Genomic DNA, 57,671 nt, shown 5'->3' with positions numbered 1-57,671 from the left:
TGGCATCTGAGGTATTTGGAGAAAATTCCCGCACACTGGCATCCGGAAACTTCGCGGCCAAGACCAGTCAAAAAATCGACGAAAAGGCCATTCCGCAATTTGAAAAGTGGCCTGAAGTCTTTTTCCGCTTTATCCCCATTAACCACAGGGCAGAAAAAACCCTTCCGGCTTTTGAGAAAAAGGTAAAATTCAAGGCTTCTTCCTTTTTCAAAAGCCAGCATACCGCTCCTGTCACGGGCAAAAAAGGCTACCTTTTTCCGCTGGACCACCAAACCAAAACACTGGATATCAACCAGCTAAACCAAGACCTCAACAAAGAAAACGAGCAGCAGCCCGTAGAAAAACAGTTCAAACGTCCGGCCAAGGAAATTGACCTGCACATCGAAAAGCTGGCGGATGACCATGAATTCATGAGTAATAGTGAAATGCTGCGCCTTCAGATGGAGACCTTTGAAAAGAACCTAAACTATGCCATCGCCGCTGGAATGGACGACATCACCTTCATCCACGGCATTGGCAATGGGGTATTACGAAAAGAAATCCACAAATACCTGAGTCAATTGGGAAATATTAAGTATTTTCAGGATACCCAAAAGAACCGCTTTGGATATGGTGCAACCCTTGTACGTATAAACTAAATGCCTATGCAGGTTCAAAACGTCTCTCCCGTTTTCCAGTCTTTTGACCAACAGTACACGTTGGCAAAGCGATTGTTCACCGATTTGACCAAGCTCTTCAGGGCAAAAAAAGCAGTCGAGCTTGAAGAAAAGCTCATCTTTCTGGAAATCTATATTGAGCTGATCAGTCGGATACACTTCAACCAGGAAAAGCTAAAATTCATCCTTTTTGGGCCATACAAATCGCTTTTCAGAAGCTTAAAGAAAGTGCTTCACATCAAGCTCGTGATACAAGCATTGGAAGAGGAGACGGCCACCTCAGGGACATCTTTCAACAGTTACAAAAAGAAATTGTTAAAGGACAGGGACCTTGTCTATGGCAATGCTTACGATGAGATTTTTGCTACCCCTACCCACATCTGGGAAGAACTTTACAAAGGCGCTTTTGAGCATAGCGTACAGCTAAAACCCCTCCAGATCAGCACCGCCACCACGCAGCTGATCAACGAGGAGCTGGCATTCTTCAAATTTGATAGTGAAAAGCAGTTGGAAGCCAAAGAAATCAAAGATATCTATGAAGGCTTACAACTGATCATCACCTTGGAAAACATCCGGATGGCATCAGGCCTGAACCCTACTTTCACAGAAATCATCCATCAGTACATGAATGACCTGAGCCGATTGCTGTACCAATGGTACCAAAACCACCTCTTTCTGCAGCACCTTACATTCAGCCTTTCAGATGCCCAGGACCTCCCTTCAAAAAAATACCAAACACTCCTCAAAAAACTTAAAAGCAATAAAAAAAAGCTGACCGCCAAAGCAGTCAGCCAATGTCAACATCTCTTCTCAGATATCCTTGGATAGGGCTATTAAATCAACTCCAATGCAGCAGCCAAGTCATTTTTCAGGTCTTCAGCATCTTCCACCCCAACACTCAACCGAATCAAGGAATCCGTCAAGCCAACTTTTTCCCTTTCTACTTTAGGAATGCTGGCATGGGTCATGGAAGCGGGGTGACCACAAAGGGACTCTACCCCTCCCAAAGATTCGGCAAGGGAAAAATAGTGAAGATTTTCCAGCACCTTCTTGGCATCTTCCTGCTTATCTCCGACAATGGAAAAGCTGATCATTCCTCCAAAATCCCGCATTTGCTTGGCTGCAATGTCGTGATTGGGATGATCCTCAAATCCTGGCCAATACACCTTGTCCACTTTGGGATGATGCCGCAAGTACCCTGCGATGGTTTTTCCATTTTGGCAATGACGCTCCATCCTTAAATGCAGGGTTTTGATCCCTCTCAGCACCAAAAAGCAGTCTTGGGGACCAGGAGTGGCACCGCAGGAATTCTGGATAAAGGCCAGGTCTTCTGCCAATCGGTCATCATTGACCACCAAGGCCCCCATCACCACATCCGAGTGTCCTGCCAGGTACTTGGTCACCGAATGCATCACCAAGTCGGCTCCCAAATCCAGTGGGTTTTGCAAATAGGGTGTCGCAAAGGTATTGTCCACTCCCAATAGCAGGTCATGCTTCCCGGCAATGGCTGCCAGTGCCTTGATGTCGATGATATTCATCATCGGATTGGTAGGCGTCTCTGCCCAAATCAAGCGGGTTTTATCATTGATGTACTTTTCAATGGAAGCGGGGTCATCCATCGACACGAAATGAAACTTGATGCCGTATTTGGCAAAAACCTTGGTAAATATCCGGTAAGTGCCGCCATACAGGTCATTGGTACTGATCACCTCATCCCCGGGGCTGAGCAATTTGATCAAAGCATCGATGGCTCCCATTCCTGAGGAAAAACAAAGCCCGTGTTTTCCATTCTCCAGTGCGGCAATGCTCTTCTGAAGCGCATCACGGGTCGGATTGTGCGTTCTCGAATACTCAAATCCCTTATGCTGTCCGGGAGACTTTTGCACATAGGTGGAGGTTTGAAAAATAGGGGTCATGATGGCTCCAGTGGTAGGGTCTGGCGCTACCCCAGCATGGATGACTTTTGTTCCGAATTTCATATAACTATCGTTTATTTCTTTTTTTGGTCATGAACGTAAACCAAAGAAAATAAATTTCCTGCTATCAAGACCCATAAAACCGGAAAAATACTTTGGCAAAGCCCGTTTATGGTATCATGGCCGCTTTTATATCAGGCAATAAAAACCACCCTTCCAGGAGCCACTTCACCACTGCTGCAGGTAAACAAAATATTTTTACCTAATTTCGAGGTAGATTTCATCTATCCATGGTTCGAAACATCAGCTTCATCACCAAAGTAAAATCCCTCTATCGTCAAAATCCTCTCATAGCCCTTTCCATGCTTTGGGTAATGGTGGTGCCTGTCCTTGGCAGTTCGCTTTTGGTCCGATATGCCTACCAACACCAAGAAGTCTCCGGTGTGGTTCACGCTAGCGAGTACCTTCTATTCATCTTGGCAGGTGCTTTTCTGATGGGATTGGCCATTTCTCCCACCACGATTCTCGCGATTCTGGCTGGCTACTGGTGGGGCTGGCCGGTTTTTCCGGCAGTCATCATTTCCTATTCATTGGCAAGTCTAATTGGGTATGGGTTGGGGTTAGCCTTGGACAAAAATAGCCTTGAAATATTACTCAAAAACTATCCGAAGGCAAACGCCCTTTTTAAAGATAAAAGAAGCAATCTGGGCAGCTTGGTCTTCTTTACCAGGATCAGCCCGGTCATTCCCTTTGCCCTCTCCAATATTCTCTTTGCGATGATCAAGGCCGGTTGGAAAAACATCCTACTCTACGGTTTTCTGGGCATGCTTCCCCGGACATTGATGGCTTTTGGGATAGGGCTAGCGGCCAGCTCCCTCTCTGCCGCCCTGGATAATCGGACCGATACCGTTCAGCTGCTGCTTTTTATCCTCCTTTTGGGAGCAAGCATTTGGGGAATTGGACGCTTTTTCAAGACCAAAGCCTCCTAAAACTACTTCTTCATTTCCTTTTTGATAAAGGCGTCCAGTCGCTGCTTGTAGGCATCGGCATTGTCTTCATAAATCGGCGACAGTCCTTCCTTTTCCGGGAATGTTTCCATGTGCAATGTCTGCGTGGGGAATGCAAAGTTCACCCCTAGCTCGTTGGCCAGCTTGACGATCTGGATAAGGATTTCATGCCTTCCTTTTAATTCATCTCCCCAAGTAGGCACTTCAAAAAACACATAAAACATGATATCCAGGCTATAAGCGGACATGTTATTAAAGTACACATTATAAAAGTCCTTCCTGGTAAGCGGGTGGTTTTTTACGATTTCACGCAAACCTTCCACAAACACATTTATAAGCTCAGGAGGAGTCCCGTAAGTAATGGTAATCGTTGTGGAAAATCGCCTGTATTGGCGGAGCCCATGGTTATCGATCGTGGCATCGGCGATCCGGCCATTGGGAATGTACATCAGTGAATTTCTGAAGGTACGTACCCGGGTGGAACGAAACCCTACTTCCTCTACCGTTCCGTCTACATCCCCACTGGTAATCCAATCACCTACCTGAAAAGGCTTGTCGATGAAAATCATCACCGAGCCAAAGAAATTCTTTATGGTATCCTGTGCGGCCAAGGCAAAGGCCAAGCCACCAATGGAAAGTCCCGTCAAAAATGGCCAAATATCTACCTGCAGTCCATTCTTAAGAATAAACAGCGAACCTACAATGATGATAAAAGCCTTTAAGGTTTTCCTCACCAAGGGTACCAATTGATCGTCCAAATTGGATTCTGTCTTGTCTGCCTGCCGCTCAAAGTAGGCTGACAACAAATCTGCTAATTTGTAAAATACGATGGTTATGATAAGTGGCTTTGCCGCGTTCAGCAAGATGACAATCCATGACACCACCTCTATCGGCAGCTGCAATACGCGTATAAAGATATCGACCAGGAGTACTACAAAATAAATGCTGATTACACGTGCCACCGGAAGCAGGTAGGTTTCCGCCACTTGCTTATAGCCGAGCTTAAGCGAAACATGAAACATCCCCCGATCCACAATAAATGTAAACAGCTTATGGGCTGTAAAGACAAAGAGCACCAGCAAAAATATCCCACACAATTGCCATAAGTGCAATCCCAAATATACCTGTTGGCCAATTTTGGGCAGCAAGTTCAGCAGCTTGGCGGTCCCATACGGATAAGTTTCCTTATGCAGTTCATTGATCTGGGAAACGGTATAACTGGAAAACTTCCATTTGTCTCCCGTCTTCTCCAGGAATATCTTCGGCAGCCTGTTGTTATCGTAAAAGTATTTGGCTTGGTAGCTTCTGGTAGAATCTGTATAGTTTGCCTCATTGGGCACATTATCCACATCCACAAAAACCCCTTGCCCATCAAAAATTTGCTTGAGCTTAACCACCTGTTTTCTCGCTTGCTCGGGAGTTAAATCTCCTCCCAAGGTTTTTGCTGCATTTTCAGGTTTAAAATTCCTTTCTTCCAGGTTAAGGAAAAAGGTCAGCGTAGTGGTATAGGGGGTAGACAGGTTGACGTAAGAAGCGGTGTCCTGTATTTGGGGAAAATCCTTATCGAATTCACCATCAACCCCATACAGAACGTTGCTCACTAAAAGCAACCATCCAAGTAAAAGAAATCTAAATCGCACCACCATGATTAGTTTTTTTTATTCCCCGCAAAACTACACATTTACGCGCATATCCCCCCATCATCACAAAGGAAGCTTATATGCTGAAAACTGATTTTGGTGTATCGCATAAATGGTATATTCATTTTTACTGCCGGAATATTTAATTTCCACTCTGTGGCTACCGTCAAGAGGCCTGGTGTTCAGCAATTCACCTTCCAGGTTATAGAGGAAGATAAATTCCTGCACGCGATCGATGACCACAAAAATATTTTTGTCTCCCCCAAAACTAAAGAACTGATAATCCAGGTTTTCAGAAACCATGTTTTTCTCAAAGACCACTTCTAGCTCACTGTCCAAGATGCTGATTTTATTATACTCCTGAACCACAAAATAATACCGATCCCCCATCTGGTCCTTCACCAGCGAAAACCGTGTATGCTTGTCCGGACGGAGCAGTTGGTTACGGAAAGTCAGCTCACCACGGAAATTGACCCGAATGACTTCTCCTTCTGCCGTTACCGTTACGATTTGGGTATCGCCCTTGTCGCCGCGTTGGATAAGGGCATAGTCACTGGAGACTCCTTCGCCCAGGTTGATCGGGGCTCCGGTCTGTAGCTCGCCCCTTCTGTTCATGATGTACAGTTCTCCATTCCGATTAAGTGCGACCATGTAGTCCCCCACCCCTGAAAGGCGGTGATGCTCAGGAGCAGCCGCTAGCGTCCCTGACGTCTTACGAGGCGTCCAGCCCTCCAAGTTGTTTCCACGCTTATCAAAAATATACAGATCGCCATTGGTGGTGGCCACAAAATACCGGTAATCCCGGGTATGGTTATAGTCAACCAAACTCATATGGGTCACCGCTTCTTGCTGTGGCAGCCTGATCGGATAACCCGGTAATGCGGTACCCAAGCGGTCAAAAGCATAAATCATACGCTCTGTGGCAAACACCAGCTGGAGTTTTCCGTTTTTGTAATAGTCAATTTGAAAAACATCCCCTTTGATTTTTCCTTCCAGCTGCTTAGAAAAAATGCGCTCTTCCTCATCATTAAAAAAGTGAATGGTATTGGAGGCATCCTGCACCACAAAATCAGTACTCTTATCATTAAAATTCTCCAAGGTCTTCGGGCCATAGATCAAGGGCTCACTAAACTGAAGCCCCATGCTTTCGGTCAGGACGATGTCCTTCACCTCCTTGATGGGTTTAAGGTTATAACCAAGTTCCAAATTGACATATTGCTCGTCGCCGATTTCACTTAGCTGCAAGGCCATGAGGTCAATGGATTTTAGCTGAGGGGCATACTTCTGAAATAGCCCTTTCCAATGTGGCGAACTTGTCTCCAGCAGGGTATTCCAAAAACGGGGAATATTAACGATAAAATTAAAGCCTGCATTTTTGGATACCCCTTCCAGAAAACGCCGTTGGTTCAGGGACCTGCCCCACGTGTTGTCATTGTAAATATCATCCACAAATATTTTTATGGCCTTCGTGGTATTGCCTAAGACAAGCATGTCTTGATATTGCGTAATGTAAGTATGGGAAAACCCTAAAAACTGCCCATTAAACAGGTGGGCAGGAAATTCAGGTTGGTTTATCAGAAATAGCTCCTGCTCCTTATAATGGTCACTCAGGAGTTTGGAAGAATCGCCTTGATTGAGGTTTAGGTTGAAGCGCTTCAGGAGGTTCAGCCCCTTTTCTGGGTCCGTAGCCTTCAGGATCAACACCTTGTCCGTATCGGAATTGGGCAATTTTTCCAGCACCATATACCCTACCTCTCCACTTAGATTTTCCAGAAAGCCCTGCTGCTTGAGATTTTTGTCCACTTCCCCCATGAGGGTGTTTTTCGGAGCAAACGCAGCATTTCCTATTCGCTCAAGCTGGTCAATATTGTTCACATTGTACTGAAAATATACGGCCGTCCTGTTCGAAATGAAATTACTAAAAAGGCTTCCGCCGCCTTTCTTGCCATTGGAAAAATCAACCTTATCACCATCCTTATAAAAGGTAAAGCCATCCAAGAAAATCTTATTTTCGGCAAACTTCAATTCTAAATTGGCTGATAACTGATGCTGTGCGAGATTATGGGAAAAATCCAGCTGGTCATTTTGGGCCACTCCGTTCATAAAACTTGAAACCCCAGCACTTCCGAGCCGAAAGATTCCCAATCCATCTTTTGGTTCACTTTGGGATGCATACAGTTCTTTATAGGTATCTCTAAAACTCTTTAAATGATCCGACTGAACGTACCGAATGGCCTCTTCGATCAAAAAGGAATTGTAACTGGCCACCACCACATTTTCCAACACTGCATAAGACAGTGTGGTATTGCGATCTGGGCTTTTGTATTCATAGATGGTCTCACCGCTATGGCTTCTTGACTGCACCTGATCAGGATCCACCTTATCCCTGATGGATTGGATAAATTGATCCTGACTCTTGTCCTCAAACGCAACAGAGAACAAAAAATCAAACTCTGACTTGGCGGTAGGATGTAAAGAAACGATAAATTTATTTCCACTAAGCGTACTCTCCAGCTTCCCTCCCCTCCCGGTGAGGCTGTCCAGGACGACCAGTTGGTTTTCGACATCTTTTAGCGAAGGAACGGCAGATAAGCGTTGCCAAATAGGTTGGCTCACCAATTGGTTCCAGACTTTTACTGGTTCTTTTGTCTCGAAAACAAAAATAGCATCATCGGACACCAAGTCGATGGCCTCCAACTCCCCCGTGAATGCCCTTGAAGTATAGAAAAGATAACCGGCCAGACCAATCACCAAAACCAACAGGACTACTAACAATCGCTTTAGCATACTCAACCCGTGAAAATATATTTACTTATAGTTGTAAAATAAAGACATGAAAATGTTCTTACAAATAAATAGCGCTTTAAAAAAGCAAAAATCCCGGCAGTTGCCGGGATTTTAATAACTAATTCACATGATCAATAAGTACTTATTTAGAACCGACACTATCAAGGACGGCCATCACTTCTTTTACGTGCTTTCTGGAAGTCTCCAAAAGGGCTTTCTCGTCTTCGTTCAAGTCCAGCTCGATTACTTTTTCGATTCCGTTTTTACCCAGGATCACAGGCACGCCCAAGTAGCAATCATCGATACCATATTCTCCGTCTAATTTCACACAAACAGGGAATACTCTTCGTTGGTTTTTAAGGATAGCCTCTACCATTTGAGCAGCAGCAGAACCTGGTGCATACCACGCGGAAGTTCCCATTAGCTTCACAAGCTCACCCCCACCGAATTTAGTTCTTTCGATGATCGCATCAAGCTTGTCTTTTTCGATTAGTTCGGTTACCGGGATACCGGCTACAGTCGTATATCTTGGAAGTGGCACCATCGTATCACCGTGTCCTCCCATCAAGATGGCTTGGATTTCTTTTGGCGACACATCTAAGGCCTCGGCCAAAAACGCACGATAACGTGCCGTATCCAAAATACCAGCCATGCCCATTACTTTGGTACGCGGCATTTTTGAAGTGATATGTGCCTGATAGGTCATCACATCCAATGGATTGGAAACGATGATGATGATGGCATCCGGAGAATGCTTCACCACATTTTCTGTTACCGACTTCACGATACCTGCGTTGGTCTCGATCAGGTCGTCACGTGTCATCCCTGGCTTACGCGGCAACCCTGAAGTGATTACAACAACATCAGATCCTGCTGTTTTTGTATAATCGTTGGTGCTGCCTACTGTTCTGCTATCATACGCATTGATAGGGGCTTTCTGCCAAATATCAAGTGCTTTACCTTCAGCCACACCTTCCTTGATATCTACCAAAACGATCTCTTCAGCGATTTCTCTGTAAGCCAATACGTCAGCACAAGTAGCGCCCACATTACCAGCTCCAACTACGGTTACTTTAGTCATGATTTATGATTTGTTTAATTAATTTGTATATTTTTTAAAAGCTCCGCTAAGATATTAAAGAATGGGTATTATTTAAAGCAATCAATTGAATAGTTAGCGTTTGATTTGGGATGGTAGAAATGTGGAAAGGGTTGACCGCGTGGAGATCCCGACAAGAGACATTTGGGACGGGCATACGTTTCTTTGTTCTTTATCGCGAAACCTGTTTATTCAAACATCTGGCTCAGGTTAAAAAAGCCAAACGACTTACGATATGAAGAAAACAGTTGATGGTTCCTGTTGTCATAGTAAGTGGCTAGGGAAGTCAGCATCTTGGCCTTTACTTTGGGCGAAGTATCAAAAATCTCCTTAATGGCATAATTGGGGATCACCATCAACTCCGCTTCTTCAGATTCCACCACCGCGGTATAAATCCGCTTGGCATTGTCAAGGAGGGAATTTTCGCCAAATGCCACCCCTTCCCGCACCTTAAATATCGTTTCGAAATTTTCTCTAATATCGACGTTTAACGACACGATGCCACTTTTCACGATGTATAGCGCTTGGCTAGGATCATTTCGGAAAAACACTACCTCATCCTTGTTATATTTTCGGTAATGTATCGCAGGGAGAAACCGATACATTTCTGCATACTTTAAATAATTAAAAAACTGGGTTCTGGCTAAAAACTCAAAAACCTTCAATTCATCTTCCGTGTAAGTCCTTTTAAAAGGATTAAGCATAAAATTCCTATTTTAACTTAAAATACATAATCTCATTGGTGGCGGAAGTGACCTTAAATCGGTCATCTACCCGATATCCAACCACCCAAACCACTTCCCCACTCTCATCGCATAGTACCTTTATGTCATTTTTGACAATTACTGGTACTTTCAAATCTATTAAAAAATCACTTATTTTCTTAAACTTTTTCATACCCAGCGGTCTAAACCGATCACCCTCTTTCCATTTTCTTAATTTTAAAGGAAAATTCAAGCTGTCCCTGTCCAGCATGGCATTTGCATTTCGGGTATCCAGTGCCGCATCTCCCCCCATCACCAAAATGTCGTATACCTTGTCCTCAAAAACCAACTCCACATCGGTTTTTCCCAGATTTTGCTCAGCAAAAGGAGCTCGTTTTCTCCCCAGCAACAGATGATCCCGGTCAATGTTGACCATGAAGTCCCCTGATTCGAAACGCTGTCCGACTTCATCAGACCACATCACCTCCAGCATATCCGCAGTTTGGGATGCATTGAAACCATAATCGCGCAGCCAGTAGTAAAGCATACTGGACTTCCCCGGCACCTTTTCCAACGCGGACTTTTTCAGAAAATACACATTACCTTCCTGCTTGACCGCTTGGCTTTTCCACTGCTCATACAGATAAAAAAAAGCCTTGCCCGTATCTTTCAACCTATCAAAACTCATGTGAAGCTTTTCCTCTACTCGATCATCATAGGTTTTCAACAGCGGCAATACTTCGTTCCGAAGGAAATTTCGCTTATAATCACTTTGGCTGTTCGAACTGTCTTCTCTCCAATCCAGTTGTTCGCGTTTCATAAATCCCTCCAACTCCCCACGGGTAAAAGGCAGCAAGGGCCTGATCACATGTTCTCTGATTTCGGACATGCCATATATCCCCTCTACTCCTGTGCCCCGCATCAGGTTCAGCAAAATGGTCTCCAGCTGATCGTCTGCGTGGTGTGCCACGATAATCCCATGAAGACCATGCTGTTTACGGAGTGATTCGAACCATTCATATCGCAAATCTCTCGCGGCCATTTGAGTGGATACTCCATGGGAAGCCGCATATCCCTTGGTGTCAAATCGCTCCACGGAAATGGCCACCCCAAGGTTTTCTGCCAAGGCCTTGACAAAAGCCTCATCGCCGTCACTCTCCTTTCCTCTAAGCCCGAAATTGCAATGGGCAATTCTAAAAACCACCCCTGCTTTCTTGAGTAGCCAAGCCAATGCCACACTATCGATACCTCCACTGATTGCTAACAAATAAGCCTTGGAGGTATCCAAAATGTTTTTTGTCCGTATATGGTTGATAAACTGATCGAGCATAACCCAAAAATACCATTTTTGATTAATTTTGTCGCTGATACGTATCCAAATGCTAAAAAAGACCTTTACATATTTCGTAACTTTATGGTGTTTTATCCTCAGTGCCCAGCTCTCCAAGGCACAACAATCCAGGGATTTCCTCGGCTTAAATAAAGCCGATAGCATTCATCGGGTCGAAGCTACACAGATCCAAAAAGTCTACGGCAACATCATCATGAAGCAAAAAGAGTTCACCATTTACTGTGACTCTGCTTATTATGATCAAAAAGGGAACAAATCAGAGCTTTTTGGCAATGTCAGAATAGAAAACCCCAAGGACACGATCACCATTACCTGCTATTATGCCGATTACAACGGCAACACCTACATGGCCAAATTACGGGACAATGTCGTCTTCGTGAAGGCCGGAACCACTTTGTACACGAATTTTTTAGATTACAACAGAAGGTCAGGAGTGGCCGAATATTTTAATTCCGGCAAAGTAGTGGACAGCACCAATGTGCTCACCAGCCAAAAAGGGCTTTACGAAACGCAAGAGGAAAAAATCACCTTCACCGACAATGTCATTTTGGTCAACCCAGAATACACCCTGAAATCAAACATTCTATATTATTTTACCGTCCCAAAAATCGCAGAAACAGAAGGGCTTACCAATATCCGGTCTGAAAAAGGAGATGAGCTTAACGCCAAAAAGGGAAGCTATTATGACACCCAGAACAAACTGTTCAGGTTTTATGAAGGGGATGTAGAGAATGAAACCAGTAAAGTCACGGGAGATGAACTTTTTTATGATGAAACCAAAAAATATTACGAAGGCAAGGACAATGTCAGCATTTTTAACAAAGAACGTAACATTGAAGTGTTTGGTGATGTAGGCAAGTATTGGGAAGAAAAAAAATACTCAGAAGTTTATGGCAACGCACTAGTGCAGAAGTATTTTGAAGCGGACACCATGTACATGGCAGCGGACACGTTGATCAGTCAGGACAGTGAAGCTGCGGCAAACCGTCATATGCTCGCCTACCCAAACACCCGTATGATCAAAGGGGAAATGTCAGGCAGGGCGGATTCCACGGTCTACATGTACGCGGACTCTACCATTTACCTTTACGGTGATCCATTATTATGGAACAATAAAAGCCAAATTTCTGCCGACAGCATCCACTTCCTAATCGCCAATGAGGACATCGACAGGGCTTTTTTGAAAGACAATGCCTTTGCCATCACAGCGGATACTATCGCGAATTTCAATCAAATCAAAGGGCGCCAGATGGTCGGCTTTTTTGAAGACGGTGACATGAGCCTCCTGGAAGTGGAAGGAAATGGAGAATCTCTTTACTTTGCCCTCGAAAATGACACCACTCTCCAAGGGGTAAACTCCCTTTTATGTGGGAAAATCTTCATGCATTTTGAGAATGGCAATGTGGTCAAAATCAATCATACCATTAATCCGGAGGCTTCCTTCACCCCTCCACATATGCTCAATGAAGAAAATACCAAGCTTGAAGGATTTGTCTGGAGAGCAGAAGAACGCCCCACATTAGAAATACTCCTGGAATGGCGAACCCCGATCAAACAACCGGAAAATCCTCAAAACCTTTTTAACGAACCCAATATCCGCATCCCTTATCCTGACGAAGATGACATCCAACTCATTATAGAAAAATGGCTCAAAGACCAAGCAAAAACGAAAAGTTAGGCGTTTTTAGTGTTAACAAATTTTAACAAACGTTACCGCTTAAAAAAAATTTTAAAGGGGTTAACATTTTTTAACCCACTTTCCTTTAAAACCACAAACCTAATCGGTATTTTTATACGTATAAGATTTAGAAAGTCATACACTTAAACGAATATCATATCGAGAGAGCATCTACATGAAAAATTTTTTATCGCTATTCATTTTTATTTTCATGTTATTTCAGCTTGTCACAGCTGAAGCCAGGCAGGTGCATGTCTTGAGCGAAAAAGTGCAGTTTACGGGTAAAATTGATGATACCCAACGCAAATCCATCATTCTACAAAACACCTCAAACGAAAAGAAAGAATACATCATGAAGTTCATGAGAGGAGAGATCGGTTCTTCTCAGGACATCAAAGTATGCATAGGCGATACCTGTTTTGATCCAAGAATGGACATCTCCAAAATCAAAGTCACCCTAGCGCCCAATGAAATCTTCACGGATTTGTACATTGAATTTAAATTGGGCATCACCGAAACCAAGGGAACTTTTGACCTACATTTCTCCAATACGGCAAACTTACGGGATGTTTTCATCATCGAAGGGACATACGAAGCATTTGCCCCGAAGGATGATGAAGCCATCAACCACAAAGACATTTCGTTTGGAAGTGTCTATCCCAATCCCAGTAATAGGATCGCACAAATTGATTACCAAATTAAAAACCCCAATGCAAACATTAAATTGCTCATCAATAGTTTTATCGGTAACCCTATCGAGGAGCTCGCCCTTTCTCCCCAACAAAAAACCGTCCTCATTAACGTGAGCGATTTCAATCCAGGGGTCTATTTTTACACACTAATGGTGGATGGAAAAAATATCGTCACCAAAAAGCTCGTTGTCAAAAAATAAGTCTCCATACATCGCTCCAAAGTAACTTTGATACCGAATCAAATTCCCTTATATTTGCAGATTGAAAATATGAAGAATACAATTAGACATATATTGCTCTTGGCAATGGTATTGACCCTTGGTGCTTGTGGAAAATTCTACAAATTGGAAAAAAGCACCAATTGGGACGAAGTTTATACCGCAGCCAATGAATACTACGAAGAAGGAGAGTACAACAAGGCCATTATTCTCTATGATAAGGTCCTTCCCGTAATTCGTGGTAGTGAAAAGTCGGAATTGGCGCAGTTTAACTACGCCTATGCGCATTTTAGGTTAAAGCGCTATATCGAGGCAGCGAGTTATTTCAACACCTTTTATGAAAGCTTCAGCCGTAGCCCCTTAGCCGAAGAAGCGCTTTTCATGCACGCTTACTCCCTTTACTTGGATGCACCTGATTACAACTTGGACCAAAAGAGTAGCCGAGAAGCAGTCGCCGCCATCCAACAGTTCATCAACCGTTTTCCGCAATCGGATTCTTACGAAAGAGCAATGGGCATGATCGATAACCTGCAATCTCGTTTTGAGAAAAAAGCCTATGAAGAGGCCAGCATGTATTATCGTTTGACAGAAGGACTTTTCCCCGGACAGTTTTATTTGGCCTGCATTGTAAACTTCCAGAATTTCGTTAAATCCTATCCCAACAGTGAACACAACGAAGAGCTTGCCTTTAAGTTGGTAGAGGTCAGTTCGGCTTATGCTGAGCGAAGTGTCTTTAACAAGAAAGAAGAGCGACTCAATCAAGCCCTTGAATTTGGAGATGAATTCCAACGGAAATATCCCAAAAGTGAGTATCAGAATGAGGTAGCTACCTTAATTGCAGAAACCAAAGAAGAGCTCACTTCTCATCAAAAGATGAAGAAACAATACGATGAGCTCAGGAAACTAGAGCAAGAAGCTAGGGAGGCACAAGAAAAAGAAGCGGAAGAGAACAAAGAACTTGAACAAGCCGTTACTCCTGAAACTGGAGCCAATTCCAATTAAATAAAGAAAATAAACAATTGATTCATATGGCAGTTAATCCTTCAATTATCACTAGAGACTTGGACAAAGTCGCAGCCGTATCCGGCAACTTGTACGAGTCCATTCATATCGTTTCCCAGCGGGCCAAGCAAATCTCCTTGGCTACTAAGGAAGAACTCAACACTAAATTGTCTGAATTTGCTTCCACTGTGGACAACTTGGAAGAAGTATTCGAAAACAAAGAGCAGATCGAAATTTCCAAGTTCTATGAGCGAATGCCGAAGCCTTCTACTTTGGCCATGGAAGAATACTTGGAAGGAAAAGTACACTTCAGAAGACCTGAAGAAGAAAGCGGAGAAGAACTATAAAAGCAGATGCAGCTGCAGGGCAAACGCATATTACTGGGCATCACAGGCAGTATAGCCGCCTATAAAGCAGCTCATTTGACCAGGCTATTGGTCAAAGAAGGAGCAGAAGTACAAATCATCATGAGTACTTCTGCTCTTGACTTTATTACTCCCCTTACCCTTTCGACCCTCTCCAAGAAACCTGTTTACCACCGATTTCATAAGGACGACACAGGTGAATGGAACAATCATGTCGAATTGGGCTTATGGGCAGATCTTTTTATTATTGCCCCTTTGAGTGCCAGCACACTTTCCAAACTTGCCCACGGCAATTCGGATAATTTGCTTGTCGCCACCTACCTGTCCGCAAGGTGTCCAGTGATGCTGGCTCCAGCCATGGACCTGGACATGTACCAGCATCCAGCGGTCACGTCTAACCTTTACCTTGTTCAAACCTTTGGCAACATCCTTCTGGATGCAGAAAGTGGTGAGCTTGCCAGCGGCCTGAGTGGTCAAGGAAGAATGAGGGAACCAGAACACATCGTGGAAAAAGTAATTTCGCATTTTCACACTTCAAGTGACCTAAAAGATCAAACCGCTCTGGTCACGGCAGGACCAACACAAGAGGCCATTGATCCGGTGCGGTACATCGGTAATCACTCCAGTGGCAAGATGGGAGTGGCCATTGCTGAAAACATGGCCAACAGAGGCGCTAAAGTCACGCTGGTCATGGGACCATCCCACGAAAAAAGCCACCATCCCAACATTACCACCGTCCATGTCACCAGTGCACAGGACATGTTCGAGGCCGCCCAAAAAGCCCATCCCCATGCCAAAATCAGTGTTTTTGCGGCAGCGGTAGCCGACTATGCACCAGCGGTTCAGGCCCAGGAAAAAATCAAGAAATCAACTGATGACCTCAGCATTCTCCTCAAAAAGAATATAGACATCGCCAAAACCCTCGGCAAAGAAAAATCGGAAGACCAATACCATGTAGGGTTTGCGCTGGAAACCAACCAAGAGGAAAAGCATGCATTGGCCAAACTGAAAGAGAAAAACTTCGATTTTATAGTCCTGAATTCCATGCAGGACAAAGGTGCTGGGTTCAAGCATGACACCAATAAAATCACGATTTATCATAAGTCTGGAAAGAGCGATGCTTCCCCATTGCTGCCTAAGTCAGCGGTAGCGGCCTTGATCGTAGATCACATTGTAAAAGACCTTTAGCGGGAAGTCAATTCCAACCATATTTTTTTATATTTAGGGGCAATATTTTGAGCATATGAGAAACCATTTCTTTTTATTCCTATTATTTTTCTCCATTACCTTCCAAGGGATGGCCCAGGAACTGAATTTTACCGTCACCATCAACAGTGACCGTGCCAGGACCCAAAACAAGGACATTTTTGACCAGATGAAAAACTCCTTCGAGCAGTTTCTCAATGGGCGAAGTTGGTCCAATGACCAATACGATGCCGCAGAAAGGATCAAGGGAAACATGCTTATCACCATTAACGATATGCCGCAGGTGGGATACTTCGAAGCGACTGTTCAGATCCAAGCTGTAAGACCAGTATATGGCACCAGTTATGAAACCCTCACCTTTAATTTTGTGGACAGGAACTGGAATTTTGAATTCAAGGAATCTCAGCCCATGGAATTTAACCGCTATTCCTATCTGAACGAAATCACTTCGCTTCTTGCCTATTACGCCTACATTGTCATTGGGATTGATTATGACACCTTTTCTCCAGAGGGCGGCGAACCGTATTTTGAGATTGCAAACAACATTGTCTCCAATGCCTTGCAATCTTCCAGGCTCGGATGGGACCAAGACCCTAGCAACCGGCGGAATCGCTATTGGCTAATTGATGAATTATACAGCTCTCAGGTCACCAGAGCCATACGAGAAGCCTATTACCTTTACCACCGCAGAGGCCTAGACATGCTGACCCAAAATTCCGAAAAAGCATACGAGAACATCACAAAAGCATTGGGTAAGCTTTCAGAGGTCAATAACATCCAGCCCAACAGTATTCTCACCATTTCCTTTATGGATGCAAAATCAGATGAAATCGCCAAAGTGCTCAAAAATGCCCCTGAAGACCTCAAAGCGCAAGCGGTGGAGTACCTGCTTCAAGTGGACCCCAACAATGCCAGAAAATACAATGCTATTTTGTAGTAGGCCTCTTTGCTTCCCAGGAAAGGTCATCCAAAAGTCGCGAATAAGGGAAGGTCAACGCTAAACTTGACAAGCTTACCATCATTCGACTTTACAACCATAAAAATCCTTGTAACTTTACATTCGCTAAGCTGAAAACCGATTTTATTGTATGCTAAAGAACTTGAGCATCACCAACTACGCCTTGATTGAAACCCTTGAAATGGGGCCTTCAAAGGGGCTAAACATGATTACAGGTGAAACCGGAGCGGGTAAATCCATTATGCTGGGAGCCATTGGGCTATTGTTGGGAAACCGTGCCGACACCAAAGCGCTATTCAATGATGAGAAAAAATGCATCATTGAAGGCGTATTTGAAATCGCCAATTACGGTTTGGAAGCCTATTTTCAAGCGGAAGACCTGGACTATGATCCCCAGTGTATTATTCGCAGGGAAATCACCCCAGCAGGCAAGTCCAGGGCCTTTGTGAATGACACTCCCGTAAAGTTAGACATCCTAAAATCGTTGGGGAAAGCATTGATGGACATCCATTCGCAGCATGACACCCTGCTCTTGGCCGCCGGTGAATACCAGCTCAGTCTAATCGATGCATTTGCTGATACCAAAACGGAAAAAACACAGTATTCCACGGCATACACCGCATACAGAAAAGCCAAAAAGTCCTATGAAAAGCTAGTACATGAAGCCGCTGAATTACGTAAGGAAGCCGATTTCAATCAATTTCAGCTAGAAGAGCTCTCTGCTCTCCAACTGCAGGAAGGGGAACAAGAAACCTTGGAAAACGAACAGGAAGTCTTGGACAATGCCGAGGAAATCAAATCCAAGATCAATGAAAACCTACAGCTTTTTAACGGCGACGAATTAGGAGCCACCACCCTGCTCATGCAGATCAACCAAGGATTCCAACAACTGGGCAGGTACAGCAGCCGTTTTGATGAGCTCAAAGAGCGATTTGATAGTGTATGCATTGAAGTAAATGACATTGCTGCGAGTTTAGAAGATGAAGATGGTAAAATCGAGGTTGATTTTGACAAGCTCGAAGAGATCAGGGAACGGCTCAGTAAGATCTACCAGCTCCAGAAAAAACATGGTGTGCAGACGGTAGAAGAACTTATAGCCCTCGAAAAAACGCTGGCCGATAAAGCTTTTCAGATAGGCAACCTGGATGAAGAGCTGGAGCAGCTAAAGGCCGAAATGGACCAAACGTGGGAAATACTTTCCCAAACAGGAGCTAAGCTTTCGCAAAAACGTCAACGTCATTTCAAGGGATTTGCGGAAGAAATCACAGGGCTATTGGCTCATCTGGGCATGGAAAATGCCAATATAGAAATATCACACCGAACAACTGACCCCACTCCTTCTGGTAAAGATGAAGTGGAAATCCTCTTTACGGCCAATAAAGGCGTAAAACCCCAGCCTATCCGCCAAGTAGCCTCAGGTGGTGAATTTTCCAGGCTGATGTTTGCGATCAAGTACATCATGGCCGATAAAGTTGCCCTTCCTACGCTGATCTTTGATGAAATAGACACTGGAATATCCGGTGAGGTGGCCCTTCAGATGGTACAGATGATGCAGGAAATTGCCAAAAGACACCAAGTCATCTGCATCAGTCACCTTCCACAGGTAGCCGCCAAGGGTGAGAAACATTACTTCGTTTATAAAGATAACAGTGCCGCTAAAACAATGAGTAAAATCCGCGCACTAAACCAAGAGGAACGCGTAACGGAAATCGCTAAAATGATCGCTGGAGCGAATCCTTCGGAAAGTGCTGTAAAAAGTGCCATGGATCTTTTAGGAAAGTAAGATCTCCCAACCGGAGCCACGCTGATTTATTTCTGCGCTGTTTATAAGGCAATATTCAGAAATATACTGTAAAAAAAGGGGAAATTTTAATTAATTTTACCTGTTAGCATTTAGAGAATAATCAATTTAAAAATAAATCATGCCTGAGAACCTACTTAAAGGAAAAAAAGGAATCATCACGGGCGCACTGGACGAAAATTCCATCGCCTGGAAAACTGCATTGAAAGCCAAAGAGCAGGGTGCCAAGTTTGTATTGACCAATGCCCCGATCGCCATGAGAATGGGCGCTATCAATGAACTGGCCAAGGAGTGTGACACGATTGTCATCCCGGCCGACGCCACTTCTGTGGAAGACCTTGAAAAGCTCTACGATGAAGCCAAGGAATATTTAGGAGGTAATTTTGACTTTTTATTGCACTCCATCGGTATGTCTCCAAACATCCGAAAAGGCCGTGCTTACGGCGACCTCAACTATGATTGGGCGATGAAATCATATGATGTCTCTGCCGTATCATTTCACAAAATGATGCAAGTAGCCGAGAAAAAAGATATCATGAACGAATGGGGTTCGATTGTAGGACTTTCTTATATCGCTGCCCAACGTGTATTTCCTTTTTATACTGACATGGCCGACGCCAAAGCCCTTTTGGAAAGCATCGCCAGGGGATTTGGATATCGTTTTGGGAAATCCAAGAAAGTAAGGGTCAATACCATCTCCCAGTCTCCTACCGTCACCACTGCAGGATCAGGTATCGGAGGATTTGACGCTTTCTATAATTTTGCCGATTCGGTTTCTCCATTGGGAAATGCATCTGCCGAAGCTTGTGCTGAATACATTGTATCGCTGTTCTCTGACTTCACCAGAATGGTTACCATGCAGAACCTTTATCATGATGGAGGTTATTCAAACACGGGTATTTCTGAAGAAATCATGGAAAAGTTTTCCGATAAAAAATAAACCATTCGTGCCTTGGCGACATCGAGAATTTACCTTTAGTTGCCAAGGCACGAAGTGCTTTACGCCCTATTTTCAAACCCTTCTATCGTGTCTGTTTTTCCAATAGATCTATGGAACATGCCGTTCCTAATTCGCTATTTTTAATTTTCCCTAATTACACTTCCCTCTTTTTTATATTTTTAAAATAATTCCCTTAGTTTAGTAATTGTTATTCAAAATAATACCCATTTCGATCCTTCTGCGGAATTCCCCATTACTAATCTCATTTACCATTCATGATCTACAAGGGGAACAAGATGAAAAATCACAAAAGAGATTTTCTCAAAAAAGCCGCATTGGCCGGTATTGGAACTGCCAGTTTAGGTGCATGTACACACTATCTACCCACAGGTTCAACAGCCAATTTTTATATTAACCATCCCAAGCTGCCCAAGGTGATGGTATCAAAAAAGCGTATCATCAAAGAAACCGTTGGGCTCAGGCCATTCCGCCAAAGCGGTCCCAGGGTTGCCTTACAGGAGTTGGGCAATAAGACCATTGCACATAATTATGGCCATGGAGGTAGTGGCTGGTCACTTTCTTGGGGTACTGCAATGCTCGCCGCAGAACTGATTGAAAAAACACATCCCAAAACAATCGCCGTAATAGGCTGTGGCATCAGTGGCTTATCCACGGCCAGAACCCTTCAAAACAAAGGATATCATGTCACCATCTACACCAAAGACGTCTATCCCAATGTAACTTCTGCCTTAGCCACCGGCACTTGGTCTCCTACATCCAGGTTATTGAATCCAGATAGGCTTACCCCAGCATTTGCTGCAATGTTTCAGAAGGCCTGCCAGTATTCCTACGATGCTTTTCAACGATTACTGGGCATTCAGCACATGGTAGATTGGATGGAAAGCTACAGCATTCGTCAAGAAAAGCCATCCACAGATTCATATAATCACTATTCACTTCATGACAAACTATTTACTTCCGACATGGACTTCTATCCATCGTCCACATTACTCAATAGAAGGGAAAATCCATTTAAACGATCCACCGTGTACCGATCACCAACCACTATTTTCAACATTCCGGTATACATGAAAATGCTTCGGGACGATTTTTTACTGGCTGGTGGAAAAATAGAAATAAAAACATTTAACCGATTGGAAGACATCGACAATCTTCCGCAGCAGCATATTGCCAATTGTACAGGATTGGGATCACTTGAATTGTTTGGGGATGAAGAGCTCATGCCGATATCAGGTCAATTGGCGTTTTTAGTCCCCCAGCCGGAATTACGCTATCGCGCCAGCATGGGAGGTGTATACTTCATTCCCCGGCAAGACGGAGTGATGCTTGGTGGAAATGGCATCAACAACAATTGGGACACCACTCCTGATGCCACTGTAACGGACATGTATTTAGAAGGGGTTCAAGAAATGATGCGACGGCTGAGAAGCTAAGCTTGGTTGATGATGGCAGAGGCCAATTTTGGGGAAAGCCGGAAAATCACATAAAGCAATTTCACTTTGCCTATCCGGATTTCTTCCCTGCTGGTCTCCAGTCCCTTAAGCATTCTAGTAACCGCATCCTCAGCACTGATAGCCATCTTAGGCACTTCTCCTTGATGCCAAGGCGTATCCACCACAGGCAGCAAGACTTCCCTAATCCTTATCGAGGAATTCCTTAGCTGTAATCGAAGGGTTTGGGTAAAACTATGCAACGCTGCTTTTGTGGCATTATAAATGGGATAGGCACCTTTGGGAGCATACACCAGACCAGAAGTAATATTGATTAGCTGGGCATTCCTTTTTGATTCCAATAAGGGCAAAAACAATTTAGATATTTCCATAGGGGCCATCAAATTGGTCTCGACCTCCAATCTCATTTTGGGGATCATCGCTGGATCATCCTGAAAGCTGGTTCGATGTACCAATGCTGCATTGTTTATCAGGACATTGCAATCAGGGTGTCGATCGCGAACCCATTCAAAGAGCTGTTGACGGTCAGCCACTTGGGACAGGTCACAAGAAAAGGCATGTACCCCGGGAACTTGTCTCTCCGCCGCAGCCAACTTCTCCATGGACCTACCACAGATCAATACCTGGTTCTCCTTGGCCAATCTTCTGGTCAGTTCCAGCCCGATCCCTGAACTGCCGCCCGTAATCAAAATGGTTTGGTTTTGTAGTTTCATAACGGATTGTTTTTCCGCTAATTTGGCACCTCTTGACGATCATTACATTAACCTAGGTTAATGCATCTCATTTTCTTGCGAATGCGGCTAAGGGCTACAGGGGTAATCCCAAGATAGGATGCGATGAAATGTTGCTTAATCCTTGATTCGAGGCCGGGATATTCGGTTAAAAACCCACGATACCTCTCTGCTGCTGACAGCTGTAACAGTTCCCTTTCCCGTTTTTCCTTCTTCATATACCCTTTTGTCAGCATGACAATCAAAAAATCCTTCCAAACAGGATCGGCACGGTACATCTCCAACCACCTTGCATAATCAATAGTCACTAATTGGGCACCTTCCAATGCTTGGATGGAAAAAAAAGAAGGACTTCCCGTCTGCAAAGCGGTATAAGCCGTAGGGAAACTTCCCTCCTGAAAAAAGCCCTTGGTGACTTCATTTCCCTCGGCATCTGCATAATAAATTCGAAACAGCCCTTTCTCCACAAAACCAAAAGACCGCGGCACCTGCCCTTCCCTAATCCAATGCTCCCCACTGGAAAAACGCCTGATTTGACTGATCGCTTTTAGCTCACTGACCCCATTCTCATCAAGCTCAATCAGTGAAAGGATGGTATTGATCAGGTTTGCGGTCATGGGGATTAAGTTAGTGAAAAAACACTGATGTTTAGCATGCACGGCAAACAAAAACGGAACCCAAATGGGTTCCGTCTTCAACTATTCATATCCATTAATAAGGATCACTTTAAGATCTGTGCAGCCAACCAGTCACCCACTTCAGAGGTTTTGCTTGGCTTGCTCTCTTCTGCGATATCTTCCGTCACCACACCTTCGGCCAGTGAAAGGTTCACCACATCAGAAATGGCCTTGGCTTCATCCTTCAGGTCAAAGGCATATTCAAACATCATGGCCGCAGAAAGTACCGTAGCCAATGGATTGGCGATATCTTTTCCTGCTGCTTGAGGGTATGAGCCATGGATCGGTTCAAACAATTTCACATCTGTTCCCAAGGAAGCAGAGGGCATCAATCCCATAGATCCACTGATCACACTGGCCTCATCTGTAAGAATATCCCCGAACAAGTTTTCGGTAATCAATACATCATAGGCTTTTGGCCATTGGATCAGGCGCATGGCTACCGCATCCACAAATTCATATTCCACTTTCACATCAGGATATTCAGGCTCCAGCTCTTGGACCGTTTCCCTCCAGAGACGTGAAGTAGCCAATACATTGGCCTTGTCCACACAGGTCAATAATTTTCTTCTTTTTTGGGCAAACTCAAAGCCCATTCTTGCCAATCGGGTAATTTCCTCTTTCGTATACACATTGGTATCAAAGGCTTTGGTGCCTTGCTCGTTTCGTCCTCTAGGCTCACCAAAATAAATCCCACCGGTCAATTCCCTCAAGAACACCAAATCAGTTCCTTCAATTCGCTCTTTCTTCAAAGGCGACTTATGGATCAATGAAGGGAAAGTGAAAGTAGGACGCACATTGGAAAACAATCCCAACTTCTTCCGCATGGCCAGAAGACCTTGCTCAGGCCTTACTTTTGCCTTGGGGTCATTGTCGTATTTGGGATCACCGATGGCACCAAACAATACAGCATCTGCCTGGAGGCATATCTCGTGGGTTTCATCAGGATAGGGATTTCCTGTAGCATCAATCGCTGCAGCACCTACGACAGCTTCTTTAAAAGTAATGGTATGGCCAAACTTCTTTCCTACGGCTTTGACCACTTTTACCGTTTGTTCGATCACTTCAGGGCCGATACCATCACCTGGTAGCAGCGCTATATTCATTTCCATACAAATTTATATTTTCTGGTTTTTGATGTATTTATTACTGATTTTCAAGGGCCATGTGCCCGGATGCCGGTATGCGGCATTTCGGCAGGCTTGGCATCACGCCTGACCAATAACCATTCCTCTGAGTGACGCTCACCTCATGCTCGATTTCCTGAATCGATTTGTTCGATGATATTGAGCATTTTCTCGGTGGCCATCATCGCGGCCACGGTTTGGTCACTGTCCAAGCCTTTGGTCTTGATGATCCTACCATAATCCCACGTGATCACGGTCTCCACAAAAGCATCTGTCTTCCCTCCGGGAGGGATGCTCACGCTGAAATCCGTCAATTTGGGAAGTTTCTTATTAAGGGATTTATAGATCTTTTGCAGGGCCAGCATAAAAGAATCAAATTGACCGTTTCCAGAAGCATGTGCCTCGTAAAATTGGTCTTTAAATTTCAGTTTGAGTTGCACGGTAGGCTTAAGCCCTTTGGAGTGGGTCATGTGATACCCTTCGATGCTGATATCCTTCTTAATAGAATTATTCTGAAGGACATCAGAAATGATATAGGGAAGGTCCTCCGTGGTCACCCGTTCTTTTCGATCTCCCAGCTCAATGATCTTTTGGGTCACCTTGCTGAGCTCTTCCGGTTCCAGCTTAATCCCCAGCTCCAGGAGGTTTTTAAGGATATTCGCCTTTCCAGAGGTTTTTCCCAAAGCATATTTCCGTGTACGGCCAAAACGCTCAGGCAATAAATCATTAAAATAGAGGTTCTTTTTATTGTCCCCATCGGCATGGATTCCTGCCGTCTGTGTAAAGACATTTTCGCCAACTACGGGCTTATTGGAAGGAATATGAAGTCCGGAAAATTGCTCGACCAACTTGCTGATACGATAAATTTTATTTTCCTGGACATTTAGCTTTACTGTCGTAAAATCCGACAGGGTGGCTACGACACTTTCCAGCGGTGCATTCCCGGCCCGTTCGCCTAGTCCGTTTACAGTGGTGTGGATACCTGAAATACCATGATTTATGGCCTCCATGACATTGGCCACCGAAAGGTCATAATCGTTATGGGCATGGAAATCAAAATGTACTTCAGGAAATTGCTCACTCACCAAACCAACATATTCGGCTACTTCAGCAGGTTTCAGAAGGCCCAAAGTATCGGGCAGCATGACCCGCTTCACATTCTGATCGGCCAAAAAGGCTATCAACTCCAAGGTGTAATCCCTAGAATGGCGCATACCACTGCTCCAATCTTCCAGGTAGACATTCACCGAAATCCCCTTTTCATTGGCGTAATGGATACACTTTTCAATGGCGGCGAAATGTTCCACCGGTGTCTTTTTCAGCTGGTGGGTCAGGTGGTTAAGCGATCCCTTGGTCAGGAGATTTAATACTTTCGCCCCGGCTTCTGTCAGCCAGTCCACCGATGCAGGAGTGTCCACAAAACCCAACACCTCTACACAGTCCAGGTATCCTTTTTCGGCCGCCCAATGCGTGATCTTCTTTACTCCCTCTAGTTCCCCTTCCGAAACCCGTGCAGATGCCACTTCGATCCTATCCACCCTTAATTCCTCCAGTAGCAACTTGGCAATTTGGAGTTTTTCGGAGGGCAAAAAGGACACTCCCGAGGTCTGTTCGCCATCCCTCAGCGTGGTATCCATGATTTCTACTTTCTTATCAAGACGCATGATGGTAATTCATATCTGGTATTGCGTATCAAGTTGCTAGACAAAAAAGACATTCAAGCCATGATAAGACCTACCACCGCTTGAATGTACTTTTACTAGCCTTGTTATTTTCTCGTTTTTTCGAATTCAACGATTTGATCCTTCATGTTCAGCAAGTAATCGATATCGTCAAAACCATTTTGCATGTTTTGCTTCTTGTAAGAATTGATATCAAAAGACTCTGAATTCCCGGTGCTGAGAAGGGTAATGGTCTGCTTCTCAATATCCACCTCTACTTCAGTGGCAGGATCTTTTTCTACTTCAGCAAAAATCTCTTCCAAAAACTCAGGGGTCACTGTTACGGGCAGGATGCCGATGTTCAGCGCATTGTTTTTGAATATATCTGCAAAGAAACTGGAGACCACGCATCTAAAACCATAGTCATAAATCGCCCATGCCGCATGTTCACGACTGGAACCTGATCCGAAGTTCTTGCCAGCCACCAATACTTTACCAGAGTAAGTAGCGTCGTTCAGCACAAAGTCAGCCTTCGGATTTCCTTCACTGTCATATCTCCAATCCCGGAAAAGGTTGTCCCCAAAGCCCTTCCTTTCGGTAGCCTTCAGAAACCTCGCGGGGATGATTTGGTCCGTATCCACGTTTTCTGTGGGCAACGGCACTACAGTACTTTTTAATATATTGAACTTATCGTAAGCCATTTTCTTGATCGATTTTTGATTAAACTTCACGTGGATCTGCCACTTCGCCGGTGATGGCAACAGCAGCTACGGTCAACGGAGATGCTAGCAAGGTTCTTGCTCCTGGTCCTTGACGGCCTTCAAAATTCCTATTGGAGGTAGACACCGCATATTTACCTGCAGGAATCTTATCATCATTCATGGCCAAGCAAGCAGAACATCCTGGCTGGCGCAATTTGAAACCTGCTTCCTCCAAGATACTTACCAGCCCTTCTTCAATGGCTTGGCTTTCCACTTCCCTGGAACCCGGTACGATCCAAGCGGTAATGTTGTCCGCCTTTTTCTTACCTTTCACAAACTCCGCTACTGCACGGATATCTTCGATCCGGCCATTGGTACAGCTTCCTACAAAAACATAATCGATCTTCTTTCCTTTGATGGGTTCGCCAGGCTGAAATCCCATGTAATCCAATGACTTCAGATAAGTCTTTTTATTGCTCCCTTCCATACCTTCTGTGGTAGGAATGATATCTTTTATCTTGATGCCCATACCAGGATTGGTACCATAGGTAATCATTGGCTCGATGTCCTCGGCATCATAGGTATATTCCAAATCAAATTCAGCTCCTTCATCGGTTCTGAGGGATTTCCAGTATTCCACTGCCTTGTCCCAATCTTCCCCTTTGGGTGCATGTTCTTTTCCCTTCAAATAATCAAAAGTCACCTCATCTGGAGCGATCAATCCACCTCTGGCTCCCATCTCAATACTCATGTTACAGATGGTCATCCTTGCTTCCATGCTCAAGCTTTGGATGGCAGAACCCGCATATTCGATAAAATACCCGGTACCACCACTGGCAGAGATCTTGGAGATGATGTAAAGGATAATATCCTTAGAGGTTACGCCTTTTCCAAGCTCACCATTAACGGTGATACGCATGCGCTTAGGCTTGGACTGCATGATACATTGTGAAGCAAATACCATTTCTACTTCACTGGTACCGATCCCAAAGGCTATCGCCCCAAAAGCACCGTGTGTAGAGGTATGGCTATCGCCACAAACAATGGTCATCCCCGGCTGGGTGATGCCCAGTTCTGGACCGATCACGTGCACGATACCATGGTGGTCTGTCCCCAAGTCGTGCAATTCAATTCCGTACTTGCTACAGTTGTCGCGTAACTTTTCCACTTGCATGCGGGAAAGCTTATCTTTAATGGTTTTGTCCTGATCGATGGTAGGCACGTTGTGATCAGGAGTGGCTACCGTACGCTCGGGAAAGAGTACGTTGTTTCCTCGATTTTCAAGGTTAAGGAATGCCACGGGGCTGGTAACTTCATGGATAAAATGTTTATCTATGAAAAATACATCAGGCCCGCCTGGAACGGATTTGACTACGTGCTCATCCCAGACTTTATCAAATAATGTTTTCTTTTCCATCGCTTCTGTTGTCAATCGTCATAAAGTTCGGGAGGAACAGGTACAAAACATCTCCAATTTTCACCCATTCCTCCCAAAAGTCCACTTGTGGGAAAGTCTATCAGCTATAACACGCCAAAAGTTCTATTTAATTCCCTTGGCCAGACTTTCCGTAAAGTTTAAATTAGTTATTCTCTGGTCTTAGTTTGCGGACAGTTGCGCCTGCCTTCCACATTTCAGACTCTCTTAGTTCTTTCAGCTCCACTTCCAGTTTCTCTCTATAATCAGCCTTACTGTTGGATTCAATGGATTTAGCAGCTTCCTTACCGTCTTTTACACTCTTGTAAAGTTGCTCAAATACTGGCTTGGAAGCATCTCTGAAAGGTTTCCACCAGTCCAAAGCACCTCTTTGGGCCGTAGTGGAGCAGTTTGCATACATCCAGTCCATACCGTTTTCAGCGACCAATGGCATCAAGCTTTGGGTCAATTCTTCCACCGTTTCGTTAAACGCTTCAGATGGAGAGTGACCGTTTTCTCTCAACACTTCGTACTGGGCTGCGAAGATTCCTTGGATAGCGCCCATCAAGGTACCTCTTTCACCAGTAAGGTCAGAAGTCACCTCACGGTAGAAATCAGTTTCAAATAGATATCCAGAACCTACACCGATACCAAGTGCAATCACTCTTTCCCTGGCTTTACCCGTAGCATCTTGGTAGATGGCAAATGAAGAGTTCAAGCCTCTACCTTCTACAAACATTCTTCTCAAAGAAGTTCCTGAACCTTTTGGTGCTACCAAGATCACATCCACATCTTCTGGTGGCACGATACCGGTCTGGTCTTTGTATGTTACGCCGAATCCATGGGAGAAATAAAGGGCTTTCCCAGGGGTAAGGTGCTTTTTAACGGTAGGCCAAAGAGCGATCTGACCTGCATCAGAAAGCAAGAACTGAAGAATAGTACCTTTTTCACAGGCTTCTTCCAGTTCAAAAAGCGTTTCACCAGGAACCCAACCGTCTGCCACAGCCTTGTCCCAAGTTTTGGAGTTTTTACGTTGGCCGACGATGACATTAAAACCGTTGTCTTTAAGGTTCAGTGCTTGACCTGGGCCCTGTACGCCGTAGCCCAACACAGCAATCACTTCATCCTTAAGTACTTCTCTGGCTTTCTCAAGAGGGAATTCTTCTCTTGTTACTACATCTTCTTCAACTGTTCCGAATTTCAGTTTCATTGTTTCTAATTTTAATTATTCAAATATTGTTCAATTGTTCCCATTGGTTTGGCCACGGCTACTCTACCTGATCTGGCAAATTCAAGGATATTAAAATCCTTCAGAATCTCCAACAGGGCTTTGGTATCCTCTTTATGGCCGGTCATTTCGATGACTACAAATTCCTTCTCCGCGGAAATGATACGGGCATTGTACTGCCTGATCACCTTTTCCAAGCCCGGATCAAGACTGCTGATCGGTATTTTGTAAAGGGCGATTTCTTGGTACACCACTTCGTCATCCTTATAGTAAAAGGACTTGATCACATCAATGATCTTTTCCGTTTGCTTGACGATCTGGATGACCTGATCTTCTGTCGTGGTCACTTCAATGGTGATCCTATGGACACCATCTTCCTTACTCTCCGAAGCGGTAAGGGCATCTATATTCACTCCCCTTCTGGTAAATATCAAGGTAACTCTATTCAGGATACCGATGAAATTTTCGGTAAAAAGGGATACGGTATATCGATTCATATTAGTTGGTATCTGGTATTTAGTATCTAGTAGTATACAGTGCATCCACCTAATGGCAGAAGATTTCTAGAAGAAGCGGGACTCCCATCCACTAGGATAATCCACCCCTTCTTTTAACTCAACCTGACCTCCTCCACAGAACATCCTGTTGGGATCATTGGAAACACATTGTCTTCTTTCTCTACCACTACTTCAAGGAAATATGGCCCCTCATGAGTCAGCATATCAGCCACTGCATCGCTCAAATCGCCTCGTTCGGTCACCTTAGTGGCTTTCATATTATACGCCTCTGCGATTTTGATGAAGTCGGGGTTATCCAATTCAGTGAAGGAATATCGCTTATCAAAAAACAGCTGTTGCCACTGCCTTACCATTCCCAAGAAATTGTTGTTTAGCAACACCACTTTCACAGGGCTTCTGGTCTGCATGATGGTTCCCAATTCCTGAACGGTCATCTGGATACCACCGTCACCGACCACACAAACTACTTGGCGGTTAAGGTCTGCTAACTGCGCACCAAGCGCTGCCGGCAAGCTGAATCCCATGGTTCCGAGCCCTCCAGAAGTTACCTGTGTTCGGGTCGTTTTAAACTTAAAATACCGCCAGGCAATCATCTGATGCTGTCCTACGTCAGTCACCAGCACGGCATCGTCTTTCTTGTAATCGTTAATGTACCGGATCACCTCGCCCATTGTCAAGCCCGTTTTGGTAGGCAGAAGATCAAGGGATACCACCGCACTTTTCTCCTTTTCTTCTAAGGTCCTGAATTCCGCCAACCACTCATCGTGGCTGGCCTTGTTGACTTTTTCGGTCAGCATGGGAAGGCTTTCCTTACAGTTGCCCAAGACAGATACTTCACACTTCACATTTTTATTGATCTCAGCATTGTCAAGCTCCAGGTGAACCACCTTTGCTTGCTTCGCATATCGCTTCAGGTCACCTGTCACGCGGTCATCAAAACGCATTCCGACAGCAATCAGCACATCACACTTGTTCGTCAGTATATTGGGCGCATAATTGCCGTGCATGCCAAGTTTCCCCACAAACTGCGGATGTTCTTCACTTAATGCCCCGGATCCTAATAAAGTACAAGCAGCCGGAATTCCCGTCTTATCTAAAAAGGCCTTTAATTCTTCTTCTGCCTTCCCGATCACCACACCTTGACCAAAAAGCAAATAGGGCCTTTTGGCGGCATTGATTACCTCGGCGGCGGCGGCAATTTCACTGTCCTTCACTTTAGGGTAAGGACGATATGACCTGATCCCGAGACAAGGGACATAATTAAAGTCTGCCAGCTCATTTTGGGCATCTTTGGTAATGTCAATAAGCACGGGTCCCGGCCTCCCAGACCGGGCAATGTGAAAACCTTTGGCGATAGCAGGAGCAATATCTTCTGCTTTTCTCACTTGGATGTTCCATTTGGTCCCGGGCATGGAGAATCCCACCACATCGGTCTCTTGGAAAGCATCTGTCCCCAAAAGTGCCGAAGCCACCTGGCCCGTGATACAGACCAGAGGAGTGCTATCGATCAAGGCATCTGCTATCCCAGTGATGAGATTAGTAGCTCCTGGCCCTGAAGTAGCCATGCAGACGCCGACTTTTCCGGAGACTCGCGCATACCCCTGTGCAGCATGGATGGCTCCCTGTTCATGTCTCGTCAGTACATGTTTGATTTGGTCCGCGTAATCATAGAGTGCATCATATACTGGCATGATGGCACCTCCTGGATATCCGAAAATGTAATCACAATTTTCAGATACCAGGGATTTGATCACGATCTCAGCTCCTCTGATTCTCGAATCTTTCATGTGTTTATAATTGATTTTTAGAGGCCACATGGCATCTCGCATATGCTATCCTCGTACGATATGCCGTGAATATGATGCGAGATTTCATGTGTAGTTTAAATTATATTTGAGGTTTAAGTCTTATGCTGATTGGTCTATTACCTCACTGTTTGTCAGTAACACACCCCTCAGATGCTGTAGAAACCAATTGGACATATTTCTTTAACGTTCCCTGAAGATGGCTCAGGTCTTTGTTCTTCCAGTTTTTCTTACGCTCGGCAAATTCCGCCTCACTGACATCTACCCTGATTTCAAGGCTTTCTGCATCAATGGTAATCACATCACCATCCTTGAGCAAACCGATCGGCCCGCCTAGATAAGCTTCAGGCGTCACATGCCCTACCACAAAACCATGCGTACCACCAGAGAACCTACCATCTGTTATTAGCGCGACATCTGATCCAAGTCCTGCACCGATGATGATAGAAGTGGGCTTTAGCATCTCTGGCATCCCAGGTCCACCTTTAGGCCCTACATATCTAATCACCACTACGTCGCCTTTTTGGATTTCCTTGTTTTTCATGGCCGCATTGGCGGAAGGCTCATCATCAAATACCTTAGCCGTACCCGTAAAGGATTTTCCTTCTTTACCGGAAATTTTAGCTACGGCACCTTCTGGAGCTAAGTTCCCATGAAGCACACACAAGTGACCGGATGGTTTGATGGGATTATCCAAGGGATGGATCACACTTTCCTTTGAAGGTTTGACAGGGTCGATATCTTCTAGGTTCTCGGCCATGGTTTTGCCGGTCACCGTAAGGCAATCGCCGTGCAGCAATCCTTCATTCAAGAAATATTTTAAGAAAGCAGGCAGTCCACCCATCTCATAGAGGTCTTCCATCATGAACTTCCCACTTGGCTTAAAATCACCCAATACAGGCGTTTCGGCATTGATACGCTTAAAGTCCTCTAGGGTAAAATCAATTCCTGCGGTCCTGGCTATCGCCAAAATATGAAGCGCCGCATTGGTACTTCCTCCGAGTGCTACGGTCACCCGAACGGCATTCTCCAAACTCTTCTTGGTGATGATATCTTTAGGCTTGATATCCAATGCCAATAATTGCTTGATGTATTTTCCTATGTTTTTACATTCTTCACGCTTCTCCTTGGAAGTAGCTGGATAGGACGAGCTGAAAGGGAGTGAAAGCCCCATGGCCTCAATGGCCGAAGACATCGTGTTGGCAGTATACATTCCTCCACATGCTCCAGCTCCAGGACAGGCATTTTTGATCACGCCCATATAATCCTCATCAGAAATTTGACCGTTGATCTTTTTACCGTAAGCTTCGAAAGCGGAAACGATGTTCAGCTTTTCACCTTTATAGTTTCCAGACCTGATCGTACCTCCAAAGACCATGATCCCTGGACGGTTTACACGGAGCATTCCCATCACCACACCTGGCATGTTTTTATCACATCCCGGAATCGTCACCACGCCGTCAAAGCTATGTCCCAAAATGAATGACTCGATAGAATCGGCAATTACTTCCCGAGAAGGAAGACTGTACCGCATCCCGGAAGTCCCCATGGACTGCCCATCGGAAATACCAATGGTATTAAAAATAAAGCCTGAAAGGTCCGCTTGGTTCGTAGAAGCTTTGATATCTTCCGCGAAACTGTTCAAGTGCATATTGCACGGGTTACTTTCATACCCACAGCTGGCTACGCCTACAAACGGCTGCTTCATCTTTTTATCAGTGATGCCGGTGGCGTATAACATGGCCATTGCCGCCGGATTCTCCTCATTATCACTGATTTCCCAACTATATTTCTTTAAATCGCTCATCATTTATACAATATTCTGTTATTCCCTTATAAAAAAAAGTGCCTCACGAGTATGAGGCACTTTATTGCTTTATGGATGTCTTACAATAGTCTAGCGCCTCACTTACAGTTATAAATGAGAATGACAATAAGGTTAATGACGCTGACTATTCTGAACATGCTTTTATGTGTGTTTAGTGGTGTCTTTTCTTTGATCTTTTCTAATTGCTTAACAAAAGTAAAACCCTATTTTGAGACTTACAATATTTTATTTCTTTTTTTAAAATGAATTAAAAATTAAACTATTGCCTATTTAATAAATCACTTCAGTTTTAGATAGCTTTTTTATGCAATACGCTTTTTTATGTTTTATTAGAAAAACAATTATTGAATTTTCGAAATTTTCTTCTGATTTCCAAAAAAATTAAATTTTTGTTAAAAAAATCCTTGAAATCGATCACCAAAACCAACATTTAAGGGATATTTTAGATCAAAACCCAACATAATGGCGACAATTCACAAAATCCACAAAAATTAATATCTCATTTCGGCCTGTTTTGAAGCAATTATTTTCAGGACCAACATCAGTTCGGCAGGTCGGAGCTTGGCAATTCTTCAGCCATCCTAATGCCGCATTTTCTCCATTCCCTATTATCTTTACCTCCCAAGGCATATTTATTTCAACCATGGTATTATTTCCAAACGCAAAAATCAATCTTGGCCTGTCCATTACCGCAAAAAGAAAGGACAGCTATCACGACATCACCACTTGCATGGTACCTGTTCCGCTCCACGATGCGCTGGAAATCACCTTTGCAGACAAAACCTCCTTTACAAGCACCGGTTTCCCTATCCCTGGACCGGAAAAAGACAACCTTATTCTTAAAGCTTTTAAGTTGATGAGAAGGGATTTCAATGACCTTCCCCATGTACATTTCCACCTCCATAAGGCTATCCCCATGGGGGCAGGACTAGGCGGCGGATCTGCCGACGCGGCCTTTGCCCTCACGATGATGAACACCTTGTTTGACCTTCACTTGGAAAATTGGTTCTTGGAAGATTATGCCGCCCAACTCGGTAGCGACTGCCCATTCTTCATCGAAAACACACCTAAAATTGCCACTGGCAGAGGAGAAATCCTTGAAGACATTTCCTTAGACCTAAAAGGCTGCTACCTTATCCTCATCAATCCCAATATCCATATCGGCACCAAAGAAGCCTACGAAGGAGTCACGCCAAAACCACCTGAGCATGATCTCGGAGCGACCCTTGCGGACCGTGACCTTTGGCAGGACCGGCTGGTCAATGATTTTGAGGCAAGCATCTTCCCAAAACATCCAGAAATCGCGGATATTAAAGCAAAACTCTATGAAATGGGAGCCTTTTATGCAGCCATGTCAGGCTCAGGATCCACTGTCTTTGGGCTATTCGATAAAGAAACTGAGCTTGGCAATTGGCCTAAGGAGTACTTCACCTTCGCGGGGAAGTGCTAACTCAAACCTCTTTATCTTTCCAAATCCGGAATTACTGCATTCTTAACAATTGCTTGTTCTTTTTTCTTCTGTATAAGAAATTAAAAACGGGATACATGATGACGGAGGCAAGGATAATCAAGGTGCCCATATAAAACCCAGGCGTCATTTTCTCTTGGTCTCCGAAAATCAACACGGCAAGGATAATTCCGTAAACGGGTTCTAAGTTAACAGTCAGGTTAATGACAAATACACTTAGCCTTCTCATGAGTTCCACTGAAACAGAAAAAGCATATACCGTACACACACCTCCCAGCAGCAACAACCAAAACCAATCCATCGGAGCGGGAACAAGCTGCAACCCTTCTTCTCCTGCCCAAAACTGTACATAAATCGGCATGAACAACAGGGAAAACAAGCAGGCCCCTATCATCTCATAAAAAGTAATGACATAGGCAGCGTGTTTTTTGGTCAACTGTCCATTGCTTACGGTAAAACAAGCCCCCAAAAAAGCAGCACCAATGGCCATGGCCAGTCCCTTCCAGTGCTGGACCTCAAACCTGAAGATCACATATAATCCCACTAGCACCATAATCCCCAGCATTACTTCATACCATTTGATTTTGGAATGGTTTACCCACGGTTCTATAAAAGCCGTCCATAAAGAGCAGGTGGCCACCCCGGCAAGACATACAGAGGCTGTGGACACCCTGGCTGCTCCAAAAAACAAAATCCAATGCAAGCCTATCAGCATTCCCGTCCCGATCACTTTGCCAAGCTCTTTTACAGGCATCTTCACGTGTCTGCCTTGGATCATAAAAATCACTCCCAGCATCACTGACGCCAATAAGGTCCTATAGAATACGATTTCTACCGCCGGTATCACGATCAAAAGGCCCAAAATAGCGGTAAATCCCCATATCAAAACCGTGAGATGGAGCATTAAATAATCCTTGAAAGATGCACCTGTCATACCGCTACCGAGGAATCGTTTTATACATCACCAAACCTGTGATGGCAAAAATAATATTGGGCGACCAGACAGCTAGTATCGGATAAGGCGTGCCGGCCTCTGCAAATGTTCTGGACAACAGGAACAATATGATATACACAAAAGCCAAAAGGAAGCCCAAGGCTATCTTAAAACCTGATCCACCCCGCGTCTTTTTCGACGCCACGATCACACCAATAAATGTCAGAATGATGGCTGCAAAGGGAGACATAAACCGCACATACCGTTCAATTTTATAAAAGTTTACATTATCGGCACCACGGTCCTCCAGCACCTTAATCTGTCTGCTCAGCTCGGGCAGGTTCAGGGTTTCGTGGTGATTTGGCGGTAAATCAAAATCGGCGGGGGTAATGGAAAGCACCGTATCCATCTCCTCTCCTACTTCATAGGCTTCTTCCATATCCTCCAGCGTCCGGATTTTATAATTTCTGACCTCCCAGGCATTTGCAGCCGTATCCCAGACGATCCGATCTGCCGACAGCTTTGAGATCAGCTTTCCATCTTCTATATGCTCTAAGGTAAAGGTATAGCCTGTCTTAGGCCCGGTATAGTATTTACTGATATAAGCGTATACGTCGGGGGCTACTTTTACATGGAGGTTTTGGTAGTTGTACTGGGCATCATCTTCAAGGTACTCCATCTTAAAGTTATACACGCCAGCCGTAGCCCCTGGCAGCACCCAGCCGTTAAGCAAAAAACTGGCAATTGCAATCATGGACGCTCCTATCAGAAAAGGTCTTAGCATCCGGACAAAGCTCACTCCACTGCTCAGAATAGCCACTATTTCCGTCCTGCCTGCCATTCGGGAGGTAATAAAAATCACCGAAATAAACACCGTAATCGGCGTCAGCAGGTTATTGAGGTACAGCCCATAATTGAACATGTACTTCAAGATCTCCGGTGTAGGCACATTATTACGGATAAAATCATCATTCTTTTCAGTGAAGTCCAATACCAATACAATTAAGATCAGCATCAACACCACAAAAAAGTAGGTTTTCAAAAAATCCTTAATGATCAGTTTATCCAGCAACTTTATCATAACCTTCTGCTTACTTTTTTCACCATCTCGTCTTTCCAAACCGCAAATTCTCCAGCCTTGATTTTTTCTCTTGCTTCGGCCACCAGCCAAAGGTAAAAACTCAGGTTGTGAACACTCGCTATCTGAGCAGCCAAAATTTCCTTGCTCACCGTAAGGTGACGAAGATAAGCTTTCGAATAAAAACTGCTCACGTGGCTATTGATATTGGGATCAATGGGAGAAAAATCATCCTTCCATTTTTCGTTTCGCATGTTCATGATTCCCTCAGAGGTGAAAAGCATCCCGTTACGGGCATTGCGCGTCGGCATCACACAGTCAAACATATCCACTCCCAAGGCAATGCATTCCAAGATATTGGCAGGAGTACCCACTCCCATAAGGTAACGTGGCTTATCTTCCGGTAGAATGTCCGTAACCAACTCGGTCATTTCATACATCATTTCTGCGGGTTCTCCCACGGACAATCCCCCAATGGCATTTCCTTCTCTGCCACATGATGCCACGAATTCTGCAGATTGTTTCCTCAGGTCTTTATACACACTTCCTTGAACAATCGGAAACAATGCCTGGCTGTAACCATACTTCCCTTCGGTACTGTCCACTTGATCTATACAGCGCTTCAGCCAGCGGTGAGTCATTTCCATGGATTTTCTGGCATAGCCAAATTCACATGGATAGGGAGTACATTCATCAAAGGCCATGATAATATCCGCACCGATACTCCGCTGTATATCCATCACATTTTCAGGGGTAAACTTGTGCTTAGAACCATCAATATGGGACTTAAACAGCACCCCCTCTTCTGTTATTTTCCGTGTTCCGGCCAAGGAAAACACTTGATAGCCTCCACTGTCTGTAAGGATTGGCTTATTCCATCCGTTAAATTTGTGCAATCCGCCGGCCTTTTCCAGCACATCCAGGCCTGGACGCAAATACAAGTGATAGGTATTCCCTAAGATAATTTGGGCTTTGATATCATAGGTTAGCTCGCGCTGGTGAACAGCCTTCACCGAGCCAGCCGTTCCGACTGGCATAAATATCGGCGTCTGAATATCCCCATGGTCTGTTTTGACCACACCTGTCCTTGCTTTGCTTTTTTGGTCTGTATTTTCTAGAATGAACTTCATCAATCGTGCTTTTCAGACAAAGTCAAACGACCTTGTGCTGATTTAGTTATCAATTTCTGCACAAAAATATAAGCTTATCCTTAAAAGAGTTGCTGTTTTTGATTTTATCTTTGTAAGGAAATCCAAACGACACATGATCATCGATTTGCTCTGGCTCATTTTCGGAGCTGCTACATTCATACAAGTTATTTACTTTTTGTTCGTTTACGGCAAGCTAAGTTATTTTTACCAGGATAAAAGTGAATCCACGGCTGACCATAACCAAGAAGGTGTTACCGTTGTGATTGCTGCACATAACGAAGCAGAAAACTTGCAAAAGCTCATCCCATTGCTTTTTCAGCAAAATTACCCCGCCTTTGAAGTACTGATCATCAATGACAGGTCCTATGATGATACGAGGTTTCTTCTGGAGCAGATGATGAAAGAATACCCCATGCTCCGAACAGTCACCATTGAGTACACCCCCGAGCATGTGACAGCAAAGAAATATGCCCTTACCTTGGGCATTAAAGTGGCCAAGTATGATGTCCTCTTGCTGACAGATGCCGACTGTCTTCCTGTTTCTGAAAATTGGATCAAGCGAATGACCCATCCCATCAGAAACGGTAAAAAAACATTTTCCCTAGGCTATGGAGGCTATGGCAAGGGAAAGGGATTTTTAAATGCCCTCATCCAATTTGAAACCTGGTTTACTGCTATTCAGTATTTTTCCTTTGCTCTTTGGAAGGCCCCTTTCATGGGAGTCGGCCGAAATTTAGCCTATCGGCGCACGTATTTCATGGACCACAAAGCCTTCAAAGACCTTTGGCATATTCTCGGAGGCGATGACGACCTATATGTCAATCGGCATGCAAAAAAGCACAACACCGCAGTGGTCATACACCCCGAAGGAATCACTGAGTCCATCCCAAAAAAGACCTTTAAGGAATACTATGTACAGAAAACGAGGCATTACCAAGCGGGAAAATATTATAAGACCAGTGATAAAGCAAAAATAGGCCTTTATGCCATAAGTCATTTGTTTTTTTGGGCAACAGCAATAGCTTTGATCAGTATTACACAAAAATGGGAACCAATTGCCGTTATTGTCAGTATTATAGTAACAAGGGCATTGCTGCAATTTTCCATATTCAATAATGCAATCAAAAAAATCGAAGGTCAAAAGAAAGTGTTGTGGACCATGTTTTTCGATTTAATGTATTTAAGTTATTTTTGGATTATTGGGGCTAAAGGTTACCTATCAAAGACAGTTAGATGGAAATAAACGAAAGAGGGTTCTCAGACAAAGCGTTAGAAGATTTTGACTTAATAGACCAAGCGGTAGATCAAAAAGACCAACAGGCATACGCCACGCTTATGAAGCGCTATAAGAAGGCGGTTTATTTTATGATTTTAAAAATGATCCGCGACGCTGATGATGCGGAGGATCTTACCATGGAAGCATTTGCCAAAGCTTTCAGGAACCTACACAAGTTCAAGAAAGATTATACCTTTAGCACTTGGCTGTTTCGAATTGCCACAAACAATACGATCGACTTTATCCGAAAGAAAAAGCTTAAAACAATGAGCCTTAACAACACCCTCACGGATGATGGTGGTAATTCGGTAAACATTGACGTGGAAGATGACGACAACAATCCCCAAGACGAGTTCATCAAAAGTCAGCGGATCGAGATGGTGCGTATTTTTGTCGATAAGCTTCCGGCAAAGTACCGTAAGTTAGTGAAATTGAGGTATTTTGACGAGCTGTCATATGATGAAATCGCCCAGGAGCTGGACAAACCACTCGGGACTGTCAAAGCCCAGCTGCACCGCTCCCGTGAGCTTCTTTATGAAATTGCCCAAGGAAAGCAAAAATATATTTAGGAACTTAACGTCTCAAAAGACCAACATCCCGAAGTGAACACCCCCTTTCCTTGTACTTTATATCAAACATATTAATTAACGCCTAAACTCTATATGACGCAGGAATTAGATCTGATCTTACCCTATTTTCCGGATATAACGGAAAAGCAAAAAGAACAATTTACCGCATTGGGGGACCTATACCGGGATTGGAACCAAAAAATCAATGTCATCAGCCGAAAAGACATGGATGCCTTTTACCTGCACCATGTCCTGCACTCTTTGGGAATTGCCAAAGTCATGCAGTTTGAGCCGAACACCTGGGTACTGGACATCGGCACGGGAGGTGGATTCCCAGGCATACCACTTGCAATTCTTTTTCCTGAGACCAATTTTCACCTAGTCGACTCCATCGGCAAAAAAATCACTGTCGTAAAGGATGTTGCCAAAACCTTAAAGCTCAGCAATGTGGAAGCCCAACAGGCAAGAGCTGAATCGCTGCCGCGTAAATATGACTTTATCATCAGCAGGGCAGTCACCCGAATGGCCAATTTCTACCCTTGGGTAAAAGACAAGTTTAAGAAAGAAGATTTCAATGAATTTACCAACGGCATTCTCTATCTCAAGGGCGGAGATGTGGATGAAGAAATGGAAGAACTGCCTATTTCCTATGTCACCTATCACTTGAGTGATTACTTCAAAGAAGATTTTTTTGAAACCAAAAAAGTGGTATACGTTCCCTATGAAGGCAAAAGATGATAGGAACAGCGATTGCCTAATTTGGCTTTGCCATGAGTGGGAAAGCTCACGGATAAGAGGGTTTATTTTTCCAATTGGCATGGCGAAAAAAAACCATATGAGGCTATTTCAGAAGTAAGAACAATCCCTGAAAGGCTCCTAAAAGCAACTGCCATATCCTCGGATTCAAGTAAACCCTCCATCATTTTAACATTTCGGCCAAACAACCTTCTTACCTTTTCATTTTTTTGCTATATTCAACGCTTACCCAAAGTTGCCTACTTTTTACACCATTCAACCTAAAATTTATGACAAAAAGACATCTTTATGGTACAGGGCTGATCGGAAACTGTGCTTATATCGCCCACATTGAAAAAAACACCAATATTAGCTGGCTCTGTTTCCCTCGCTTTGACAGTGATTTTATTTTTGGGGGAATGCTGGACCGAGAGAAAGGGGGAGAATTCAGCATCCTGCCGGAAGAAAATGCTTTTACCACCCAGCAAGAATACCTCGAAAACACCAATATCCTTAAGACAACAGTCATTTTGGATAATGGAGAGGAAGCTTATTCCGTAACGGACTTTGCTCCTCGTTTTATGAACTTTGAGCGCTACCATAAGCCCCTGATGGTCATCAGAAAGGTGGAACCCATTTCAGGCGAACCCAAGATCAAGATCAACTGTAAACCGGTCACTAATCGGGGCAACAAAAAGCTTAAGCCGAGCATGAACAGTAACCATATTGAATTTTTGGGTGCTGAACAAGAAGTCCGCTTGACGGCAAATTGCTCTGTAAACTATATCATGGAAGACCGTGCTTTCAGGCTTCAGCGTCCCATTTACTTGTTTTTCACCTATGGGCAGCCACTGGAAGCACCCGTAGAAAGTACTGCCGAGCGCTTCCTACAGGCCACCACTCAGTATTGGCGAGAATGGGTGAAATCTACCAGCATACCCCACTTCTACCAAAAACTTGTGGTCAGGTCTGCATTGGCCCTGAAAATCCATCAATTTGAAGACACAGGAGCTATTATTGCGGCTTCCACGACCAGTCTACCAGAGTCTCCAGGCTCCACTAGGAATTGGGATTACCGGTATTGCTGGATCCGAGACAGTTATTATACGCTAAACGTCTTTAACTCGCTTGGGCATTTCCAAGAACTGGAACGGTATTTTGAATACATCCAAAACCTTCCCACCAATGCCAACGGCCGTTACCAGCCGCTATATTCCATAACAGGGTCTGCCCTTTTGGAGGAAGAACTCAGTGACCTGTCAGGATACCTAGGCAACCAACCCGTCCGGTTTGGCAACCAAGCGTATACCCATATCCAAAATGATCTTTACGGCCAAGTATTGGTAAGTCTTTTGCCACTGTATGCGGACAAACGTTTCATTGAATCTGAAAAGAGTCACTCGGCACCTTTCATCCATAACCTGTTGGATAAAATAGAAGAGACCATGAATGAAAAAGACGCTGGGCTGTGGGAATTCAGAAATTTGGCTCAGGAGCATTGCTATACCTTTATTTTCCATTGGGCCGGCTCATGTGCTGCAATCAAGATCGCAGATCGGCTTCAGGACAGCTCCATGAAGGAAAAGGCTGAAAAACTCAGGCTTCAGTCGATCGAAAAAATCGAAGCATGCTATGTCCCAGAAATGAAAGCTTATGCCCAAGCCATAGGCACCAAAAACATGGATGCCAGCACCTTACAACTCATCACTATGGGGTATTTTGGCAATGACATTGAGCGTGCCAACAACCACTTGAAAATGCTGGAAAAGGACCTACTGGCCAAAGATTACCTCTTTTATCGGTATAAGCATATGGACGATTTTGGGGTACCGGAAACCACATTTCTAATTTGTGCCTTCTGGTACATCGAAGCATTGGCCTGTGTAAACCGTCTTGATGAAGCAGTGGAAGGCTTTGAGACCCTTACCAAGTACTGCAATCACCTTCAACTCTTCTCCGAAGATGTGGATCATGAAACAGGAAGCCAATGGGGAAACTTCCCTCAAGCATATAGCCATGTAGGCTTGATGAATGCCGCCTATCGCATCGGCCAGAAACTAGACCGCCCTAATTTCTTGTAATCGCCAGTCACGAAATCAGATAATTTAGGACACGCTTCAATTGGGATATTATATAGCTCTATTCAAACTTATAACAATGATTAAAACAAAAGATGATTACCTCGAATACATCAATCAGGACGCTTCATCTATGGGCATAAACTATCACGCTGTCAAAAATCGAGTTATGACACGATTTTCCAATCCTCGATGGAAATTCATTCTGCTCCTTAGAAAATGTGAATATCACTGTAATAATAAAGACAAACTATTTTCAAAGATCCTTTTTAGCTACTATTATTACAAATACAAAACACTAGGGTTAAAACTTGGTTTTACGATTCCTGTAAATGTATGTTCCAAAGGGCTTTCTCTACCTCACTATGGCACTATCATTATCAGTAAAAATGCAAAAATCGGTGAAAACTGCAGGATCCATGCCTGTGTGAATATTGGTGCAAACGCAGGATCACCAGAAGCACCCCAAATTGGCAAAAATGTATACATTGGCCCAGGTGCAAAATTATTTGGCAATATCTACATTGGTAATCACTGCACAATAGGTGCAAATGCAGTAGTCAATAAGTCGTTTAACCAAGAACATTGTGTAATTGGCGGTATACCTGCTAAAATCCTTAAAGAAGGAAAATCTGATTGGCTCCAGGACAATAATTTAAATATTACTCCCTAGATTAGGTTAGATCGGAAAATTCCCGATCTAACCTCTTCCAAAACCTTTACTTTCTACTCAATCAATTTTTCCCAATAACTAGCAGGATACTCAACCCCACTAATTGCTCTCCTGCCCTCAGGATCCATTTTTGAAAACATAACATAGGCTGGAGCCACATTATTTGCTATTCTTACCTCATCATAATAAAGCAATCGCTCGTCTGGTATTGTTTCCAGTGTACCCGCCAGCCACTGAGAACAATAAAGCCCCACCTTCCATGAATAATGGTATTCAAGATCATTTGAATACATGGTAGGTCCCTGATGATCCACCACCAACTCCCTATTGAGCCATAACTTTGCTATTCCGTCCGTGGGATGGAGTTCATAGTAAAGAATAAAATCATGCCATTCTCCAGGAGTAATTTTCTTAAACCTGTAATACTTTCTCATAGTGGCTTTCAATTCGGCTTCCTCTTCAATTTTGGAATTAAAGTCGCCATAGCAAATCTGCATATAAAAACCGTCCTCTTGTGTCCTAATACTGATAGGTGGCGACTGGCTGTAACCTACATGCAGTTGCTGAATTACCTCAGCTATCGTATGAGACGGGTCGATATAATAGTCCGATGGGAAATATATTGAGTAAGACATCCACTTTTTCATTCTGGACATTTCAGTCTCCATGCCTGAAAGAGACAACACCTCAGTTCTATGTTTCTTTAATTGATAACGCAACCCCTTTCTTAGGTAAAACCGTCCACTTGTGGTGCCGGATCTCGCCACATCTGAACTCACCAAAATATCATTCGGATCATTATAACATTGACGTTGTACCCAAGAATCTGTAGCTCCCTCTGCATCTAGATCACTATTGATGATGATATCTTGAAACGGACAGTATTTCACTACCTCAACAAGCTCATTATTTATAGTGCCCACATCAATGGCCGCAATTTCTTCATCACTCAACACACGGTTCCATACGGCAAACCTTCCAATGACACTTTTGTAACTTGCCGTTGCTCCATTCAATTTTCCGAGTGTCCATATTTCATCATTATGTACATTGAGGCCATTGGTCACGTCATTGGATTTGTTAAGCTTACCATCGGTAAAAAAGCGAATCCTGTCACCATCATAGGTAATTACGCACTGCAGAGTACCACCATCAGTAGGATAGGTTCCCGAGTCTCCCGTGGACCTACCTCTCCCATCACTCCCTTGCGATTCAGGATTTACCCCCATTTCCAAACGCCCGTCTGAAACCGTAGCCAGCCGAAAACCATTATTACCACTACCTAAGGAGTAGGTTCCAAAGAACGATCCTGCTGACCTAACCTGTTTACCATACTCCACTAATACCGTGAATTTTTCTTTGACAAGCCCCAGCGATTTAGAGAACGGTATAACAAAGTATCCGCGTAAATCTGCTTCTTCATTATTACCAACCATTACCTTAAAACCAGATAACTCAGAAACCCATTCAACATCATCGGGATTAACGATTCTCCCGTGATTACCATTACCGCTCTTATCCTTAATATAATCTCTATATCCTATATCCTGATTAAAATCATAATGGATCACCATGCCATCATATACGTCCAAAGGCTCATAATCTGGAACAGTCATGATCGAATATAGCACAAACCCTTTATTCAAAAACTGATATTTGATAATATTCAATTGATTGGGCTTATAATCACCTGATTCTTTCTCAAAACTCTCGGGTAAACTCGGCATAGAAGAACTCTTATGAAAAATAAAACCTTCTCCTTCTCCTGGAAAATACTCCAATGAAAGGTCCTCGGATATATCTCCTGACAATGGCATGGTATGCGAGCCATATCTTCGCCGCTTATCATATTGAAGAACACTTCCCTCCGAATATTCATACCCATATTCATACCCTTTGGAAACTTCCTGACTATCTGAAAAAATCGCTTTGTTCAAGTAAGCAATAAAAGCCTCCACTGAAGAAAAAGGATTTCTTTGCTCATCTATAAATTCAGAAAAGTGACCATAAAGTGCCACATGCCCCACCTCATTACTACTTACCAAGACGATCTCTTGTATCCTATAGATAAAAAACTGACCAGTGGGATAAGATTCATCTCCCACCCAAAATACGCCAGAACCCAATTCGCCCGGTGTTACTTGAATTGCCATAAATAATTAATTTAAAGGTAAAAACTTACTGTAAATAGCATCACTTATGCTTACTTAGAAACAGAAAACTTATCCCATAAGTCTGCGATTTCTTCACCGGAAAGCACTCTATCCCATACAGCAAAGTGCCTAATAAGTGTTATTAAACTTACCGTCCTACCATTTTGCTTCCCGATATACCAATCTTCCTCATTGTAAACATACTCCCCTTCGGATATTTCAGTTGATTTGTTAAGGCTACCATTATAATAGAACCGTATAAACCGACCATCATAGGTAATGACAAAGGTTTTCGTACTTCCATCCTCGGGATATAAAGCTGGTGAGGTAGACCTTCCCCTACCATCAGCTCCTAAACTTTCCTCATTCACTTCCAACTCCACTCTCCCATCACTAACTATCCCAATGTTCAAACCGTTATTCCCACCACCTGATTTATTGGTGCCAAATATCACTCCTGAAAACCTCCCTCTTTTGCCAAAATCTACCATGATTGTAAATTCATGCTTGACATACCCTAAGCTCTTAGAAAAGGGCACCCTAATAAAGCTCCGCAATTCTGAATCTTCATTGTTGCCTAAGGTCACCGTCCCTGCATCTTCATCCCATATTGCATCCTCAGGATAATCCAAAAAACCGTTGTTATCAAAACCGCTCTGGTCCAATATGGAATTGCCAATATCCGTTCCTTTACTAAAATCATAATGTAGGACAAGACCGTCGTAGACATCCTGCCCATCATATCCTGTCAGGTTCTCTATCGTATACAGCTTAAAGTCCTGCGTAAAATACTGATATCGAATCATATTTAGCTGACCAACAGCATAAGTCCCGCTTCCTTTCACAAATCCTGATGGATAATGTGGCTCATTTTCATCTTTATGAAAAATAATCCCCTCTCCTCTGGTTGAATCTACTGTGCCGTCATGATAATCTGTAATGGCTCCGGTAAGCGGATTAGCCTGAGAACCGAACATCCTTCTTCTGTCGTATTGCAAAATACTACCTTCTGTATGCTGATAATCCAATTGACTCTTGTTGTGGACAATTCCGCGCTTACCGAAAATCATATCGTCCAAGTACCCCATCAAGTCATCCACCGAGCCAAAGGATTTTCCTTGTTCATCTTCGAAGTCTGTGTAATGGCCAAAGGCCACCACGCCTCCCATTTCATTGCTGTTCACCAGGACAGTCTCCCCTTTCCTGTAAAGAAAAAATCTGCCCTTCGGATAGGTCTTGTTCCCTACAGTGAAGACATCCGCATCAGCACCTCCTGGAATTAATTTAATTGCCATAAATAATTTTAATTTCTAGGTTAAATTCAAAAATCACGTTCATAAAACGATGTTATGTTCTTTTCATCCCCATACCAGGAGAACCTGCTTCCCTTGAAAGCCACAAACAGATTAGGAAAATGCCGCAGGACACATCCCTACCCAAAATGAATTCATTTAAATTCAATAAACTAGGTAAATAGCACTAAAATCAATAAATAAAAGTGAAATGATGTACTATAGTGTGATTAATGTCAATTTTTTTCAATTTATAATTGATATCATACAAAAACAATACTTAATAGACAATTGTAAAAATATTCATCACAACTAGTGATAAACACTATATATAAGTAAACAAACAATAAACTATAAAATAATAATAAAAATATGTATATGTATTATTTTCAAGATGTAAAAATCACCTACAAAAAAAGACCATGCCTCATCAGACATGGTCTTCAAAAACAAAAATAACTTTGATTAATACAATAGGCAACTAAGCCTTCGTGCTTTGAAAAACGCCAACCCCTCTTGCCAACCTCCAATGATCTCAGCAGGGGACACCCCTTCCAGGAGCTGAGTTCTCACGGCTTGGGTCTTCCACAAGCCATCCATTCGCTTTTCCTTCCATTCCAACTCATCCGGATATAATTCTTTTAGCGCGTCCAGCATATAGACTGCTGCTTTGGCCGACTCGAAAGCCTCTCGCTCCTTCAAGGTAATTTGCGCACTGAAACAGGCTTCACCTAGAAATTTGGGCGGATAAATTTCGATTCCATCCACCACACTTTCCGGCACAAAGCTACTGGCAGCAAAGGTCACCCCCGGCAGCTTATAAGAAGACATTTTCTTGCGCAACACCTCCCCGTCAATCCATGGAGCACCAATATGCTCAAACGGATGCAAAGTCCCCCTGGCTTCAGAAACATTCGTCCCCTCCAGGAGACAGGTCATGGGATAAAGGGCAGCAGTGGTCAATGTCAGCATATTTGGAGAAGGCTTGACCCAAGGAAGCCCCGTCTCATCAAACCACATATCCCGCTGGTAATTCTCCATTTTGACGACCGTCAATGCTGCTTTTGGCAAGCCTTCATTTCCCCGCTCTTCATTGAACATATGTGCCAATTCGCCCACGGTCATCCCATGTACCACCGGGAGTTGGTCCACCCCTACAATGGGCTGGAGCTGCTTTTCCCCTACGGGACCGTCCACATACTTACCGCCAATGGCATTGGGCCTGTCTAAAACCACATAAGGAATCCCTGCTTCCGCCGCCGCTTCCAGCACATGGCTCATGGTGGCGATATACGTATAAAACCGTGCACCCACATCCTGAATATCAAACAAGATCACATCGATCCCCTCCAGCATCTCTGGTGTAGGCTTCCGGACTTTTCCATAAAGGGAAACTACCGGTAAGCCTGTGCTATTGTCCTTTCCATCTGCCACATGATTATCCTCCTCTCCCCTGATACCATGCTCGGGACCAAACAACAACTTCAGTTCCACGTCCTTATTTTCGTGAAGCACGTCTACCAGATGCCTGCCATCTGGTAGCAATCCAGTGTGATTGGTCACCAAAGCCACATTTTTTCCTTTTACCAGTGGGAAATATGCCGGTTCCAGCAACCGCTCCGCTCCGATTACTACACGCTTGATTTGCTCCTCTTCCGGGTTCTTTTCGGTAGCCTCTTCTGCTGTCTGCCTACCGCCGCATGCACCGCAAAACAACACCATGGCTGCGCAAAACAACACTGCCTTTATTGACACATACTTTTTCATATCTTTTCTTATAATTTGGACACTTTTTTAACCTTCCAACGAAAAACTAAAACTCCAACAACTCCACCTTTCCGTCCATGGTTGCTACCACCAAGGAATGTTCATCAATAACGTTCACCGTATTGGCCATGGAATTGTCAATTTTATGCGCCCAGTGGATGGTTCTGGTTTGGGGATCAATGCTGTAAACCGTACTGTTCTTTGTTCCAAAATAAACCGCCCCACCGTTTTCTATCAACATGGACGGCACATGCTCGTAGCCAAACCCACAATCCATTCGCCAAGCCAGGTTGGCAGCATCCCTTCCTGTCTCGAAAGCCACCACTTCATCATTCATGGTTTTACCATAGACCCATTTCCCATCCGATGAAATCCCTATGGATTCCCTTACGGTCGCCTCATTGCTCCTCCAAAGTTCCTCCCCACTGGCAGCATCCAATGCGGTGATGTACCGATCTGGCGCGACGATATAGACCACGCCTTCATGGGCCACGGGAACACACATTGCTGGTGAATACATGCGGTTGGCGGATCCATTGTCCCATTTCCAAGCAAGCTTCCCACTGGCCCTGTCCACCGCATACAAATGCCTGTCCCACGCTCCAAAAATCACCTTCCCTTGGTAAATAAGTGGTTTGCTCACCACTGGCCCTTCCAATCCACCAAATACCCACAATACCTTACCGTCTTTCGCATCCAAGGCCCGGAATTTACCGTCACTGGCACCAATATACACCTTACCATCTTCTACTATGGGCGAACCCAACACAGCAGCAGATGCTGGTGTTTTCCATTCCAATTCCCCGTCAGTTAAGTTAAGCGCGTAGATGTTTCCATCGCCCGTACCGAATATTACCAAGTCGTGGTATCGCACAGGTGAAGAGAAAATCCCTGCACCTGTATCATATGACCATTCCAACCGGCCTGTCTCTATGGAAAGGGCCTCCACTTTCCCGACACTATTTCCAAAAATCACTTTCCCCTTGGCCACCAAAGGCGTACTGATCACATTGGCATCAGCATGATAACTCCACTTAGCAGATACCTGGTCGTATTTTTCATTGATGCTAAAATCAGGTCTTTCATAATTTTCTTTTGCAGCATAATCCTTTGCACCTAGGGCGATTTTTCGCCAAGGCGCATCCGTCTTCAGGCCTGAGGTACGTTCTGCAAAATAAGCCGTATCAGGGCTAATCGTGACAATATTGTACCCCCCTACAGCATCTTTGGCCCGTAAATTTGACCGCCCCATAGCTCCGGGAATGCCTTCAAAATCGTAGGGTTTGTTGCGGTGGCCATGTCCGCAGATGGAAAACTGGGTATTGTATTTTTTTAGCCTTTCCGTCAACTCAAACCAGTTGTCCAGACTATTGTCCAAGGGATAATGATTTACATTAATGATGCGCTGGTCTTTCGGCGTAGCAGCGAGTACCGAATCCATCCATACCACAGCATCCCTGGGAATATGACCATCCGACATCCTGACATAAGGTCCAGAAGCAGTTCCGATAAACTTATACCCCTCATGCTCAAAAACAAACTTATCGTAACCAAAGGCTTTGATAAAACTCACTCCGCCCGATTCTGACCAGCCTGTGTCGTGATTACCAGGGATGACATAATACGGAATTTTTAGTTTGTCTATAATCTCCTTTGCACGCGCTATTTCTTCATCTGTGCCCATCTCCGTAATATCTCCAGTGAGCAGTACAAAATCCAGCCCTTCTTGACCGTTGATATCCGTTATGGTCTTTTCCAAATCCTCTTCCGCAGCCCCACTGGGCGAACCGATATGAGTATCCGTCACAAAGGCAAACTTAAAGTTTTGGCCATAGACGCCACCTATCTGCATCACCAAGAGCAATGCCAGTAATTTTTTCATGGTTTGGGTAATGGTTAGTGATTATTAATTATTTATGCTAGTTCGTTACTGATTTCACCCTTCTTAACCTCCCCATCGAAAGGAAGAATTTGATATACAATTTTCTCAAGACTCATATCTCAATACTCATATCTTAAGAATCACTTCATCGCTTGATACACTACTTCAAGTACATTTGTCCGTGTATTTAACTGATATAGCTTCGTGTTCTCTCTGGTGGGATTTACCCGGTTGGACAAAAAAACATAAACCAATTGGTTTTCTGGATCCACCCAAGCATAAGTCCCGGTAAAGCCCGTATGGCCAAAACTGCTGGCCGGAGCACTTGGGGCTGAATTGCCATTGGGATCTCCCGGTTTCCTTGGTCGGTCAAATCCCAGTGCCCGGTAGTTATCAGGACAAAACTGGCACTTGCCAAATTTACTTACTGTATGGCCCTTGATAAGAGTTTCATCAGCATATTCACCATCATCTAGGTACAGCTGCATAAGCTTGGCCAAATCATTGGCATCTCCAAAAAGACCGGCATGTCCACTGACACCTCCCAGCATGGCAGCTCCTTCATCGTGCACGGTTCCATGTAGCAATTGCCTCCTGAAGAGACTATCATATTCGGTGGGAACGATCCTGTCGGCCGGATAGTCTTGATAAGGATTAAAGGTCAACGTGCTTGCCCCTAAATGATCATAGATCGTTTCATTCAGGTAATCGATAAAAGGTTCTCCCGTAATATGCTCCACGACTTTAGGCGCCAGAATAAACGATAAATCACTGTAAACATATTTTTTATCCTCACTCACGGGAGACTTCATGATTTCCTTATAAATCTTATCGGCATAGTGGCGATGGATGTATAAATGATCGGCTACTTTTATGGGAAACCGCTTGCTTTGGTGATCCTTAAAGGTAAACCATTTGAAAGAACCGTTTTTGCGAACAGTACTCTTCCAAAATGCAATCCATGAGGTTAGTCCCGCTTGATGGGTTAAAATATCCTTATAAACCAAATCCTCCTTATTCGTCCCCTTGGCCATGGGCAGGTAGTCTCCGAGGGTCTTGTTTTCATCAAACTTCCCCTCACCCTGCAATTGCATCAATGCTGCCAAGGACGTGCTGATCTTGGTCACAGAAGCTAAGTCATACAAGTCCGTGATTTTGACCGGAACTTCCTTGTCATAGGTATGGTAGCCAAATGCTTGCTGGTAAAACACTTTGCCTTCCTTGGCCACCAAAACCGATGCCCCCGGAATCGCCTTTTCTGCTATGGCCTGCTGCACCAAATCCTTGATTCCAGTCAAATCCTCCTGTGCAATCCCCACGGCTTCTGGTTCCACATAAGAAAAGCGAAAACCGTCTGATGTTTGAAGGCCATCTCCGATTTTAAAGTTATGATTGATGGTGACAGGCAATTTCCCTTTGGCACCTACACCCCCAAAAACAAGTTGTGAAGCTACATCTTGTGTGAGCTCAGACTCCTGATAAGTAGCAATGACGGCAGTGGCCTTCTCCAAATCCTCTAACTTATCCAAGCTGTAAACATTTCCAAATACCGCCACCACGGTGGGCTGGGCATTGATGAGCTTTTTCAGCATTACATTCATTTCTGCCGTAATCCCAAAATTCTTCACACTGGCCTTCAAGCCCAAATGGTGAATACCCACGATCACTTTGGAGTAACCTTGAAGTGTCTTGAGCATATCCTCCAGGGAGGAAAGTGATATATCCTTTGGCACAAAAAACGTGTCTGCCTCTACATATCTGCTCAGCCCGCGTTGGAAAGCGGTTTCCTCCTCGGCACCAAGGGCCACATAAGCCAATTTCTCCGACGCTAATCGCTTGATTGGAAGCGCTTCCTCCTCATTTCTTAACAGCGTAATCGATGCCTCCACTAATTGCCTGTTCAGGGAATGAGCCTTCGAGTTGTTAAGGTCCTCATGGATATCTTCCATGGACACCGGCTGCCAGTGGCTAAGGCCCTGCCAATCTTTGGCCTGCAACACTTTCATCACGCGCTTGTCCACTTCTGCTTGGGTGATTTCACCGTTTTTTATGGCTTTCTTCACCTCCTCGATGGTTGTTTTGACATCCATGGTATTGAGTAGCATGTCATTTCCTGCCAATAGCGCCTTCACATCGACAATCCCTGGAGGGTAAAATTTAGCCACGCCCTGCATGTTCAATGCATCGGTAAACACAAGCCCCTCATAGCCAATTTCTCCTTTGAGCAAATCTGTCACGATAGGCTTGGAAAGGGTAGAGGCCAAATTTGGGGTATCGTCCAAGACTGGAATACTCATATGTGCTACCATCACACTGCCAAGTCCATTGCGCATCAATTTCCGGAAAGGATAAAGCTCCGTATTTTCCAATCGTTCCCTGGAAAAACTGATCAGTGGCAGCCCCACATGGGAATCTACATCAGTATCTCCATGGCCTGGAAAGTGTTTGGCATTGGCCAAAACATGCTCGTCCTGCATCCCATTCATATAAGCCAAGGCCTTGGAAGTCACATTTTCCTTGTCCTCCCCAAACGAACGGAAGCCGATCACGGGATTATTCGCATTATTGTTGATATCCACCACTGGGGCAAAGTTCACATTCACCCCAATCCGCTTGCACTGCCGGGCGATTTCTGCACCCATTTGATAGATCAATTGCTCATCCTCAATACCTCCAAGGGCCATTTGATAAGGAAAACTCATGGTGCTGTCCAGTCGCATGCCCAGCCCCCACTCTGCATCGATGGAAACAATCAAAGGCACTTTACTGATTGCTTGGTAACGGTTGGTCATACTGGCTTGGCGCCCGGGACCTCCTTGAAAAAATATCAAGCCGCCCACTTTATATTCCTCCACCAGTCGCGCAATGGAATCCTCATAAGCCTTGTCCCTATTGGAATAAACTGGGATCATAATCAACTGGGCAATGCGCTCCTCTGGACTCATGGTCTGGAAAACTGAATCTGCCCAAGTGCTCTTCTGCTGTAAAAAAGGAATTTTACTAGTAGTTGAACCTGACTGGGCATGGGTATATTGCAGCACACAAATCATGGCCAAAACCCACAACCCTCCTTTTAATAATCGGTATTTCATTGTTTATCTATAATTTATCTTTTTCTTGTTTAATAATTATCCCTCGATTCCGCTCGGAATGACAAGTGAAACTCCGCTCGGGACCACAATTCAGCCTCCGCTCGGGATGCCGAATCAACGTTTAATTCTTAAGGTATGACTTTTCTTTCATCAGTGCCGAAAGGAAATTATCCATACTTCTTCTTATGTCTCCCCGATTTCCTCGACAAGCTCAGTTTATACCAGACCGCCACCGTGTCACCCTGAGCGGAGTCGAAGGGCGACACTTCTTGCACCTTTCTACTTTCCAACCTTATTACTTGTTTAACCCCTAAAATCACGACGTTTTATAAATGATGGATTGTCAATTTTAAAATTTTTCAATATGAACACCTCACTTAGCCCAATGTGTCATCATCAGGATTGCCCCGGCAGTTCCATCCATGGTGGGTTCATTGGTGCTATAATCTCCTGAATCATCATGGTAGACCACTTTCTCGTTTTGAAATTCAGCAAACTCATCCGGCTCCTGCAAATGAAGCCCGAGAAGATTATCGTAGATGGCCGTATACACTGGACCATCCACCAATCCTCCCGGGATCTTCAACCCTAACAAAACAAATAAACTCGTATGAACCGCCTCGGGCGATTCACCATTGACAGGCAAGCCGGTAAACATGGACGTTCCCCAGGGGTTCCGCCCAAACAACCAATCACGCTGGCGTGCCAAATAACCTTTATACCGCTTGCTTCCCGACATTTTTTCATACAATATCATCTGGGTGATCAATCCTGTCATCAGGTTATTGGAACACCAGATAAAAGGCACTCCTACCTGAAATGGATTCTTACTGGCCCGCTTTAAGGTATATTCGATGCCTGCCTGATAATAGCCTTCCAACTTCTTCTTGAAGTCATCATCCACCAAATCATGGAGCACAAAGTGTCCCATATTGATAAAAGGATAAAGCCTGTAATGATCCGTGGAATCCACCACAGTCCAAGAGTCTGCGGTGTTGCTTTTTAAAGCGTAAGCTTTCGCTTGTACCAAATATTCCTTCTCACCGGTTGTCTTAAACAGTTCCGCAGCACCCCATTCCATATCATCCGCCCAAGTGGATTCATTATACCGATATGGTGCACTGTAGGAATTACCCTGCTGGTAGCCTTCCTGCTTTCTTCCCAAAGCATATAAACTTTGGGAAGCCTTTCGATATGTGGCCGCCAAAACCGTATCGTTCAAATCCTCCGCCCAAATCCTCGCTGCCAAGGCCAGAGCAGCCGCACATCTCCCTGCTAGATTGGCCACTCCTGTCGCCTCACTCTTATACTGCTGTAAGCCTTGGGGTTTGCCCGTTGCAAAATAAACGGGGCGATAACTATTGGCTCCCCAGCCATAATCTGAATTATCCTGATCCGGAATTTTATACCCTTTATGATCGCGATCATCCGCTACTTGATGAAACAATTGGTCTGGCGCAGGATGCATCTTAAGGATCCAATCCAGTCCCCACTTGGCCTCATCCAAAATATCTGGAATCCCATTCGGGCCATCTTGGCCCAAGGCATTGACCTTATCCTGAAAACGATCCGGATACATCTCGTACGCCAATAGCATATGCGCCGTAGCATAGCTTGAGGTAATGAGGTATTTTAACTGATCGCCGGCATCATGCCAGCCGCCACTCACCTCCACAAACGTACTGTCGGGCATCGGACCAAAAAATGCCCTTCCATCCCGCTGATGACAGACCATGTCCAATGTCGGGTTATAGCCACATCGCTGCTGGCGCATAAACTCCAATAAGGTTTCTTGATGATGGGAATAGACATCTTCACCAATGCTGAAGGGTTGCGACCGGATTTTGGAATGTTTTGTTTGCAGGTAATAATCACCTACTCTGGTGGTGGAAGAAAAATCTACCGTCGCATAAGTGAAATCGCCCCAACCTTCTGCCATGTCTTTTTGAGGCTTGATTTCAGTCACTGCCTCCGCACTTTTCGCATCAATGAGCTGGACCGGCTCATGAAGGGTTTCTTTGCCAAACACCACTGCACTTTTGGTATCTTCGGGCAGATAGCCCAGTTGGTTTACACGAAAATAAACCGTGTCAGCACTCGTTGACGGAGCAGCTGAATGACCAACAAAACTTAAAAGTGAAATTAAAATCGTTAACATCGTAAAGGGTTAATGCTGCACTCAAAGCAATTCATCCACAGTCACTAGTGCATATCCTCGCTCCTGTAATGTACTAATCAATATTGATAATTTATCATAAAACTTATCCGCTCTTTCAGGACCTACACCAACATGCATCAACAATAGAAAGCCATTCAAGCCATTTAATAATTCATGATCCAATATGCTTTTTAAAATGGCGTCGCTTCCCACATAGTGGTGCATATCCGGTGAAGTATAATCGGCATTTGATCGGGTACCTGGAGTAAAATTAACCAACTGAAGTCCCATTTCCGCGGCCCATTGGCTAATCGAATCATTGTACCATTCATATGGCGGCAAATAGAATGGCGCATCTTGCCTCGCTATGCCGTACTCCTCCATCGCTTTATAATTACGGTCCAAATCCTTTTTGAAACCCGCCTTACTGACCAACAGGCTATCCCGGTTTTCCCAGGCACAATAAAGCAAATGTTTATCCGAATGGGCACCCAAATAATGTCCTCTTTCCTTCATCTGCGCTATGAATTGGGCGAAAGCTTCGTTTCGGTAAAAGTCACCTGTGAAGAAAAAGGATACTTTAACCTGTGTCTTATCTAATGTCTTCAGAATGGTCCTGGCTCCCTCAGCAAATTGATGCCCTGTAAACACCAATGCCAATTGCTTTTGGTCAGCATCTCCCCTGATGACCGCTCCATGGGAAGTCGTCTGCTCCATACGTTGACGACCAGCCAACTCAAAAGACATCAGCCAACATAAGATCAACACAGTTCCCCAAGCGGCATATTTAGACAGCGCAGAAAATTCCATTCCAATAAAACACTTTAAAATGCCCTTCCTCTACTAATGAAAAGAAGGGCATTCTTATTACACATTCAAAATAGGGGCTACCCCCACCTATCAACTACTCCTTCGTACTTGATACCTCGTACTGACTTATTGCTCCCAGCCTGGATTCTGCTCCAAGGTCACACCATGTTCTTCATAAAGTGTGATTTGGTCTAACGGTATCGGATCCAAATACACTTTGGGATCTTCAAACCTCCTCTGGGAAGCTGCTGCTGTAGCGGGAATGATATAGCCGCTTTCGCCATCCGTAAGGATCACGCTGCTCTGCAGGTCAGGATAGTCCGCCTTATCGATCCAGGCACCGCGATTGATGTTTTCATTGGCTTCTGTATCGCTGTATTCCAGCTTTTCCCACCGCTTTAGATCATCCAACCGAAACCCTTCCATCATCAACTCAATCCGACGCTCCCGTCTGATTTCCCAAAGCAATGACGGCACATCGGGATCCCGCTCGGGATCGTCGTAGGCTACTCCGTTCACTCCTGGCGCATTCCCCACAAGTGTCAGATGCGGCATCTCGACGCCTGGCCTGTCCCGCAGCACATTGATGGACATATCCAAGTCAGCCTGTGTCAATGCTGGTCCTCCTACTGTGGCCAGCTCGGCTACTGCTTCAGCATAATTCATCAGGACTTCACCATATCTCAGAACAGGAGAATCGGTATAGTTCAGGTTAGAGCTACCTTCTGGGTCATCCTTGATTTCTTCATTGAGAAATTTTAGTGTAGCGTAGCCTGTGGTGCTGTAATTAGATTGGATACCATTTAGCCTTAGCTCATCACTCACCAAGGTACCATAGATTCTTCCATCCCGATTAGCCATCACATTTTGGATGCCCCGATCACCTTGGTACAGCGGGGATAGACCTACCGGCAATCCGTCACTGGCAAGGTAGGTCTCCACGGCATCTTTGGAAACCCCCGTCTGAGGTTCTTTATTATTGTAACTGTTCAGTGCATGGGTGACCAATCCGGGTTCATAATGTCTGTAAAGGATCACCTCAGGGTTTCCGGAGAGATTAAGCGAGGTAAACACTTCCCTGTAATCTCCCAAGGAATAGTTTCCGGTACTTATCATTTCATTGGCCGCCCATTTTGCGGCTTCTAGGTATGCTTTTGCCTTCTCTGTATTCCCTTCGTGATATTTCTGCCAAGTACCTTCATAAAGCATGATCCTTGACATAAAACCGAGGACCACGTCCCGGTTTACACTTAAGCCTGGATCACCATCTACCTGTCGGACATTATCTGCCGCAAACTGCAAATCCTCCAACACCCGGTCCATCACAAACGAACGTGGATCGCGAGGCCTGTACAGGTCTTCTTCATTGGTCT

Annotated in this window: 45 protein-coding genes (2 of these 45 running past the window's edge); 18 read left to right on the top strand and 27 right to left on the bottom strand. The window is 44.3% G+C overall.

The window, feature by feature from the left end; all coding sequences use genetic code 11:
• Window positions 1-638 carry the 3' portion of a Smr/MutS family protein gene (locus ECHVI_RS10180; protein ID WP_015265894.1) on the top strand. Its footprint begins 322 nt before the window's first position, so 638 of the gene's 960 nt are visible here — the last part of the coding sequence; its start codon lies off the left edge, out of view; it ends in the stop codon at window positions 636-638.
• Between the two features lie 6 nt (window positions 639-644).
• Window positions 645-1,484, top strand: coding sequence for a hypothetical protein (locus ECHVI_RS10175; RefSeq protein WP_015265893.1), 840 nt, complete (start codon window positions 645-647; stop codon window positions 1,482-1,484).
• Window positions 1,485-1,489: 5 nt separating this feature from the next.
• On the opposite strand, the gene ECHVI_RS10170 is transcribed toward ECHVI_RS10175, so the two are convergent.
• Window positions 1,490-2,635: a trans-sulfuration enzyme family protein gene (locus ECHVI_RS10170; RefSeq protein WP_015265892.1), complete on the bottom strand. Its 1,146-nt coding sequence runs from the start codon at window positions 2,633-2,635 to the stop codon at window positions 1,490-1,492.
• A 227-nt stretch (window positions 2,636-2,862) separates the two neighbouring features.
• On the opposite strand from ECHVI_RS10170, the gene ECHVI_RS10165 reads away from it, so the two are divergent.
• Window positions 2,863-3,561 (top strand): TVP38/TMEM64 family protein, encoded by a 699-nt coding sequence (locus ECHVI_RS10165; RefSeq protein WP_015265891.1) that lies wholly within the window; start codon window positions 2,863-2,865, stop codon window positions 3,559-3,561.
• A 2-nt stretch (window positions 3,562-3,563) separates the two neighbouring features.
• Here the strand turns inward: ECHVI_RS10165 and ECHVI_RS10160 are convergent, their stop codons facing one another.
• The 5 genes from ECHVI_RS10160 to tilS all read right to left on the bottom strand — a co-directional run bounded on the left by ECHVI_RS10160 (window position 3,564) and on the right by tilS (window position 11,139).
• Window positions 3,564-5,225, bottom strand: a complete 1,662-nt coding sequence (locus ECHVI_RS10160) for a mechanosensitive ion channel family protein (RefSeq protein ID WP_015265890.1) — start codon at window positions 5,223-5,225, stop codon at window positions 3,564-3,566.
• Window positions 5,226-5,282: 57 nt separating this feature from the next.
• Window positions 5,283-8,006, bottom strand: a complete 2,724-nt coding sequence (locus ECHVI_RS10155) for a hypothetical protein (RefSeq protein WP_015265889.1) — start codon at window positions 8,004-8,006, stop codon at window positions 5,283-5,285.
• A 142-nt stretch (window positions 8,007-8,148) separates the two neighbouring features.
• The gene (gene mdh, locus ECHVI_RS10150) at window positions 8,149-9,087 is read right to left on the bottom strand and encodes a malate dehydrogenase (protein WP_015265888.1); all 939 of its coding nucleotides are present in this window, start codon (window positions 9,085-9,087) and stop codon (window positions 8,149-8,151) included.
• A 206-nt stretch (window positions 9,088-9,293) separates the two neighbouring features.
• A complete protein-coding gene (locus tag ECHVI_RS10145; protein WP_015265887.1) occupies window positions 9,294-9,809 on the bottom strand; it encodes a Crp/Fnr family transcriptional regulator in 516 nt (171 codons plus the stop codon).
• Window positions 9,810-9,816: 7 nt separating this feature from the next.
• A complete protein-coding gene (gene tilS, locus ECHVI_RS10140; RefSeq protein WP_015265886.1) occupies window positions 9,817-11,139 on the bottom strand; it encodes a tRNA lysidine(34) synthetase TilS in 1,323 nt (440 codons plus the stop codon).
• 49 nt (window positions 11,140-11,188) lie between these two features.
• Here tilS and ECHVI_RS10135 point away from each other — a divergent pair, with 49 nt between their 5' ends.
• The 9 genes from ECHVI_RS10135 to ECHVI_RS10095 all read left to right on the top strand — a co-directional run bounded on the left by ECHVI_RS10135 (window position 11,189) and on the right by ECHVI_RS10095 (window position 21,474).
• The gene (locus tag ECHVI_RS10135) at window positions 11,189-12,838 is read left to right on the top strand and encodes an OstA-like protein (protein ID WP_015265885.1); all 1,650 of its coding nucleotides are present in this window, start codon (window positions 11,189-11,191) and stop codon (window positions 12,836-12,838) included.
• Between the two features lie 175 nt (window positions 12,839-13,013).
• A complete protein-coding gene (locus tag ECHVI_RS10130; protein WP_015265884.1) occupies window positions 13,014-13,730 on the top strand; it encodes a T9SS type A sorting domain-containing protein in 717 nt (238 codons plus the stop codon).
• Window positions 13,731-13,799: 69 nt separating this feature from the next.
• Complete coding sequence (locus tag ECHVI_RS10125) at window positions 13,800-14,750, top strand: outer membrane protein assembly factor BamD (protein ID WP_015265883.1); 951 nt, start codon at window positions 13,800-13,802, stop codon at window positions 14,748-14,750.
• A 26-nt stretch (window positions 14,751-14,776) separates the two neighbouring features.
• The gene (locus tag ECHVI_RS10120) at window positions 14,777-15,097 is read left to right on the top strand and encodes a DNA-directed RNA polymerase subunit omega (protein WP_015265882.1); all 321 of its coding nucleotides are present in this window, start codon (window positions 14,777-14,779) and stop codon (window positions 15,095-15,097) included.
• 6 nt (window positions 15,098-15,103) lie between these two features.
• On the top strand, window positions 15,104-16,303 hold the full coding sequence (coaBC, locus tag ECHVI_RS10115) for a bifunctional phosphopantothenoylcysteine decarboxylase/phosphopantothenate--cysteine ligase CoaBC (RefSeq protein WP_015265881.1): 1,200 nt from the start codon (window positions 15,104-15,106) through the stop codon (window positions 16,301-16,303).
• Between the two features lie 55 nt (window positions 16,304-16,358).
• Window positions 16,359-17,258 (top strand): type IX secretion system protein PorD, encoded by a 900-nt coding sequence (gene porD, locus ECHVI_RS10110; protein WP_015265880.1) that lies wholly within the window; start codon window positions 16,359-16,361, stop codon window positions 17,256-17,258.
• Window positions 17,259-17,409: 151 nt separating this feature from the next.
• Window positions 17,410-19,062 carry a DNA repair protein RecN gene (gene recN, locus ECHVI_RS10105; protein WP_015265879.1) on the top strand — a complete coding sequence of 551 codons (1,653 nt, stop codon included), beginning with the start codon at window positions 17,410-17,412 and terminating at the stop codon, window positions 19,060-19,062.
• Window positions 19,063-19,201: 139 nt separating this feature from the next.
• Window positions 19,202-20,020, top strand: a complete 819-nt coding sequence (locus tag ECHVI_RS10100; RefSeq protein WP_015265878.1) for an enoyl-ACP reductase FabI — start codon at window positions 19,202-19,204, stop codon at window positions 20,018-20,020.
• Between the two features lie 296 nt (window positions 20,021-20,316).
• On the top strand, window positions 20,317-21,474 hold the full coding sequence (locus ECHVI_RS10095; RefSeq protein ID WP_245553470.1) for an FAD-dependent oxidoreductase: 1,158 nt from the start codon (window positions 20,317-20,319) through the stop codon (window positions 21,472-21,474).
• On the opposite strand, the gene ECHVI_RS10090 is transcribed toward ECHVI_RS10095, so the two are convergent.
• From ECHVI_RS10090 to ilvD, 10 genes are all read right to left on the bottom strand, one after another.
• Window positions 21,471-22,205: an SDR family oxidoreductase gene (locus ECHVI_RS10090; RefSeq protein ID WP_015265876.1), complete on the bottom strand. Its 735-nt coding sequence runs from the start codon at window positions 22,203-22,205 to the stop codon at window positions 21,471-21,473. The genes ECHVI_RS10095 and ECHVI_RS10090 overlap by 4 nt on opposite strands.
• A gap of 47 nt (window positions 22,206-22,252) precedes the next feature.
• Window positions 22,253-22,840, bottom strand: coding sequence for a Crp/Fnr family transcriptional regulator (locus ECHVI_RS10085; protein WP_015265875.1), 588 nt, complete (start codon window positions 22,838-22,840; stop codon window positions 22,253-22,255).
• 104 nt (window positions 22,841-22,944) lie between these two features.
• Window positions 22,945-24,012 (bottom strand): 3-isopropylmalate dehydrogenase, encoded by a 1,068-nt coding sequence (leuB, locus tag ECHVI_RS10080; protein WP_041738533.1) that lies wholly within the window; start codon window positions 24,010-24,012, stop codon window positions 22,945-22,947.
• 137 nt (window positions 24,013-24,149) lie between these two features.
• Window positions 24,150-25,691, bottom strand: coding sequence for an alpha-isopropylmalate synthase regulatory domain-containing protein (locus ECHVI_RS10075; protein ID WP_052331420.1), 1,542 nt, complete (start codon window positions 25,689-25,691; stop codon window positions 24,150-24,152).
• 104 nt (window positions 25,692-25,795) lie between these two features.
• Complete coding sequence (gene leuD / locus ECHVI_RS10070) at window positions 25,796-26,389, bottom strand: 3-isopropylmalate dehydratase small subunit (protein WP_015265872.1); 594 nt, start codon at window positions 26,387-26,389, stop codon at window positions 25,796-25,798.
• Window positions 26,390-26,408: 19 nt separating this feature from the next.
• Entirely contained in the window at window positions 26,409-27,806 is a 1,398-nt protein-coding gene (gene leuC, locus ECHVI_RS10065) for a 3-isopropylmalate dehydratase large subunit (protein ID WP_015265871.1), read from the bottom strand.
• A gap of 163 nt (window positions 27,807-27,969) precedes the next feature.
• The gene (gene ilvC, locus ECHVI_RS10060; protein WP_015265870.1) at window positions 27,970-29,013 is read right to left on the bottom strand and encodes a ketol-acid reductoisomerase; all 1,044 of its coding nucleotides are present in this window, start codon (window positions 29,011-29,013) and stop codon (window positions 27,970-27,972) included.
• Window positions 29,014-29,024: 11 nt separating this feature from the next.
• Window positions 29,025-29,528 (bottom strand): acetolactate synthase small subunit, encoded by a 504-nt coding sequence (gene ilvN / locus ECHVI_RS10055; RefSeq protein ID WP_015265869.1) that lies wholly within the window; start codon window positions 29,526-29,528, stop codon window positions 29,025-29,027.
• 113 nt (window positions 29,529-29,641) lie between these two features.
• On the bottom strand, window positions 29,642-31,336 hold the full coding sequence (gene ilvB / locus ECHVI_RS10050; protein ID WP_015265868.1) for a biosynthetic-type acetolactate synthase large subunit: 1,695 nt from the start codon (window positions 31,334-31,336) through the stop codon (window positions 29,642-29,644).
• A gap of 142 nt (window positions 31,337-31,478) precedes the next feature.
• Window positions 31,479-33,161 carry a dihydroxy-acid dehydratase gene (gene ilvD, locus ECHVI_RS10045; protein WP_041738531.1) on the bottom strand — a complete coding sequence of 561 codons (1,683 nt, stop codon included), beginning with the start codon at window positions 33,159-33,161 and terminating at the stop codon, window positions 31,479-31,481.
• Window positions 33,162-33,825: 664 nt separating this feature from the next.
• Here ilvD and ispE point away from each other — a divergent pair.
• Window positions 33,826-34,632, top strand: a complete 807-nt coding sequence (gene ispE, locus ECHVI_RS10035) for a 4-(cytidine 5'-diphospho)-2-C-methyl-D-erythritol kinase (protein ID WP_015265864.1) — start codon at window positions 33,826-33,828, stop codon at window positions 34,630-34,632.
• 31 nt (window positions 34,633-34,663) lie between these two features.
• Here the strand turns inward: ispE and ECHVI_RS10030 are convergent, their stop codons facing one another.
• The 3 genes from ECHVI_RS10030 to tgt are packed head-to-tail and all read right to left on the bottom strand — an operon-like array spanning window position 34,664 to window position 37,792.
• Window positions 34,664-35,584 carry a DMT family transporter gene (locus ECHVI_RS10030; protein WP_015265863.1) on the bottom strand — a complete coding sequence of 307 codons (921 nt, stop codon included), beginning with the start codon at window positions 35,582-35,584 and terminating at the stop codon, window positions 34,664-34,666.
• A 4-nt stretch (window positions 35,585-35,588) separates the two neighbouring features.
• Window positions 35,589-36,662: an LptF/LptG family permease gene (locus ECHVI_RS10025; RefSeq protein WP_174316907.1), complete on the bottom strand. Its 1,074-nt coding sequence runs from the start codon at window positions 36,660-36,662 to the stop codon at window positions 35,589-35,591.
• Window positions 36,662-37,792 carry a tRNA guanosine(34) transglycosylase Tgt gene (gene tgt, locus ECHVI_RS10020; RefSeq protein WP_015265861.1) on the bottom strand — a complete coding sequence of 377 codons (1,131 nt, stop codon included), beginning with the start codon at window positions 37,790-37,792 and terminating at the stop codon, window positions 36,662-36,664. Before tgt ends, ECHVI_RS10025 begins: the two co-directional genes overlap by 1 nt.
• Before the next feature lie 133 nt (window positions 37,793-37,925).
• Here tgt and ECHVI_RS10015 point away from each other — a divergent pair, with 133 nt between their 5' ends.
• From ECHVI_RS10015 to ECHVI_RS09995, 5 genes are all read left to right on the top strand, one after another.
• Window positions 37,926-39,056 carry a glycosyltransferase gene (locus tag ECHVI_RS10015; RefSeq protein ID WP_015265860.1) on the top strand — a complete coding sequence of 377 codons (1,131 nt, stop codon included), beginning with the start codon at window positions 37,926-37,928 and terminating at the stop codon, window positions 39,054-39,056.
• Entirely contained in the window at window positions 39,047-39,658 is a 612-nt protein-coding gene (locus ECHVI_RS10010) for an RNA polymerase sigma factor (protein ID WP_015265859.1), read from the top strand. Before ECHVI_RS10015 ends, ECHVI_RS10010 begins: the two co-directional genes overlap by 10 nt.
• Before the next feature lie 93 nt (window positions 39,659-39,751).
• Window positions 39,752-40,396, top strand: a complete 645-nt coding sequence (rsmG, locus tag ECHVI_RS10005) for a 16S rRNA (guanine(527)-N(7))-methyltransferase RsmG (RefSeq protein ID WP_015265858.1) — start codon at window positions 39,752-39,754, stop codon at window positions 40,394-40,396.
• Between the two features lie 287 nt (window positions 40,397-40,683).
• A complete protein-coding gene (locus ECHVI_RS10000; protein WP_015265857.1) occupies window positions 40,684-42,474 on the top strand; it encodes a glycoside hydrolase family 15 protein in 1,791 nt (596 codons plus the stop codon).
• Window positions 42,475-42,550: 76 nt separating this feature from the next.
• A complete protein-coding gene (locus ECHVI_RS09995; RefSeq protein WP_015265856.1) occupies window positions 42,551-43,144 on the top strand; it encodes a serine O-acetyltransferase in 594 nt (197 codons plus the stop codon).
• 53 nt (window positions 43,145-43,197) lie between these two features.
• Here ECHVI_RS09995 and ECHVI_RS09990 read toward each other — a convergent pair whose 3' ends face one another.
• The 8 genes from ECHVI_RS09990 to ECHVI_RS09955 form a co-directional block, all read right to left on the bottom strand.
• Window positions 43,198-45,297: a heparin lyase I family protein gene (locus ECHVI_RS09990; RefSeq protein WP_015265855.1), complete on the bottom strand. Its 2,100-nt coding sequence runs from the start codon at window positions 45,295-45,297 to the stop codon at window positions 43,198-43,200.
• 50 nt (window positions 45,298-45,347) lie between these two features.
• Window positions 45,348-46,592 carry a LamG-like jellyroll fold domain-containing protein gene (locus ECHVI_RS09985; RefSeq protein WP_015265854.1) on the bottom strand — a complete coding sequence of 415 codons (1,245 nt, stop codon included), beginning with the start codon at window positions 46,590-46,592 and terminating at the stop codon, window positions 45,348-45,350.
• A gap of 462 nt (window positions 46,593-47,054) precedes the next feature.
• On the bottom strand, window positions 47,055-48,356 hold the full coding sequence (locus tag ECHVI_RS09980; protein ID WP_015265852.1) for an exo-beta-N-acetylmuramidase NamZ family protein: 1,302 nt from the start codon (window positions 48,354-48,356) through the stop codon (window positions 47,055-47,057).
• Between the two features lie 46 nt (window positions 48,357-48,402).
• The gene (locus ECHVI_RS09975) at window positions 48,403-50,238 is read right to left on the bottom strand and encodes an outer membrane protein assembly factor BamB family protein (RefSeq protein WP_015265851.1); all 1,836 of its coding nucleotides are present in this window, start codon (window positions 50,236-50,238) and stop codon (window positions 48,403-48,405) included.
• Between the two features lie 140 nt (window positions 50,239-50,378).
• Window positions 50,379-53,330, bottom strand: a complete 2,952-nt coding sequence (locus ECHVI_RS09970; RefSeq protein ID WP_015265850.1) for a serine hydrolase domain-containing protein — start codon at window positions 53,328-53,330, stop codon at window positions 50,379-50,381.
• Window positions 53,331-53,703: 373 nt separating this feature from the next.
• Entirely contained in the window at window positions 53,704-55,488 is a 1,785-nt protein-coding gene (locus ECHVI_RS09965; protein WP_015265849.1) for a glycoside hydrolase family 9 protein, read from the bottom strand.
• A 21-nt stretch (window positions 55,489-55,509) separates the two neighbouring features.
• Entirely contained in the window at window positions 55,510-56,298 is a 789-nt protein-coding gene (locus ECHVI_RS09960; RefSeq protein WP_015265848.1) for a polysaccharide deacetylase family protein, read from the bottom strand.
• 126 nt (window positions 56,299-56,424) lie between these two features.
• A protein-coding gene (locus ECHVI_RS09955; RefSeq protein ID WP_015265847.1) for a RagB/SusD family nutrient uptake outer membrane protein crosses the window boundary here: on the bottom strand, window positions 56,425-57,671 show its 3' portion. Its footprint extends 466 nt past the window's final position; the window shows 1,247 of its 1,713 coding nt (coding positions 467-1,713); its start codon lies off the right edge, out of view — the gene reads right to left on this strand; its stop codon occupies window positions 56,425-56,427.

Source organism: Echinicola vietnamensis DSM 17526, from assembly GCF_000325705.1.
Lineage (GTDB): Bacteria > Bacteroidota > Bacteroidia > Cytophagales > Cyclobacteriaceae > Echinicola > Echinicola vietnamensis.
Note: the sequence above shows the minus strand (reverse complement) of the source record. Positions and strands in the feature narration are given on the sequence as shown.

Excerpts from the sequence above, each read along its gene's own strand:
- ECHVI_RS09990 (WP_015265855.1), bottom strand. The coding sequence starts at position 45,297 with ATGGCAATTCAAGTAACACCGGGCGAATTGGGTTCTGGCGTATTTTGG.
- mdh (WP_015265888.1), bottom strand. The coding sequence starts at position 9,087 with ATGACTAAAGTAACCGTAGTTGGAGCTGGTAATGTGGGCGCTACTTGT.
- ECHVI_RS10030 (WP_015265863.1), bottom strand. The coding sequence starts at position 35,584 with ATGACAGGTGCATCTTTCAAGGATTATTTAATGCTCCATCTCACGGTT.
- ECHVI_RS09995 (WP_015265856.1), top strand. The coding sequence starts at position 42,551 with ATGATTAAAACAAAAGATGATTACCTCGAATACATCAATCAGGACGCT.
- ilvD (WP_041738531.1), bottom strand. The coding sequence starts at position 33,161 with ATGAGCGATTTAAAGAAATATAGTTGGGAAATCAGTGATAATGAGGAG.
- recN (WP_015265879.1), top strand. The coding sequence starts at position 17,410 with ATGCTAAAGAACTTGAGCATCACCAACTACGCCTTGATTGAAACCCTT.
- tilS (WP_015265886.1), bottom strand. The coding sequence starts at position 11,139 with ATGCTCGATCAGTTTATCAACCATATACGGACAAAAAACATTTTGGAT.
- tgt (WP_015265861.1), bottom strand. The coding sequence starts at position 37,792 with ATGAAGTTCATTCTAGAAAATACAGACCAAAAAAGCAAAGCAAGGACA.
- ECHVI_RS09975 (WP_015265851.1), bottom strand. The coding sequence starts at position 50,238 with ATGAAAAAATTACTGGCATTGCTCTTGGTGATGCAGATAGGTGGCGTC.
- ilvC (WP_015265870.1), bottom strand. The coding sequence starts at position 29,013 with ATGAAACTGAAATTCGGAACAGTTGAAGAAGATGTAGTAACAAGAGAA.
- rsmG (WP_015265858.1), top strand. The coding sequence starts at position 39,752 with ATGACGCAGGAATTAGATCTGATCTTACCCTATTTTCCGGATATAACG.
- ECHVI_RS10120 (WP_015265882.1), top strand. The coding sequence starts at position 14,777 with ATGGCAGTTAATCCTTCAATTATCACTAGAGACTTGGACAAAGTCGCA.
- porD (WP_015265880.1), top strand. The coding sequence starts at position 16,359 with ATGAGAAACCATTTCTTTTTATTCCTATTATTTTTCTCCATTACCTTC.
- ECHVI_RS10010 (WP_015265859.1), top strand. The coding sequence starts at position 39,047 with ATGGAAATAAACGAAAGAGGGTTCTCAGACAAAGCGTTAGAAGATTTT.
- ECHVI_RS10165 (WP_015265891.1), top strand. The coding sequence starts at position 2,863 with ATGGTTCGAAACATCAGCTTCATCACCAAAGTAAAATCCCTCTATCGT.
- ilvB (WP_015265868.1), bottom strand. The coding sequence starts at position 31,336 with ATGAAAGATTCGAGAATCAGAGGAGCTGAGATCGTGATCAAATCCCTG.
- coaBC (WP_015265881.1), top strand. The coding sequence starts at position 15,104 with ATGCAGCTGCAGGGCAAACGCATATTACTGGGCATCACAGGCAGTATA.
- ilvN (WP_015265869.1), bottom strand. The coding sequence starts at position 29,528 with ATGAATCGATATACCGTATCCCTTTTTACCGAAAATTTCATCGGTATC.
- leuC (WP_015265871.1), bottom strand. The coding sequence starts at position 27,806 with ATGGAAAAGAAAACATTATTTGATAAAGTCTGGGATGAGCACGTAGTC.
- ECHVI_RS09985 (WP_015265854.1), bottom strand. The coding sequence starts at position 46,592 with ATGGCAATTAAATTAATTCCAGGAGGTGCTGATGCGGATGTCTTCACT.
- ECHVI_RS10160 (WP_015265890.1), bottom strand. The coding sequence starts at position 5,225 with ATGGTGGTGCGATTTAGATTTCTTTTACTTGGATGGTTGCTTTTAGTG.
- ECHVI_RS10015 (WP_015265860.1), top strand. The coding sequence starts at position 37,926 with ATGATCATCGATTTGCTCTGGCTCATTTTCGGAGCTGCTACATTCATA.
- ECHVI_RS09970 (WP_015265850.1), bottom strand. The coding sequence starts at position 53,330 with ATGAAATACCGATTATTAAAAGGAGGGTTGTGGGTTTTGGCCATGATT.
- ECHVI_RS09965 (WP_015265849.1), bottom strand. The coding sequence starts at position 55,488 with ATGTTAACGATTTTAATTTCACTTTTAAGTTTTGTTGGTCATTCAGCT.
- leuD (WP_015265872.1), bottom strand. The coding sequence starts at position 26,389 with ATGGCTTACGATAAGTTCAATATATTAAAAAGTACTGTAGTGCCGTTG.
- ECHVI_RS10145 (WP_015265887.1), bottom strand. The coding sequence starts at position 9,809 with ATGCTTAATCCTTTTAAAAGGACTTACACGGAAGATGAATTGAAGGTT.
- ECHVI_RS10100 (WP_015265878.1), top strand. The coding sequence starts at position 19,202 with ATGCCTGAGAACCTACTTAAAGGAAAAAAAGGAATCATCACGGGCGCA.
- ECHVI_RS10170 (WP_015265892.1), bottom strand. The coding sequence starts at position 2,635 with ATGAAATTCGGAACAAAAGTCATCCATGCTGGGGTAGCGCCAGACCCT.
- ECHVI_RS10135 (WP_015265885.1), top strand. The coding sequence starts at position 11,189 with ATGCTAAAAAAGACCTTTACATATTTCGTAACTTTATGGTGTTTTATC.
- ECHVI_RS09980 (WP_015265852.1), bottom strand. The coding sequence starts at position 48,356 with ATGAAAAAGTATGTGTCAATAAAGGCAGTGTTGTTTTGCGCAGCCATG.
- leuB (WP_041738533.1), bottom strand. The coding sequence starts at position 24,012 with ATGGAAATGAATATAGCGCTGCTACCAGGTGATGGTATCGGCCCTGAA.
- ECHVI_RS10000 (WP_015265857.1), top strand. The coding sequence starts at position 40,684 with ATGACAAAAAGACATCTTTATGGTACAGGGCTGATCGGAAACTGTGCT.
- ECHVI_RS09960 (WP_015265848.1), bottom strand. The coding sequence starts at position 56,298 with ATGGAATTTTCTGCGCTGTCTAAATATGCCGCTTGGGGAACTGTGTTG.
- ECHVI_RS10130 (WP_015265884.1), top strand. The coding sequence starts at position 13,014 with ATGAAAAATTTTTTATCGCTATTCATTTTTATTTTCATGTTATTTCAG.
- ECHVI_RS10155 (WP_015265889.1), bottom strand. The coding sequence starts at position 8,006 with ATGCTAAAGCGATTGTTAGTAGTCCTGTTGGTTTTGGTGATTGGTCTG.
- ECHVI_RS10085 (WP_015265875.1), bottom strand. The coding sequence starts at position 22,840 with ATGACCGCAAACCTGATCAATACCATCCTTTCACTGATTGAGCTTGAT.
- ECHVI_RS10125 (WP_015265883.1), top strand. The coding sequence starts at position 13,800 with ATGAAGAATACAATTAGACATATATTGCTCTTGGCAATGGTATTGACC.
- ispE (WP_015265864.1), top strand. The coding sequence starts at position 33,826 with ATGGTATTATTTCCAAACGCAAAAATCAATCTTGGCCTGTCCATTACC.
- ECHVI_RS10090 (WP_015265876.1), bottom strand. The coding sequence starts at position 22,205 with ATGAAACTACAAAACCAAACCATTTTGATTACGGGCGGCAGTTCAGGG.
- ECHVI_RS10175 (WP_015265893.1), top strand. The coding sequence starts at position 645 with ATGCAGGTTCAAAACGTCTCTCCCGTTTTCCAGTCTTTTGACCAACAG.
- ECHVI_RS10095 (WP_245553470.1), top strand. The coding sequence starts at position 20,317 with ATGAAAAATCACAAAAGAGATTTTCTCAAAAAAGCCGCATTGGCCGGT.
- ECHVI_RS10075 (WP_052331420.1), bottom strand. The coding sequence starts at position 25,691 with ATGCGTCTTGATAAGAAAGTAGAAATCATGGATACCACGCTGAGGGAT.